Origin of the sequence: Actinoplanes sp. NPDC026619 (assembly GCF_040638295.1) — a bacterium.
Classification (GTDB): Bacteria; Actinomycetota; Actinomycetes; order Mycobacteriales; family Micromonosporaceae; genus Actinoplanes.
In genome coordinates, this window is the sequence record NZ_JBEZYA010000029.1 from 57,672 (window position 1) to 113,295 (window position 55,624).

The following is a 55,624-nucleotide window of genomic DNA, read 5'->3' on the forward strand; positions in this document are numbered from 1 at the left end:
CAGATCGAGCCGCTCGGCCTGCGGGAACAGGGCAGCGACCGACCGGGCACCGGTCTGGCGCACCACGACGCTGCTGCGCGAACCGGTGCGCTCGGCCCGGATGACCTCGAACTCGGCCGGCAGGTTCTGCAGGTCGCTCACGGAGCCGAAGAGCCGGTAGTGCTCGTTGATGATGACGTCGACGTTGCCGGCGAGCTGCACCCGGGAACCGGCCAGCAGGATCAGGTAGTCGCACACACGCTCGAGATCGGCGAGGATGTGCGACGACAGCACCACGGTCACGGCCAGCTCGCTGACGAACTCCATCAGGTTCTGCAGGAACTGGTGGCGGGCCAGCGGGTCGAGCGCGGCCACCGGCTCGTCGAAGATGAGCAGCTCAGGGCGTTTCGCCGCGGCCACGGTCAGGGCGAGCTGGGCGCGCTGGCCGCCGGAGAGCCGGCCGGCCTTCTGCGACAGGTCGAGGCCGACCTGCTTGATGCGCCGCTCGGCGAGCTTGTTGTCCCAGGTCTTGTTCAGGTGAGCGCCGAGCTTGAGGTGGTCGCCGACCGACAGGTTCGCGTAGACCGGTGTGTCCTGGGCGACGAAGCCGACCTTGGCCAACTGCGACGCGTTGGCGGCCGGGCGGCTGCCCAGGACGTCGATCGTGCCGGAGGTGGGCTTGATCAGCCCGCAGGTCATGCCGAGCAAGGTGGACTTCCCGGCGCCGTTCGGACCGACGAGGCCGACGACGCGCCCCGGCGGCACATCCAGGTCGGCGTCGACCAGGCCGGGATGTTTCCCATACCGCTTGGTCAGCCTCTCCGCGTGCAGCACTGATGTCATGTCTCTCCCTCGTGGACTGCTGAGTGTGCCGGACGTGTCGCGCCGCCGAACTGCTACGACGGTAGCACTTATAGAACCACGACCGTAGCAGTTATTCAACTACGGTCGTAGCACTTGCCCCGGGCGCTGAGGGCCCAGCAGACCGCGTCCAACTGCGGCCGTCTACCCGGTTGAACGGCCGGTCGCCGCTGTTTTTCCGGCGGCCTTGTCCTGCCGGTCCGGATGGGTTGGAATCTGCCGTGTCCGCCGCGTGCCTGCACCGCGGAATAGGCACGGAGATCCGACCCGAGAAAGGTAATTCGATGAACCCGTTCGAGGATCCCGACGCCAGTTATCTGGTTCTGGTCAATGACGAGGGACAGCATTCGCTCTGGCCGGTTTTCGTGGAGGTGCCGCAAGGCTGGACCACCGTGTTCGGCGAGGCCGGCCGCCAGGACTGCCTGGACTACATCGAGAAGTCATGGACCGACATGCGGCCGAAGAGCCTCATCGCCGCGATGGAAAAGAAGTAACTCCCGCAATTCTGTCAGTTATGCGGTACGTGCCAGGAGATACACGGTCGTGCGGCCGGGTGTCTCCTGGCGCCACGTTTATGCCGGCCACCCGATGAAGCTTGACAAACAGCAGGCATCGCGCTGTTGCGAAGGAGACGTTCTGATGATTCCGTTGTCATTCGCGCAGCGCGGGTTGTGGTTCCTGGGCCAGCTCGAAGGGCCGAGCCCGACCTACAACATCCCGATCGTGCTGCGCCTGACCGGTCAGCTCGACGTGGCCGCCCTGGAGGCGGCGCTGGGCGACGTGATCGGCCGGCACGAGTCGTTGCGGACCGTGTTCCCGGCCGCGGACGGCGAGCCGTACCAGCGCATCCTCGATCCGTCCGAGGTGGACTGGCGGCTGCAGACCGGCGACGACGGAGTGGCTGCGGCCGCGGCGTACGCGTTCGACCTGGCGGCCGAGATCCCGATCCGCGCGTCGCTGTTCCCGGCCGGGCCGGACGAGCACGTGCTGGTCCTGGTCGTGCACCACATCGCCAGCGACGGCTGGTCCCGCGGGCCGCTCAGCCGCGACGTGTCCACGGCGTACGCCGCCCGGACCCGCGGTGAGGCGCCGGTCTGGGAGCCGCTTCCCGTTCAGTACGCCGACTACGCGCTGTGGCAGCGTGACCTGCTCGGCGACGCCGCCGACCCGGACAGCCTGCTGGCGAAGCAGCTCGCCTACTGGCGGCAGGCCCTTGCCGGGGCCCCCGAAGAGCTCGCGTTGCCGGTTGACCGGTCGCGCCCGGCGCAGGCCGGCCGGCGCGGGCACCGGATGCCGTTCCGGGTCGGCGCGGCCGCCTACCGCCGATTGCAGGAACTGGCCCGCAAGGAGGGCGTCACGCCGTTCATGGCGCTGCAGTCCGCCCTCGCGATGCTGCTGTCCCGGTTCGGTGCGGGCACCGACGTCCCGATCGGCACGGTGATCGCCGGACGCACCGACGAGAGCCTGGACGACCTCGTCGGCTTCTTCGTGAACACCCTGGTGATCCGCACCGACCTGGCCGGTGATCCCGGCTTCCGGGAGGTGCTGGGCCGGGTCCGGCAGGCGACGCTGGGCGCGCTGGCCCATCAGGACCTGCCGTTCGAGCGCCTGGTGGAGGAGCTCGCCCCGGTCCGGTCGACCGCTCGGCACCCGCTGTTCCAGGTGATGCTCACCCTGCAGAACACCGCCCAGCCCACGCTCGACCTGCCCGGGATCGACGCCGCGGACGGGCTGGCCACGATGGATGGTCTGCGGTCCGCGCCGGCGAAGTTCGACCTGGATGTGGTCGCGATCGAGGACGCCGACGGTGGGCTGCAGGGTTCGCTCACGGTTGCGGACGATCTGTTCGACGCGGCCACGGGGGAGCGGCTGACGGCCGCCTACGTGCGGCTGCTGGAGACGCTGCCGGCGGCGCCCGACGTGCGGCTGCGTGCCGTCGATGTCCTTGACGCGGCGGAGCGTGACCTCGTGCTGCGCGGATGGGGCGGTGAGGTGGGTGCGCCGCCGGCGGGGACGGTGGTGGAGGTTTTCGAGGAGCAGGTGCGCCGGACGCCGGATGCCACTGCCCTTGTCTTTGGTGACACGCGGCTGTCGTTCGCGGAGCTGGATGCGCGGGCGGATCGTCTGGCCCGTTATCTGGTGGGTCAGGGTGTGGGGCCGGAGTCGGTGGTGGCTCTGGTGTTGCCGCGGTCGGCGGATCTGATCGTTGCGATGTGGGCGGTGTGGAAGGCCGGGGGCGCTTACCTGCCGGTGGATCCGGATCTGCCGAAGTCGCGGATCGACTACCTGTTGGCAGACGCGGCGCCGGTGGTGTCGTTGACCTCGGTGGACGTTGAGGATTCAGGTGTTGCCGGGGGCCGGGCCGAGCCTTCTAACGCCGCGTATGTGCTGTACACCTCCGGCTCGTCCGGGGCGCCCAAGGGCGTGGTGGTCGCGCACAGCGGGTTGATGAACATGTTCGTGCACCACCGCGCTGGTTACGCGGCGCAGGGTGGGCGGTTGCGGGCGGCCCTGAGTGCGGCGCTGTCGTTCGACACTTCCCTGGAAGGCATTCTGCTGCTTGCCGGCGGCCACGAATTGCATGTGCTGGATGACGAGGTGCGCCTGGACCCCTCGCGATTCGTCGCTTATGTCCAGTCGGAGAAGATCGACTTCCTGGATGTGACTCCCTCATGGGCGGCTCAGCTGCTCCCGGCTGGTCTGCTCAGTGGAGATGATCATCGGCCGCGGGTCCTGGCTGTCGGCGGTGAGGCTCTGGAGAACACGCTGTGGCAGCAGCTCGCCGCCGTTGAGGGAACGGCTAGTTACAACCTCTATGGGCCGACGGAGTGCACGGTGGACGCTCTTGAGGCGCGGGTGAACGACTTCGCGCGTCCGGTCGTCGGTCGTCCGTTGGCCAATACCCGAGTTTTTGTGCTGGATGACGGGCTGTCTCCGGTGCCGGTTGGTGTGGTCGGTGAGTTGTATGTCGCCGGGGCTGGGGTGGCTCGCGGCTATGTGGGTCGGCCTGGGCTTACCGGGCAGCGGTTTGTGGCGTGTCCCTTCGGCGGCCGGATGTATCGCACCGGGGACCTGGTGCGCTGGGCCGCCGACGGGCAACTGGAGTTTGTCGGGCGCGCAGACGCGCAGGTGAAGATCCGTGGCTTCCGGATCGAGCCGGGTGAGGTCGAGGCCGTTCTGCTGGAGCAACCTGGGGTGCGTCACGCCGCGGTGGTGGTGCGTGAGGACAATCCGGGCGACAAGCGTCTGATGGCCTATGTGGTGCCGGCCGACGTCGACGTGGTGGCGCTGAAGGCTGTTACGGCGCAGCGGTTGCCGCAGTACATGGTGCCGGCCGGTTTCGTCGGGCTGGACCGGTTGCCGCTGACGGTGGCCGGGAAGCTCGACCACCGGGCGCTGCCCGTGCCGCAATACACCGCCGTGGTCGGCCGTGCTGCGAGCACGGTGCAGGAAGAACTGCTGTGCGCGGCGTTCGCCCATGTCCTGGGTGTCGACGCGGTCGGGGTGGACGACAATTTCTTCGACCTGGGCGGGCATTCGCTGCTCGCGGTGCGGTTGATCTCGCGGATCCGGGCCACGCTGCAGGCGGAGCTGCCACTGCGGGCGTTGTTCGACACCCCGACCGTGGCCGGGATCGCCGCCCGCCTGGACATCGGCAACACCCAGACCCCACTGCGGGCGATGACCCGCCCCGAACGGGTTCCGTTGTCGTTCGCGCAGCGCCGGCTGTGGTTCCTCGCGCAGATCGAGGGCCCCAGCGACAACTACAACCTCTCGCTGGTTCTCCGCCTCGACGACGGCATCCGCGTGGACGCGCTGGCTGCCGCGTTGCGCGATGTCATCGGCCGGCACGAGGCTCTGCGTACCGTCTTCCCCGCCGTGGATGGCGAGCCCTACCAGCTCATCCGGCGGGTTGAAGATTTCGATTGGGAACTTCAGGTCAGCGACGTCGACCCGGCCGGGCTGCCCGCCGCCCTCGCGCGGGCCACCGGCTACCGGTTCGACCTGGCCGTGGACCTGCCCCTGCAGGCGTGGCTGTTCCACAGCGGCGACGACCACCTGCTGGCCCTGACGCTGCACCACATCGCCGGCGACGGCTGGTCGGTCGGGCCGATCGCCCGGGAGATCTCCGAGGCGTACGCCGCCCGGCTCCGCGGCGAAGCGCCGGCGTGGGCGCCGCTGCCGGTGCAGTACGCCGATTACGCCCTGTGGCAACGGGAACTGCTCACCGACGAGGTGCTGACCCGGCAGGTCGACTACTGGCGCCGGGCGCTCGCCGGTGCGCCGGAGGAGCTGCCGCTGCCCTTCGACCGGCCCCGTCCGGCGGTCGCGAGCCACCGCGGGCATTCCGTGCCTCTGCGGGTTCCGGCCGCGGTGCACCAGAACCTGGTCGCGCTCGCCCGGGCCGAGGGCGCGACGCCGTACATGGTGATCCAGGCGGCCATGGCGGTGGCGCTGTCGCGGGCCGGGGCGGGCACCGACATCCCGATCGGCTCGGCGGTCGCCGGGCGCACCGACGAGGCGCTGGCCGACGCGGTGGGTTTCTTCGTCAACACCCTGATCATCCGTACGGATCTGTCCGGCGACCCGGAGTTCCGGGAGGTGCTGGCACGGGTCCGGGAATGGACGCTGGGCGCGCTGGCCAACCAGGACGTGCCGTTCGAGCGGCTCGTCGAGGAGTTGGCGCCGGTGCGGTCGCTGGCCCGGCACCCGCTCTTCCAGGTCCTGCTCACCCTGCAGAACAACACCGAGGCGGCTCTCGACCTGGCCGGCGTCACCGCCCGGCCGCTGCCCACCGTGCGGCCCGCGGCGCGGTTCGACATCGACGTGATGGTGCAGGAGGTCTTCGACGCCGCGGGCCGCCCGGACGGCCTGCGAGGCGCGGTCACCGTCGCGACCGACCTGTTCGACGCGGTGCTGGCGGAGCGGGTCGCGGGCTGGTTCGCCCGGGTGCTCGAGGCGGTCACCGCGGATCCCGGTGTGCGGGTGGGTGCGGTGGATCTGCTTACCGGCGATGAGCGGGACCGGGTGTTGCACGGTTGGAACGACACGGCGGCGCCGTTGCCGGAGTTGTCGGTGCTGGCGTCGTTCGAGCGGCAGCCGGCGGATGCGGTGGCGGTGGTCGCTGATGGTGTGGAGTTGACTTACGGCTCGTTGGATGCTGAGGCGAATCGGATCGCTTGGTGGCTGCGTGGCCAGGGGATTGGCGCGGAGTCGGTGGTTGGTCTGGCGTTGCCGCGGGGCGCGCAGATGATTACGGCGATTCTCGGGGTGTGGAAGGCCGGCGGGGCGTATCTGCCGATTGATCCGGCGTTGCCGGCGGATCGGGTGGCGTTCATGGTGGCCGACAGCGGTGCTCAGCTTGTCGTGGACGTGCAGGCGCGGTGGGACGACTCCCTTGATGCGTTGCCGGACGTGGACATCGACCCGGCGGGTCTGGCGTACGTGATCTATACGTCGGGGTCGACCGGGACGCCGAAGGGTGTGGCGGTCACGCACGGCTCGCTGGCCAACTACGTGGCCTCGGTGTCGCAGCGGCTGGGCTGGGACGGCGGCCGGTATGCGGTGTTGCAGCCGCAGGTCACCGACCTGGGCAACACGGTCGTCTTTTCCAGTTTGACGACCGGCGGTGAGTTGCACGTGCTGGACGAGGCGCTGGTGATGGACCCGGCCGGGCTGGTCGGTTACTTGAGCGAGCACCGGATCGAGCACGTCAAGGCGGTGCCGTCGCATCTGATGGCGCTGGGTGTGCCGCTGCCGGTGCGGTCGTTGGTGCTGGGTGGCGAGAAGGCTCCGGCCGAGTGGGTTCGCGGCCTGGTGGGTGCAGGTCAGCGAGTGTTCAACCATTACGGGCCGACCGAGACCACGGTCGGTGTGACCACGGTGGAGCTGACGGGGAACAGCGTGCCGATCGGTGCGCCGTTGGCCAACACCCGGGTGTTCGCCCTGGATGATGCGCTGCGGCCGGTTCCGGTCGGGGTGGCGGGCGAGCTTTACGTCGCGGGTGCCGGCGTGGCCCGCGGCTATGTGGGCCGGCCGGCGCTGACCGCTGAGCGGTTTGTCGCCTGCCCGCACGGTGGCCGGATGTACCGCACGGGTGACCGCGTGAAGTGGACCGAGGACGGCAACCTGATGTTCCTCGGCCGGGCGGATCAGCAGGTGAAGATCCGAGGGTTCCGGGTCGAGCCGGGCGAGATCGAGGCCGTGCTGTGCGCCCACCCCGCGGTGGAACAGGCCGCCGTGGTGGTCCGCGAGGAGCACCTGGTCGCCTATGTCGTCGGCGAGGATGCCGGACTGGCGGAGTACGTGGCGCAGCGGCTGCCGGAGTACATGGTGCCGTCGGCGTTCGTGGTTCTGGCCGAGCTGCCGCTGACCGGCAACGGCAAACTCGACCGCGCCGCGCTGCCCGCGCCGGGGCGGACCGAGGCGTCCCCGGGCCGGCGCGAGCCGGCCGGCGAACGCGAAGCCGCTCTCTGCGACGTGTTCGCCCAGGTTCTCGGGCGCGAGTCGGTCGGCGCCGACGACAACTTCTTCGAGCTCGGCGGTCACTCGCTGCTGGCGATCCGGCTGCTGTCGCGGATCCGCGCCCGGCTGGGCGCCGAGGTCAAGATCCGGATGCTGTTCGAGGCGCCCACGCCCGCCGGCCTCGCGGCCCGCATCGCCGGGACCGAGGCGGAACCGGGCCGTCCCGCGCTGCGTCCGGCGAACCGCCCCGACCGGCTGCCGCTGTCCTTCGCGCAGCACCGGTTGTGGTTCCTGGCCCAGCTCGGTGGTCCGAGCCCGGTCTACAACATCCCGGCGACGGTGCGGCTGACCGGTGCGGTCGACGTGGTGGCGCTGGAAGCCGCGATCCGGGATGTGATCGCCCGGCACGAGTCGCTGCGCACCGTGTTCCGGACCGCCGACGGCGAGCCGTACCAGCACATCCTGCGTCCGGAGGAGACCGGCTGGCGGCTCGCGGTCGCCGAGGTCACGGACGGCGGGCTGGCCGGCGCGGTGGACGAGGTGGCCCAGCACGCGTTCGACCTGGCGAGCGAGGTGCCGATCCGGGCGTCGCTGCTCACCACCGGTCCCGGCGAGCACGTGCTGGTGCTGGTGCTGCACCACATCGCCGGGGACGGCTGGTCCCGGACCGTGCTGGGCCGGGATCTGTCCACGGCGTATGCGGCCCGGCTGCGTGGCGGGGCCCCGGAGTGGGCGCCGCTGCCGGTGCAGTACGCCGACTACGCCCTGTGGCAGCGCGACCTGCTCACCGACCGGGTCCTGGCCGGCCAGGTCGGCTACTGGCGGCGAGCGCTCACCGGCGTGCCGGAGGAGCTGGCCCTGCCCTACGACCGGCCGCGCCCGGCCGTGCTGGGCCACCGCGGGCACAGCGTGCCGTGGCAGGTGCCGGCCGAGGTGCACGAGCGACTGGCCGAGCTGGCCCGCGCCGAGGGCGTCACCCTCTTCATGGCCCTGCAGGCCGCCCTGGCCGTGCTGCTGTCCCGGCTGGGCGCCGGCGCCGACATCCCGGTCGGCTTCCCGGTCGCGGGCCGCGGTGACGACGCGACCAACGACCTGATCGGCTTCTTCGTCAACACCCTGGTCATCCGCACCGACCTGACCGGGGATCCCGCGTTCCGGCAGGTGCTCGGCCGGGTGCGCGAAGCCGGGGTCGGCGCGCTGGCCAACCAGGACGTGCCCTTCGAGCGGCTGGTCGAGGAGCTGGCCCCGGCCCGGTCGCTCGCCCGGCATCCGCTCTTCCAGGTCACCCTCTCGGTCCGCAACCCCGAACGGGCGGCGCTCGATCTGCCCGGCGTGGACGCCCGCCCGGTGGCCGTCGACGGGCAGACCGCCACCGCCCGGTTCGACCTCGAGGTCGCGGCGGGGGAGAGCTTCGACGACGCCGGGCGCCCGGCCGGTCTGCAGGGCTCGGTGACCGTCGCCGCGGACCTGTTCGACGCGGCCACCGCCGAGCGGCTCGCCGGCTGGTTCGCCCGCGCCGTCCAGGAGCTGACCGCCGCCCCCGACGCGCGACTGCACACCGTGGACGTGCTGGACCCGGCCGAGCGCGAGCGGATGCTGACCGGCTGGAACGACACCGCCGTGCCGGTGCTGGCGGACTCGATCCTCGAACTGTTCGCGTGGCGGGTGCAGACCGGACCGGACGCCGTCGCGGTGGTGGCCGGCGACGTGCGGCTGACCTACGCCGAGCTCGACGCCCGCGCGAACCGGCTGGCCCGGCACCTGCGCGGCCACGGGGTCGGCGCGAATTCCCTGGTCGCTCTCTGCCTGCCCCGCGGCGCCGACCTGATCACCGCGATCGTCGGTGTCTGGCGGGCCGGCGCGGCGTACCTGCCGATCGATCCGAACCTGCCCGCCGAGCGGATCGCGTTCATGATGGCCGACAGCGGCGCCCGCACCGTGCTCAGCAGCCGCACCGCGGGTGAGCTGCCCGGCGGCCTGAGCGACCGGCCCGTGGTGTGGTTCGAGGACAGTTGGTCGGCCTCGGCGGACCGGCTGCCGGTCGCGGTGCACCCGGCCGAGCTCGCCTACGTCATCTACACCTCCGGGTCGACCGGCACGCCCAAGGGCGTCGCGGTCGCGCACGGCGGCCTGGCGAACCTGGTGTCGGTCTTCGGGCCGCTCGCCGGGGTGACGCCCGGGACCGGGATGCTCCAGTTCGGATCGTTCAACTTCGACGCCTCGGTGCTCGAGACGGCGCTGGCCCTGGCCTCGGGGGCGACCCTCGTCATGGCCGGCGAGGAGCAGCGGACCCAGCCCGGCCTGCTGCGCGACCTCACCGGGGTGGACGTGGCCTTCGCCCTGCCCTCACTGCTGGGCGTGCTGCAGCCCGAGGACCTGGCCGGGATCGGCACGCTGCTGGTCGGCGCCGAACCGGTCGACGAGGCCACCGCCCGGACCTGGTCGGCCGGGCGCCGGATGATGAACATCTACGGGCCCACCGAGGCCACCGTCATGGTCGCCGGCGGCGTGGTCGACGGCGACCGGCCCGGGCCGGTGCCGTTCGGCGGCCCGATCGGCAACACCCGGCTGTTCGTGCTCGACGACGGGCTGGCGCCGGTGCCGGTCGGGGTGGCCGGTGAGCTGTACGTGGCCGGCGCCGGCCTGGCCCGCGGCTACGTCGGCCGCACCGGACTGACCGCCCAGCGATTCGTGGCGAACCCGCTCGGGACCGGCGAGCGGATGTACCGGACCGGCGACCTGGTCCGCTGGACGGAGGACGGCGCCCTCGTGTTCGTCGGCCGCGCCGACGAGCAGGTCAAGATCCGTGGCTTCCGGATCGAGCCGGGCGAGGTCGAAGCGGTGCTGCACACCCACCCGGGCGTGGAGCGCGCCGCGGTCGTCGTCCGCGAGGACAGCCCCGGCGACCGGCGGCTGGTCGCCTACGTCGTCCCGGCCGGTGCCGGACCGGCCGCCGGCGAGCTGCACGCGTATGTCGCCGGGCGGGTGCCGGAATACCTCGTGCCGGCGGCGTTCGTGCTGCTGCCGGAGCTTCCGGTGACCGTGAACGGCAAGCTGGACCGCCGGGCCCTCCCGGCGCCGCAGTACACCGCCGGTGGCGGCCGTGGCCCGGCGACGCTGCGCGAGGAGCTGCTCTGCGCCGCGTTCGCCCACGTGCTCGGCCTGGAAACGGTCGGCGTCGACGACGCCTTCTTCGACCTGGGCGGCCACTCGCTGCTCGCCGCCCGGCTGATCGCCCGGATCCGCACGACGTTCGGCGTCGACCTTCCGTTGCGCGCGGTCTTCGAGGCGCCGACGGTGGCCGGCCTGGCCGCCCGGCTGGCCGGGCCGGACGCGGTGCGGTCCCGCGCACTGTTGCGCGCCGGCACCCGGCCGGAGCGTCTGCCGCTGTCCTTCGGCCAGCGCCGGCTGTGGTTCATCGCCGAGCTGGAAGGTCCCAGCCCGACCTACAACATCCCGATGGTCGTACGGCTGAACGGCGACCTGGACATCGCCGCGCTCGACTCGGCCCTCCGTGACGTGATCGCCCGGCACGAGTCGCTGCGTACCGTCTTCCCGTCCGCCGACGGCGAGCCCTACCAGCGCATCCTTGACCCGGCCGGCCTCGACTGGCGGCTGGGCCATCGGCAGATCCACCCGGCGGAGCTGGGCGACGCGGTGGCGGCCGTCAGCCGGGCCGCGTTCGACCTGGCCACCGACGTGCCGGTGCGCGCGACGGTGTTCGAGCTCGGCGGCGGCGACCACGTGCTGGTCGTGGTCGTGCACCACATCGCCGGCGACGGCTGGTCCCGCGGCCCGCTGGCCCGTGACGTGTCCACCGCGTACGCGGCCCGGCTTTGCGGCGAGGCGCCGGCCTGGGCGCCGCTGCCGGTGCAGTACGCCGACTACGCCCTGTGGCAGCGCGATCTGCTCGGCGACGAGGTTCTGTCCGGTCAGGTCGGCTATTGGCGGGAAGCGCTCGCCGGCGCCCCGGAGGAGCTGAGCCTGCCCGCCGACCGGCCGCGCGCCGCCACCGCGAGCCATCGCGGCCTGCGGGTGCCGCTGCGGGTGCCGGCCGGCGTGCACCAGCGGCTGGTGGCGATGGCCCGGGCCGAGGGCGTCACCCCGTTCATGGTGCTGCAGGCGGCGTTCGCCGTGCTGCTGAGCAGGCTGGGGGCGGGCACCGACATCCCGATCGGATCGGGCATCGCGGGCCGCACCGATGAAGCGCTGGACGATCTGGTGGGCTTCTTCGTCAACACGCTGGTCATCCGTACGGATCTGTCCGGCGATCCGGAGTTCCGGGAGGTGCTGGGCCGGGTCCGGGAGACGAGTCTGGGCGCGTTCGCGCATCAGGAGGTGCCGTTCGAGCGCCTGGTGGAGGAGCTGGCGCCGGCCCGGTCGCTGGCCCGGCACCCGCTGTTCCAGGTGATGCTGACCCTGCAGAACATCGAGCGGGCCGCGGTGGAGCTGCCCGGTCTCATCGTGGGTGGCGCGCCGCTGCCGGAGGCCGGGGAGGCGCCGGCCCGGTTCGACCTCGACGTGACGATTGCTGAGAGCTTCGACGAGCAGGGGCGCCCGGCCGGGATGGCCGGCGTGCTGACCGCGGCCGCGGACCTGTTCGACACCGCCCGAGCCGAGCGGATCGTGGAGTGGTTCGCCCGGGTGCTCGACGTGGTCACCGCGGATCCCGGTGTGCGGGTGGGTGCGGTGGACCTGCTTACTGGCGACGAGCGGGACCGGGTGTTGCACGGTTGGAACGACACGGCGGCGCCGTTGCCGTCGTTGTCGGTGCTGGCGTCGTTCGAGCGGCAGCCGGCGGATGCGGTGGCGGTGGTCGCTGATGGTGTGGAGTTGACTTACGGCTCGTTGGATGCTGAGGCGAACCGGATCGCTTGGTGGCTGCGTGGCCAGGGGATTGGCGCGGAGTCGGTGGTTGGTCTGGCGTTGCCGCGGGGCGCTCAGATGATTACGGCGATTCTCGGGGTGTGGAAGGCCGGCGGGGCGTATCTGCCGATTGATCCGGCGTTGCCGGCGGATCGGGTGGCGTTCATGGTGGCCGACAGCGGTGCTCAGCTTGTCGTGGACGCGCAGGCGCGGTGGGACGACTCCCTTGATGCGTTGCCGGACGTGGACATCGACCCGGCGGGTCTGGCGTACGTGATCTATACGTCGGGGTCGACCGGGACGCCGAAGGGTGTGGCGGTCACGCACGGCTCGCTGGCCAATTACGTGGCCTCGGTGTCGCAGCGGCTGGGCTGGGACGGCGGCCGGTATGCGGTGTTGCAGCCGCAGGTCACCGACCTGGGCAACACGGTCGTCTTTTCCAGTTTGACGACCGGCGGTGAGTTGCACGTGCTGGACGAGGCGCTGGTGATGGACCCGGCCGGGCTGGTCGGTTACTTGAGCGAGCACCGGATCGAGCACGTCAAGGCGGTGCCGTCGCATCTGATGGCGCTGGGTGTGCCGCTGCCGGTGCGGTCGTTGGTGCTGGGTGGCGAGAAGGCTCCGGCCGAGTGGGTTCGCGGCCTGGTGGGTGCAGGTCAGCGAGTGTTCAACCATTACGGGCCGACTGAGACCACGGTCGGCGTGACCACGGTGGAGCTGACCGGGTCTGGCGTGCCGATCGGTGCTCCGCTGGCTAACACCCGTTTGTACGTCCTCGACGGCGGGTTGCAGCCGGTTCCGGTCGGGGTGGCGGGCGAGCTTTACGTCGCGGGTGCCGGCGTGGCCCGCGGCTATGTCGGCCGGCCGGCACTGACCGCTGAGCGGTTTGTCGCCTGCCCGCACGGTGGCCGGATGTATCGCACCGGTGACCGGGTGGCCTGGGCCGAGGACGGCAATCTGGTGTTCCTTGGTCGCGCGGATCAGCAGGTGAAGATTCGTGGCTTCCGGGTCGAGCCCGGTGAGGTCGAGGCGGTGCTGCTGTCGCACCCCGAGGTCGAGCACGCCGCGGTGATCGTGCGTGACGAGCAGCTGGTCGCCTACGTCGTCGGCATCGAGGATGTGGATCTGCGCGAGTTCGTGGCGCGGCGGTTGCCGGAGTACATGGTGCCGTCGGCGTTCGTGACTCTGGCTGAGCTGCCGCTGACCGGTAACGGCAAGCTTGATCGCACCGCACTGCCCGCGCCCGAGCACGCCACCGGCGCCGGGCGCGGTCCCGGCACGATTCAGGAAGAACTGCTCTGCACCGCGTTCGCGGCGATGCTCGGCCGGGACACCGTCGGCGTCGACGACAATTTCTTCGACCTCGGCGGGCACTCGCTGCTCGCCGTACGGCTGATCTCTCGGATCCGGGCCGCCCTCGGGGTTGAGCTCTCGCTGCGGGCCTTGTTCGAGACGCCGACCGTGGCCGGGCTGGCGGCGGCGCTCACCGCGCCCGGCACGGCTCCGGCGCGGCCGGTCCTGCGGGCCGGGGAGCGCCCGGAACGCCCGCCGCTGTCCTTCGCCCAGCGCCGGCTGTGGTTCATCACTCAGCTCGAGGGGCCGAGCCCGACCTACAACATCCCGATGGTCGTGCGGCTCGACGACGCCGTGGACCTGCCTGCGCTGGATGCCGCGCTGCATGACGTGATCATCAGGCACGAGTCGCTGCGGACGGTGTTCCCGGCGGTCGACGGCGAGCCCTACCAGCGGATCCTTGAACCCGCCGACCTCGGGTGGCGGCTGCACCACGACCGGGTCGAGCCGACCGACCTAGACGACGCGGTGACGCGGGCCGGCCGGTACGCGTTCGATCTGGCCGCGGAGGCGCCGATCCGGGCCTGCGTGGTCGAGGCCGGCGCCGACCGGGTGCTGGTGCTGGTGGTGCACCACATCGCCAGCGACGGCTGGTCCCGCGGGCCGCTCGCCCGGGACCTGTCCATCGCGTACGCGGCCCGGCTGCGCGGTGCTGCGCCGGCCTTCGAGGCGCTGCCGGTGCAGTACGCCGACTACGCCCGCTGGCAGCGCGATCTGCTCAGCGACGACGTCCTGGCCGACCAGGTCGGGTACTGGCGGCAGACCCTGGCCGGGGCGCCGGAGGAGCTGTCCCTGCCCTACGACCGCCCGCGACCAGCGGTAGCGGGCGCGATCGGCTACCGGGTGCCGCTGCGGGTGCCGGCCGGAGTGCATCGGCGGCTGCGCGACCTGGCCCGGGCCGAGGGCGTCACCCCGTACATGGTCCTGCAAGCCGGCCTGGCGGTGCTGCTGTCCCGGCTCGGCGCGGGCACCGACGTGCCGATCGGGTCGGGCCACGCCGGCCGGACCGACGAGGCGCTCGACAACCTGGTCGGGTTCTTCATCAACACCCTCGTCATCCGCACCGACCTGGCCGGCGACCCGGAGTTCCGGGAGGTGCTCGGCCGGGTCCGCGAGGTGAGTCTCGGCGCTTACGCCCACCAGGACGTCCCGTTCGAGCGGCTGGTCGAGGAGCTGGCCCCGGCCCGGTCGCTGTCCCGGCACCCGCTCTATCAGGTGATGCTGACGCTGCACAACAACGAGCGGGCCGAGCTGGATCTGGGCGGTCCGGCCGGGAGCACCCCGCCGCCGGCCGCCGGCCCGGTGACGGTCGCGGCGCGGTTCGACCTCGACATCGCGCTGCAGGAGACAATCGGCGCCGACGGGAGCCCGGGCGGGCTGCACGGCTCGGTCACCGTCGCGGCGGATCTGTTCGAGCCGGCCGCCGCCGAGCGGTTCGCGGCCGGGCTGGCGCGCGTCCTCGACCTGGTCACCACCGCGCCCGAGGCGCGGCTGCACACCGTCGACGTGCTCGGCCCGCAGGAGCGGGACCGGGTGCTGCGGCAGTGGAACGACACGACGCGCGAGGTGCCGGCTTCGACCTTCACCGAGATGTTCGAGGCACAGGCGCGCCGCACTCCCGACGCGGTCGCGGTGGTCGCGGGCGACGAGCGGCTGACCTACTCCGAGCTCGACGCCCGGGCCGCCGAGATCAGCCGGCGACTGCGCGGCCTGGGGATCGGCCCGGAGTCCGTGGTCGGCCTCCACCTGCCCCGCACCGCGGCGATGATGACGGCGATCGTGGGCGTGTGGAAGGCCGGCGCGGCGTACGTGCCGATCGACCTGCACCTGCCGGCCGACCGCGTCTCCTTCATGCTTCAGGACAGCCGTGCCCGGCTGGTTCTCTCCGACCGCGCCGCCGACGGATTCGGTGACACACCGGTCGTCTCGCCGGAGGAACTGCCGTCGGCGGGGCCGGTCGCTCCGGTGGCCGCGGACCCGGCCTCCCTGGCCTATCTGATCTACACCTCGGGCTCGACCGGAACGCCCAAGGGCGTCGCGGTCGCGCACGGCTCGCTGGTGAACCTCGCCGCCGTCTTCGGGGCGACCGCCGGGGTCGCGCCCGGGGTGGGCGTGCTGCAGTTCGCCGCCTACAGCTTCGACGCCTCGGTGCTGGAGTACGTCCTCGCCCTGTCGTCCGGGGCCACCCTCGTGGTGGCCGGCGACGAACATCGCGAGCAGCCGGGCCGGCTGCGCGAGCTGACCGGCATCCACGTCGCCTTCGCCTCGCCGTCGATGCTCAAGGTGCTCGCCCCCGAGGACCTGGCCGGCGTGCGGACCCTGATGGCCGGCGCCGAGCCGCTCGACGCGGCCACCGCCCGGACCTGGGCGGCCGGCCGGCGGCTGATGAACGTCTACGGCCCCACCGAGACGACCGCGATCGTCACCGCGAGCGTCGTCGACCCGGACCGGACCGGCCCGGTGCCGTTCGGCGGCCCGCTCGGCAACACCCGGCTCTACGTTCTCGACGACGGCCTGGCGCCGGTGCCGGTCGGGGTGACCGGCGAGCTGTACATCGCCGGCGCCGGTCTGGCTCGCGGCTACGTGAGCCGGCCGGGGCTGACCGCGCAGCGGTTCGTGGCGTCCCCGTTCGCCCTGGGCGAGCGCATGTACCGGTCGGGCGACCTGGTCAGGTGGACCGCGGACGGACAGCTCGTCTCGGTCGGCCGGGCCGACCAGCAGGTCAAGATCCGCGGCTTCCGGGTCGAGCTCGGCGAGATCGAGGCGGCGCTGCTGGCTCACCCGGACGTCGCCCACGCGGCGGTGCTGCTGCGCGAGGACAACGCCGACGACCAGCGCCTGGTCGCCTACGTCGTGCCCGCCGGCGGCGAGCCGGACGCCGCCGGACTGCGCGCGTTCGCCGGCCAGCGGCTGCCCGAATACATGGTCCCGGCCGCGATCGTCACGCTGCCGGCACTGCCGCTGACCGCCAACGGGAAGCTGGACCGGCGGGCGCTGCCGGCGCCGGAGCACACCCCGGTCGCCGGTCGCGGCCCGGTCACCGTGCAGGAGGAGCTGCTCTGCGCGTCCTTCGCCCAGGTGCTCGGTGTCGACACGGTCGGGGTCGACGACAGCTTCTTCGATCTCGGCGGGCACTCGCTGCTCGGCGTACGGCTGCTCTCCCGGATCCGTGCGGTCCTCGGCGCCGAGGTGCCGCTGCGGGTGCTCTTCGCGGCGCCCACCGTGGCGCTGCTGGCCGCTGAACTGGCCGGATCGGACAGCGGACGGACGCGCCCGGCGCTGCGGGCGGCGGACCGGCCGGAGCGGGTGCCGCTGTCGTTCGCCCAGCGCCGGCTCTGGTTCCTGGCCCAGCTGGACGGGCCCAGCCCCACCTACAACATTCCGATGGTGATCCGGCTCGGCGACGATCGGGATGCCGGCGTGCTGGAGGCCGCACTCCGTGACGTGATCGCCCGGCACGAGCCGCTGCGCACCACTTTCCCCGCGGTGGACGGCGAGCCTTATCAACACGTCCTGGACCCGGCCGAGCTGGACTGGCGCCTCGAGGTCGCCGACATCGACGCCGCCGAGCTGCCCGCTTCGGTGGCCGGGGCGAAGGCGTACGCGTTCGACCTGTCCACCGAGGTGCCGATCCGGGCCTGGCTGTTCCGGGCCGGCCCCGGCGAGCGGGTGCTGGTCCTCGTCGTGCACCACATCGCCAGCGATGGCTGGTCCCGTGGGCCGCTGACCCGCGACGTGTCCACGGCGTACGCGGCCCGGCTGCGCGGCGCGGAACCGGTCTGGGAGCCGCTGCCGGTGCAGTACGCCGATTACGCGCTGTGGCAGCGTGACGTGCTGGGCGACGAGATGTCGGACCAGGTGGACTACTGGCGGGAGGCGCTGGCCGGGGCGCCGGAGGAGCTGTCCCTGCCCTACGACCGGCCCCGGCCGCCGACCGCGAGTCACCGCGGCCACCGGGTGCCGTTGCGGATCCCGGCCGAGACCCACCAGCGGCTCGTCGACCTGGCGCGGGCCGAGGGTGTCACGCCGTACATGGTGCTGCAGGCCGGGCTGGCGGTGCTGCTGTCCCGCCTCGGCGCCGGCATCGACATCCCGATCGGCTCCGGTGTCGCCGGGCGGACCGACGAAGCGCTGAACGACCTGGTCGGCTTCTTCGTCAACACGCTGGTGATCCGCACCGACCTCGCCGGCGACCCGGAGCTGCGCGAGGTGCTCGCCCGGGTGCGGGAGACCACGCTGAGCGCCTTCGCCCACCAGGACGTGCCGTTCGAGCGGCTGGTCGAGGAGCTGGCGCCGGCCCGGTCGCTGGCCCGGCACCCGCTGTTCCAGGTGGTGCTGACGCTGCACAACACCGACCGCTTCACGGCGGAGCCGGCCATCTCGGAGTTCGGCACCGCGTTCACCGGCGACGACGGCGACGCGGCCGTCTCCGCCCGGTGCGATGTGGACCTGATGGTCGCCGAGATGTTCGACCGGGACGGCCGGCCGGCGGGCCTGCGCGGCACGCTGACCACGGCGTCCGACGTGTTCGACCCGGTGGCGGCCGAGCGGATCGCCACCTGGTTCGGCCGCGTGCTCGATGTGCTGACCTCGACCCCGCAGGTCCGTTTGCACAGCGTCGACATGCTCGACGCCGCGGAGCGGGAGCGGATCCTCACCGACTGGAATACGACCGCGCGGCCGGTCGCGACCCGCACCGTGCTGGACATGTTCGCCGGCCGGGTCACGGTGACGCCGGATGCGCCGGCTGTGGTGGCCGATGGTGTCGAGCTCACCTATGCCGAGTTGGATGCGCGCTCGGATCGGGTGGCCGGTTACTTGCGTGGGTTCGGTGTGGGTGCCGAGTCGGTGGTTGCGGTGGCGATGGGCCGCGGGGCGGACCTGGTCACGGCGATTGTCGGCGTGTGGAAGGCGGGGGCGGCGTATCTGCCGGTGGATCCGTCTCTGCCGACGGAGCGGATCGCGTTCATGGTGGCGGACAGCCGGGCCACCTTGTTGCTGGGTACCGAGGATGTGGTGGATGAGCTGCCGGTGGGCCGGGTGCCGTCGGTGGTGCTGGACGAGGCGTTGGCGGCTGCGCCGTGTGAGCTTCCGGTCGTGGATCCGCTGGGGCTGGCGTATGTGATCTACACGTCGGGGTCGACGGGTGTGCCCAAGGGTGTGGCGGTGTCGCACGCCGGGATGGTGAATCTGGCAGTCGCGCAGATTGACCGGTTCGCGGTCGACCCGTCGGCGAACGTTCTGCAGTTTGCTTCGATCGGGTTCGACGCCGCGGTGTCCGAGGTCGTGATGGCTCTGTGTTCGGGCGCGACGTTGGTGACTGCGCCGGCTGCGGAGTTGGCGCCGGGTGCCGGATTGGTCGAGGTGATCGACCGGCATCGGGTGTCGCACGTGACGTTGCCGCCTGCGGTGCTTGCTGTGCTGGACACCGGTGACCTGGCGTCGGTGACGACGCTGGTGTCGGCCGGTGAAGCGCTCGATCGCGCTCAGGTGGACCGGTGGTCGGTCGGCCGGCGGCTGATCAACGCGTATGGTCCGACCGAGACGACGGTGTGTGCGTCGATGTCAGTGCCTCTCGCGGTGGGTGCGGCGCCGACGATCGGTGAGCCGATCGCCAACGGCCGGGTGTTCGTGCTGGACGACGCGTTGCGGCCGGTTCCGGTCGGGGTGAATGGCGAGCTGTATGTCGCCGGCGCCGGGGTGGCTCGCGGTTATGTGGGCCGTCCGGGGTTGACCGCCGAGCGGTTCGTGGCGTGTCCCTTCGGTGGCCGGATGTATCGCACGGGCGACCGGGTGAAGTGGGCTGGGGACGGCACGCTGGTGTTCGTCGGCCGGGCCGATGACCAGGTGAAGATTCGTGGGTTCCGGATCGAGCCGGGTGAGGTCGAGGCGGTGCTGGCGGGTCATCCGCAGGTGCGTCAGGCGGCGGTGGTGGTTCGTGAGGGCCGGCTGGTCGCGTATGTGGTGCACGACGGGGTCGACCTCAAAGCGTTCGCGGGTCAGCGTTTGCCGGAGTACATGGTTCCGGCGGTGTTCGTGGAGCTGGACGAGTTGCCGTTGACGGTGAACGGCAAGGTCGATCGGAAGGCCTTGCCGGCGCCGGAGTTCGTGGCGGGTGCCGGGCGGGCGCCGGCGACGGTGCAGGAGGAGGTGTTGTGCGCGGCGTTCGCTGAGGTCCTGGGCTTGGGTGAGGTGTCGGTCGACGACAGCTTCTTCGATCTGGGTGGCCACTCGCTGCTGGCGGTCCGGCTGGTGTCGCGGATCCGGGCGGTGCTCGGTGTGGAGGTGCCGGTCCGGGTGTTGTTCGAAGCGCCGACCGTTGCCGAGCTGGCGGCACAGCTCGGCGGGGCCCAGGCGCGTCCGGCGTTGCGTGCCGTGGAGCGTCCGGAGCGGGTGCCGTTGTCCTTCGCCCAGCGCCGCCTGTGGTTCCTCGCGCAGTTGGAAGGGCCGAGCGACACGTACAACGTGCCGACCGTGGTGCGCCTCGACGGCGACCTGGACGTGGACGCGTTGGACGCGGCGTTGCGGGATGTGATCGGGCGGCACGAGTCGTTGCGGACCGTGTTTGCGGTTGGTGACGGGGAGCCGTACCAGCAAATCCTTGATGTTGATGGTTGTGATTGGGGTCTGCGGGTCGTCGACGTGGACGCCGGGGAATTGGCCGGCGCGGTTGACGAGGCGATGCGTCAAACGTTTGACCTGGCTACCGAGATGCCGATCCGGGCGTGGCTGTTCGAGGCGTCCGACGGGGAGCGGGTGCTGGTGCTGGTCGTCCATCACATCGCGGGGGACGGATGGTCGATGCGGCCGCTCGCTCGCGACGTGTCGGTGGCCTACGCGGCCCGGCTGCGCGGGGAAACCCCGGAGTGGACGCCGCTGCCGGTGCAGTACGCCGATTACGCGCTGTGGCAGCGTGACGTGCTGGGCGACGAGATGACGGGCCAGGTTGACTACTGGCGGCAAGCCCTCGCCGGGGCGCCCGAAGAGCTCAGCCTTCCGGTGGATCGGCCGCGCCCGGCCACGGCGAGTCATCGCGGATATCGGGCGCCGTTGCGGGTCTCCGCCGGCATCCACGAGCGGCTGCTCGACCTCGCCCGTGCCGAGGGCGTGACCCCGTACATGGTGGTGCAGGCCGCCCTGGCCGTCCTGCTGTCCCGCGTCGGCGCCGGCAGCGACATCCCGGTCGGTTCCGCGGTGGCCGGGCGTACCGACGAAGCGCTGGACGACCTGGTCGGGTTCTTCGTCAACACCCTCATCATTCGTACGGATCTGTCGGGTGACCCGGATTTCCGGCAGGTCCTCGGCCGGGTCCGCGAGGCGAGCCTCGGTGCTTTCGCGCATCAGGACGTGCCGTTCGAGCGCCTGGTCGAAGAGCTGGCGCCGGTGCGGTCGCTGACCCGGCACCCGCTGTTCCAGGTCATGCTGACCCTGCAGAACACCGAACGGGCCACGCTCGACCTGCCCGGCGTCAGCGTGGGTGGAAGCGCCCCGCAGGCCGCCGGAGCCGAGGTGTCGGCCCGCTTCGACGTCGACACCATCGTCGGCGAAGTCTTCGACGCCGACGGCCGGCCCGCCGGGCTCCGAGGTTCGGTGACCCTGACCGCGGACCTGTTCGACGCGGACTCGGCGGCCCGGTTCGCCGAGCGGCTCGCCCGAGTGCTCGACGTGGTGACCACCGACCCGGCCGTGCGCGTGCGCGCGGTCGACGTGCTCGACCCGCAGGAGCGCGACCGGGTGGTGTCCGCCTGGAACGACACGGCGGCGCCGGTCCCGGATGCGTCGGTGGTCGAGCTGTTCGAGCGGCAGGCGGTGGCGGTGCCGGATGCGGTCGCGGTGGTGGCCGATGGCGCTTCGCTGACCTATGCCGAGGTGGATGCGGCGGCTAACCGAGTGGCGTGGTGGCTGCGCGGGCGGGGTGTGGGTGTCGAGTCGGTGGTGGCGCTGTCATTGCCGCGCGGCGCGGACCTGGTGATCGCGATCCTCGGGGTGTGGAAGGCGGGAGCGGCGTATGTACCGATCGATCCGGCACTGCCTGGCGAGCGCATCGAGTTCCTGGTGGCCGACAGCGGGGCGCAGGTGGTCGTCGACGCGGCGGTCAGTTTCGCTGGTTGCCCGGACACGGCGCTGGGGGTCCAGGTCGGCTCGGCGGTCCTGGCATATGTGATCTACACATCGGGTTCGACGGGTACGCCGAAGGGTGTGGCCGTCTCGCACGGGTCGCTCGCGAATCTGGTGTCGGTGTTCGCTCCGGTGATGGGGGCGGCGCCGGGCCGGGGTGTCTTGCAGTTCGCGTCGTTCAGTTTCGACGCGTCGGTGCTGGATCTGGCCGTGACTCTTGCCTCGGGTGCTTCGCTGGTGATCGCCGATGACGAACAGCGGGAGCAGCCGGAGCTGTTGGCGGGCCTGCCGGTGTCGGCGGCGAGCGTGGTCCCGTCACTTCTGGCAGTCGTCGACCCGTCGGTGCTGGCCGATGTAGAGGTTCTCCTGGTCGGCGCGGAGGCGATCAGCACTCCGTCGGCGCGGACCTGGGCCACGGGTCGCCGGTTGGTGAACACCTATGGACCGACCGAGGCGACGGTGATGGTCGCTGCCGCGTCAGTGGATCCGGATCGTGCGGGAGTCGTCCCATTCGGCCGCCCGATCGCGAACACCAGGCTGTTCGTGCTGGACGAGACGCTCGCCCCGGTCCCGGTCGGTGTGCCTGGGGAGTTGTATGTCGCCGGGGCGCAGCTGGCTCGTGGCTATGTGGGTCGTGCGGGTTTGACGGCTGAGCGGTTTGTGGCGTGTCCGTTCGGTGGGCGGATGTATCGCACCGGAGATCTGGTGCGCTGGGCCTCGGATGGGCAGTTGGTGTTCGTCGGGCGGGCTGACAACCAGGTGAAGGTGCGTGGGTTCCGGATCGAGCCGGGTGAGATCGAGTCGGTCCTTTTGTCCCACGTGGAGCAGGTGGCTGTGGTCCTTGTGGGGGAGCGGCTGGTCGCGTACGTCGTCGGTGGTTTGGTTGATGGGTTTCGTGAGCAGGTGGCGCAGCGGCTGCCGGAGTACATGGTGCCGGCGGCGTTCGTGGCGTTGGAGCAGTTGCCGTTGACGGTGAACGGCAAGCTCGATCGTGCGGCGTTGCCGGCGCCGGAGTTCGGTGCCGGTGGTGGGCGGGGTCCGGCGACGGTGCAGGAGGAGATCCTGTGTGCCGTGTTTGCCCAGGTGCTGGGCCTGGAATCGGTGGGGGTGGAAGACAACTTCTTCGACCTCGGTGGGCATTCGCTGCTGGCGGTGTCGTTGGTCGAGCGGCTGCGTGAGCGTGGTGTGTCGGTGTCGGTGCGGGCGTTGTTCGAGGCGCCGACGCCGGCCGGCCTGGCCGCCGCCGGTGTCACCCGGTCGGTTGAGGTTCCGCCGAACCTGATTCCCGATGGGGCACAGCAGATCACCACCGACATGCTTCCGCTGGTTGAGCTCACGGAGGCTGAGCTGGCGAACGTCGTGGCGTCGGTGCCCGGGGGTGCGGCGAACATCGCCGACATCTACCCGCTGGCTCCGCTGCAGGAGGGCCTGCTCTTCCATCACCTGCTCGCCGGCGGCGCGTACGTGATCCTGCGCGTGCTCGAGTTCGACGGCCGCGTGCACCTCGACGCGCTCGCCTCGGCGCTGCAGCAGATCGTCGACCGGCACGACATCTACCGCACCTCGATGGTGTGGGAGGGGCTGCGCGAGCCGGTGCAGGTGGTCTGGCGGCACGCCGAACTGCCGGTGGTCGAGCACGAATTCGAGGCGGTGGACCCGGCGGCGCTGATCGACGTGGTCGGCTCGGTCCTCGACCTGCGCCAGGCCCCGCTGATGGACCTGCACGTGGCGCCCAAGCCGGGCGGCGGCTGGCTCGGTCTGCTGCGCATGCACCACCTCGTGCAGGACCACGTGGGCATGGAAGCGCTCATGCAGGACCTGCGAACGATCATGGACGGCCGCCCGCAGGATCTGCGCCCGGCGTTGCCCTACCGGTCCTTCGTGGCGCAGACCCGGGCGGTGCCGCGGGCCGAGCACGAGCGCTACTTCGCCGGTCTGCTCGGCGACGTGACCGAGCCGACCGCGCCGTACGGGCTGATGGACGTGCGCGGCGAAGGCGCGGACACGGCCTCGGCGGTGCTGATGGTGGCGCCGGAGACGGTTGCCGGGCTGCGTGACGTGGCGCGCCGGTTGTCGGTGAGTCCGGCGACGGTGCTGCATGTGGCGTGGGGCCGGGTGCTGGCGGCGGTGTCGGGTCGTGAGGATGTGGTGTTCGGGACGGTGTTGTTCGGCCGGATGAATGCCGGTGCGGGTGCTGATCGGGTGCTCGGTCCGTTCATCAATACGTTGCCGGTGCGGGTGTTTGCCGGTGGGGTGGGTGTGCGTGTCGCTGTGCAGGGGATGCGGGATCAGCTTGCCGGTTTGGTGGAGCATGAGCATGCGCCGTTGGCGGTGGCTCAGCAGGCGAGTGGGATCAGTCCGTTGTTCACGAGCCTCTTCAACTACCGGCACCTCGCCGGCCTCGGGACCCCGCCGCCCGCGGACGAGGGCACGACCTGGGGTGTCCACAAGGTGCTGACCCAGGAACGGACCAACTACCCGCTCAACGGGTCCGCCAACGACCTCGGTGACGCCGGTCTGGTGCTCGGCGTCGACGTGGTCGCCCCGATCGACCCGGAGGACGTCGTCCGGCTGCTGCACAACGCGCTGGACCACCTCGTCGGGGCGCTGCGGACCGCGCTCGACGGCGGCCCGGAGCAAGGCCTGCGGACGATCGACGTGCTCGACGCGCCGCAGCGCGACCAGGTGCTGCACGCCTGGAACGACCGGTCGGCCCCGGTGCCGGACACCACGGTGCTGGACATGTTCGCCAGCCGGGTGTCGGATGCGCCGGCTGTGGTGGCCGATGGTGTCGAGCTCACCTATGCCGAGTTGGATGCCCGCTCGAATCGGGTCGCCGGTTACTTGCGTGGGTTCGGTGTGGGTGCCGAGTCGGTGGTTGCGGTGGCGATGGGCCGCGGGGCGGACCTGGTCACGGCGATCCTCGGCGTGTGGAAGGCCGGAGCAGCCTACCTGCCGGTGGATCCGTCTTTGCCGACGGAGCGGATCGCGTTCATGGTGGCGGACAGCCGGGCCACCTTGTTGCTGGGTACCGAGGATGTGGTGGATGAGCTGCCGGTGGGCCGGGTGCCGTCGGTGGTGCTGGACGGAGCGTTGGCGGCTACGCCGTGTGAGCTTCCGGTCGTGAATCCGCTGGGCCTGGCGTATGTCATCTACACCTCCGGATCGACCGGTGTGCCCAAGGGTGTGGCGGTGTCGCACGCCGGGATGGTGAACCTGGCGACGGCGCAGATCGACCGGTTCGGGGTGGACTCGACGGCGCGGGTGTTGCAGTTCGCCTCGATCGGGTTCGACGCGGCCGTGTCCGAGGTCGTGATGGCCCTGTGTTCGGGCGCCACGTTGGTGACTGCGCCGGCGGCCGAGCTCGCTCCGGGTGCTGGTCTGGTCGAAATGATCGACCGGCATCGGGTGTCGCACGTGACGTTGCCGCCTGCGGTGCTTGCTGTGCTGGACACCGGCGATCTGGAATCGGTGACGACGCTGGTGTCGGCCGGCGAAGCGCTCGATCGCGCTCAGGTGGATCGCTGGTCGACCGACCGTCACTTGATCAACGCCTATGGCCCGACCGAGACGACGGTGTGTGCGTCGATGTCGCAGCCGTTGGTGCCGGGTGACGTGGCGTCGATCGGTGAGCCGATCGCCAACGGTCGGGCCTATGTCCTGGATGGCGGGTTGCGCCCGGTCCCGGTGGGCGTGCCCGGTGAGTTGTACGTGGCCGGGGCGGGGGTGGCGCGTGGGTATGTGGGTCGCGCGGCCCTGACGGCCGAGCGGTTCGTGGCGTGTCCGCAGGGTGGCCGGATGTATCGCACGGGCGACCGGGTGAAGTGGGCTGGGGACGGCACGCTGGTGTTCGTCGGCCGGGCCGATGACCAGGTGAAGATTCGTGGGTTCCGGATCGAGCCGGGTGAGGTCGAGGCGGTGCTGGCGGGTCATCCGCAGGTGCGTCAGGCGGCGGTGGTGGTTCGTGAGGGCCGGCTGGTCGCGTATGTGGTGCACGACGGGGTCGACCTCAAAGCGTTCGCGGGTCAGCGGTTGCCGGAGTACATGGTTCCGGCGGTGTTCGTGGAGCTGGACGAGTTGCCGTTGACGGTGAACGGCAAGGTCGATCGGAAGGCCTTGCCGGCGCCGGAGTTCGTGGCGGGTGCCGGGCGGGCGCCGGCGACGGTGCAGGAGGAGGTGCTGTGCGCGGCGTTCGCTGAGGTCCTGGGCTTGGGTGAGGTGTCGGTCGACGACAGCTTCTTCGATCTGGGTGGCCACTCGCTGCTGGCGGTCCGGCTGGTGTCGCGGATCCGGGCGGTGCTCGGTGTGGAGGTGCCGGTCCGGGTGTTGTTCGAAGCGCCGACCGTTGCCGAGCTGGCGGCACAGCTCGGCGGGGCCCAGGCGCGTCCGGCGTTGCGTGCCGTGGAGCGTCCGGAGCGGGTGCCGTTGTCCTTCGCCCAGCGCCGCCTGTGGTTCCTCGCGCAGTTGGAAGGGCCGAGCGACACGTACAACGTGCCGACCGTGGTCCGCCTCGACGGCGACCTCGACGCGGCCGCCCTCGACGCTGCCCTGCGCGACGTCATCGCCCGGCACGAGCCGCTGCGGACCGTCTTCGCCACGGCGGAAGGCGAGCCCTATCAGCGGATCCTGAACCCGGCCGAGCTGGACTGGGCCCTGCAGGTGCGCTCGGTGACAACCGATGACCTGTCGGCCACGGTCGCGCAGGCCACCCGGTACGCCTTCGACCTGGCCGCCGAGGTGCCGATCCGGGCCTGGCTGTTCGAGGTGACCGACGGGAGCCGGGTGCTGGTCCTCGTCGTGCACCACATCGCCGGGGACGGCTGGTCGATGCGGCCGCTGGCCCGCGACGTGTCGCTGGCCTACGCGGCCCGGCTGCGCGGGGAAATCCCGGAGTGGGCGCCGCTGCCGGTGCAGTACGCCGACTACGCGCTCTGGCAGCGCGACGTGCTGGGCGACGAGATGACCGGCCAGGTGGACCACTGGCGGCAGGCGCTCTCCGGCGCGCCCGAGGAGCTCGTCCTGCCGTTCGATCGGCCCCGGCCGGCCACCGCGAGCCACCGCGGTCACCGCGTTCCCGTGCGCCTCCCGGCCGCCGTGCACGAACGGCTCGCCGGCCTGGCCCGCGGCGAGAACGCGACCACCTTCATGGTGGTGCAGGCCGCCCTGGCCGTGCTGCTGTCCCGGCTCGGCGCCGGGACGGACATCCCGATCGGGTCGGGCGTCGCGGGGCGTACCGATGAAGCCCTGGACGAGCTGGTGGGCTTCTTCGTCAACACCCTGATCATCCGTACGGATCTGTCGGGTGACCCGGATTTCCGGCAGGTGCTGTCCCGGGTCCGCGAGGCCAGCCTGGATGCGTTCGCGCATCAGGACGTGCCGTTCGAGCGCCTGGTCGAAGAGCTGGCGCCGGTGCGGTCGCTGACCCGGCACCCGCTGTTCCAGGTCATGCTGACCCTGCAGAACACCGAGCGGGCCGCGCTCGACCTGCCCGGCGTGGGCGTCGGCGGCACTTCCGCCGCGGAGGGCGCCGAGGCGCCGGCCCGGTTCGACATGGACGTGACGATCGGCGAGAGTTTCGACGAGTCGGGCCGTCCGGCCGGGTTGAGCGGTGTGGTCACGGTGGCGGTGGATCTGTTCGACCGGGAGACCGCGGAGCGGATCGCCGGCTGGTTCGTGCGGGTGCTGGAAGCGGTGACCGCCGACCCGGCCGTGCTCGTGCGCGAGGTCGACGTGCTCGACGAGGTGGACCGGGAGCGGGTGGTGTCCGCCTGGAACGACACGGCGGCACCGCTGCCCGACGCGACGGTCATCGAGCAGTTCGAACGGCAGGCGGTGGCGGCGCCGGATGCGGTCGCGGTGGTGGCCGACGGCGTCGAGCTGACCTATGCCGAGGTGGACGCGGCCGCGAACCGGGTGGCGTGGTCGCTGCGCCGAGAAGGGGTCGGGCCGGAGTCGGTGGTCGCGCTCGGCCTGCCCCGCGGCGCCCAGATGATCACGGCGATCCTCGGCGTGTGGAAGGCTGGTGCGGCCTATCTCCCGATCGACACCGCGCTGCCCGCCGACCGGATCGAGTTCATGCTCGCCGACAGCGGAGCGCGGTTGCTGGTGGCGGCCGCCGACCGCGCGGCCGGCGTGCCTGTCCTGGTCCTGGACGACGCGGTCCGGCCCGCGGGCAGGCCGGCTGCGCCCGCCGTCGACATCGAGCCGGCCGGGCTGGCGTACGTGATCTACACGTCCGGGTCGACCGGAGTGCCGAAGGGCGTCGCGGTCACCCACGAGTCGCTGGCCAACTACGTGAGCTCGGTGTCGCAACGGCTCGGCTGGAACGGCGGCCGCTACGCGGTCCTGCAGCCGCAGGTCACCGACCTCGGCAACACGGTGCTGTTCACCAGCCTCGCCACCGGCGGCGAGTTGCACCTGCTGGACCACGACACCGTGATGGACCCGGCCGAGCTGGTCGGCTACCTGACCGAGCACCGGATCGAGCACGTCAAGGCGGTGCCGTCGCACCTGATGGCGCTGGGTGTGCCGCTGCCGGTGGGGTCGCTGGTGCTCGGCGGTGAGGCCGCGCCCGCCGCATGGGTGCGCAGTCTGCTGGCCGAGGGCCGGCGGGTCTTCAACCACTACGGGCCGACCGAGACCACCGTCGGCGTGACCACGGTGGAACTGACCGGGGGCAGCGTGCCGATCGGCGCGCCGCTGGCGAACACCCGGGTGTACGTGCTCGACGACGGGATGCGCCCGGTCCCGGTCGGGGTGCCCGGCGAGCTGTACGTGGCCGGGGCGGGGGTGGCTCGCGGTTACGTGGGCCGCGCGGCCCTGACCGCCGAGCGGTTCGTGGCCTGCCCGCACGGTGGCCGGATGTACCGCACCGGCGACCGGGTGAAGTGGGCCGACGACGGCAACCTGATGTTCCTCGGCCGGGCCGACCAGCAGGTCAAGATCCGCGGGTTCCGGGTCGAGCCGGGTGAGGTCGAGGCGGTTCTGCGCAGTCACCCGGACGTCGAACACGCCGCGGTCGTCGTGCGCGACGAGCGGCTGGCCGCCTACGTCGTCGGCGGTGACGGCGCCGACCTGCGCGGCTTCACCGCTCAGCGCCTGCCCGATTACATGGTCCCGTCGGCGTTCCGCACCCTGTCCGCGCTGCCGCTGACCGGCAACGGCAAGCTCGACCGCAAAGCACTGCCCGCCCCCGAGTACGCCGCCGGCAGCGGCCGGGCCGCGGGCACGATCCAGGAGGAGCTGCTCGCCGCCGCCTTCGCCCAGGTGCTCGGCCGGGACACGGTCGGCGTCGACGACAACTTCTTCGACCTCGGCGGGCACTCGCTGCTCGCGGTCCGGCTCGTCTCGCGGATCCGGGCGACGCTCGGCGTCGAACTGCCCCTGCGTGCGCTGTTCGAGTCGCCCACCGTGGCCGGTCTGGCCACCCGGCTGGGCGGCCCCGGCGCGGCGCGGGCCCGGGCGGCGCTGCGCTCCGCCACCCGGCCCGAGCGGCCGCCGCTGTCCTTCGCGCAGCGCCGGCTGTGGTTCCTGGCCCAGCTCGAGGGCCCGGCGCCGACCTACCACATTCCGATCACCGTACGGCTGGGCGAGGACCTCGACGTGCCGGCGCTGGACGCCGCACTGCTCGACGTGATCACCCGGCACGAGTCGCTGCGGACCGTCTTCGCGGTCGCGGACGGCGAGCCGTACCAGCGCATCCTGGACGCCACCGAGGTGGACTGGCGGCTTCCGGTCGTCGACACCGGCGCGGCGGAGCTGCCGGACGCGATCGACCGGGCGACCCGGCAGCCGTTCGACCTGACGGCGGACCTGCCGATCCGGGCGACGCTGTTCCGGACCGGGCCCGGCGACCACACGCTGCTGCTGGTGCTGCACCACATCGCCAGCGACGGCTGGTCGCGGGGACCGCTCGCCCGCGACGTGTCCACGGCGTATGCGGCCCGGCGGCGCGGCACGGCTCCGGCCTGGCGGCCCCTGCCGGTCCAGTACGCCGACTACGCCCGCTGGCAGCGCGATCTGCTCGGCGACGAGGCCGGCCAGATCGACCACTGGCGCCAGGCCCTCGCCGGAGCGCCGGAGGAGCTGACCCTGCCCTACGACCGGCCGCGGCCGACGACCGGCAGCCATGTCGGCCACCGGGTGCCGCTGCGGGTCCCGGCCGCCGTCCACCGGCGGCTGCGCGACGTCGCCCGGGCCGAGGGCGCGACGCCGTTCATGGTGCTGCAGGCGGCGCTCGCGGTGCTGCTGTCCCGGCTCGGCGCGGGCACCGACGTCCCGATCGGGTTCCCGGTCGCCGGGCGCACCGACGAGGCGCTGGACGACCTGGTCGGGCTGTTCATCAACACCCTGGTGATCCGGACCGACCTGTCCGGCGACCCGGAGTTCCGGCAGGTGCTCGGCCGGGTGCGGGAGGCCGGGCTGGACGCCTTCGCGCACCAGGACGTGCCGTTCGAGCGGCTGGTCGAGGAGCTCGCGCCGGCCCGGTCCCTGGCCCGGCACCCGCTCTTCCAGGTCATGCTCAGCGTGCAGAACAACGAACGCGCCGAGCTGGACCTGGGCGCCCGCCGGGCTCCGGACCGGCCTCTGCCGGACCGGCCTCTGCCGGACCGCTCGACCACGGTCACGGCCCGGTTCGACCTGGACATCGCGGTCGGCGAGCTGACCGACGCGCAGGGCCGGCCGGATGGCCTGGCCGGATCGCTGACCGTGTCGGCCGACCTGTTCGACGCGGCGACCGCCGAGCGGATCGCGACCTGGTTCGTCCGGGTCCTCGACCGGCTGACCGCGGCGCCGCAGGTGCGGCTGCACGCGGTGGACGTGCTCGACGACGCGGACCGCGAGCTGATCGTGCACGGCTGGAACGACACCGACCACCCGGTCCGCGACGCCACGATCGTCGAGCTGTTCGAGGAGCAGGCCGCCCGGACCCCCGGCGCGGTGGCGGTGACCGCCGGCGACGAGCGGCTCACCTATGCCGAGTTGAACGCCCGGGCCAACCGGATCGCCCGGTACCTGCGCGCCCGCGGCGTGGGACCGGAGTCGGTGGTCGCGGTCGGCCTGCACCGCGGTGCCGACGTGCTGGTCGCGCTCTGGGGCGTGCTCAAGTCGGGCGCGGCCTATCTGCCGGTCGACCCGAACTACCCCGCCGACCGGGTGGCGTTCATGCTCGCCGACGGCGCGGCCGCCTGCCTGCTCACCTCGCGGGCGGTGGCCGGCGGGACGACCGGGCCGGCCGCCGTGGTCCTCGACGACCCCGCGGTCGCGGCGGACCTCGCCCGGCTGCCCGGCGGCGACCTGACGGCCGGCGAGCGCACCACACCGCTGCGGCCGGACCACCCGGCGTACGTGATCTACACCTCCGGGTCGACCGGCGTGCCCAAGGGCGTCGTCGTCGAGCACCGCAACGTGGTGACCTTCGTGGCCTGGACCGCGTCGCTCTTCGGGGCGCGCGGCCTGTCGCGGGTGGTCGCCTCCACCTCGCTGAGCTTCGACGTGTCGATCTTCGAGATCTTCGCGCCGCTGCTCACCGGCGGCTCGCTCGAGGTGGTCGGCGACATTCTGGCGCTGGCCGAGCGGTCCGCCGACCGGCCACTGGCGGCGAGCGCGATCAGCGCGGTCCCGTCGACCATCGCGCAGACCCTGGCCGCCGGGCTGACCGGGGTGTCGGCCGACTTCGTGGTGCTGGCCGGCGAGGTGCTGAGCGCCCCGCTGTTGCGGCAGATCCGGGCGGCGCTGCCGCAGACCCGGGTCGTCAACCTCTACGGGCCGACCGAGACGACCGTCTACCTCACCTCCTGGTACGACGACGACTGGGACGGCGAGCAGGCCCCGCCGATCGGCACGCCGGCCTTCAACACCCAGGTCTACGTGCTCGACGAGCGGCTGGCCCCGGTGCCGCCCGGCGTGGCCGGTGAGATCTACCTGGCCGGCGACCAGGTGGCCCGTGGCTACCTGCGCCGTCCCGGGCTCACCGCGCACCGGTTCGTGGCGAACCCGTTCCGCCCCGGCCGGATGTACCGCAGCGGTGACCTGGCCAAGTGGACCGCCGACGGGCAGGTGGCGTTCCTCGGCCGCGCCGACGAGCAGGTGAAGATCCGCGGGTTCCGGATCGAGCCGGGCGAGATCGAGGCGGCACTGCTGGCGCACCCGGCGGTCGAGCAGGCCGCGGTGATCGTGCGGGAGGACGTCGCGGACGACAAGCGGCTGGTCGCCTACGTGGTCGGCGGCGCCGACGCGGACCTGCGGCAGTTCGTCTCGGCCCGACTGCCGGAGTACATGGTGCCGTCCGCGTTCGTCGTGCTGGCCGCGCTGCCGCTGATGGCCAACGGCAAACTCGACCGCCATGCGCTGCCCGCGCCGCAGTACGCGACGCACGGCAGCCGCGGCCCGGCCACCGTCCAGGAGGAGCTGCTCTGCGGCGCCTTCGCCCAGGTCCTCGGCGTGGACACGGTCGGGGTGGCGGACAGCTTCTTCGACCTGGGCGGGCACTCCCTGCTCGCGGTGCGGCTGATCAGCCGGATCCGGGCGGCCCTCGGTGTGGAGCTGCCGCTGCGGGTGCTGTTCGAGGCGCCGACGGTCGCCGAGCTCGCGGCCCGGCTGACCGGACCCGAGGCGGACACCGCCCGCCCGCCGCTGCGGGCCGCGCCCCGCCCGGAACGGGTGCCGCTGTCGTTCGCGCAGCGCCGGCTGTGGTTCCTGGGCGAGCTGGAAGGCCCGAGCGCCACCTACAACACCCCGCTTACCGTGCGGCTCACCGGCGCCGTCGACGTGGCCGCGTTGCAGGACGCGCTGCACGACGTGATCGCCCGGCACGAGGCGTTGCGGACCGTGTTCCCGGTCGTGGACGGCGAGCCCTACCAGCGGATCCTCGACCCCGCCGAGCTGGACTGGCGGCTGGAGGTGGTGGCGGTCGAGGCGGACCGGCTCGCCGAGACGGTCGCGCAGGCCACCCGGCACACGTTCGACCTCGCCACCGAGATCCCGGTCCGGGCCTGGCTGATGCGCGCCGGCGACGAGCAGGTGCTGGTCCTGCTGCTGCACCACATCGCCAGTGACGGATGGTCCACCGGCCCGCTCGGCCGGGACCTGTCCACCGCGTACGCGGCGCGGCTGCGTGGCGCGGCGCCGGACTGGGCGCCGCTGCCGGTCCAGTACGCCGACTACGCGCTGTGGCAGCGCGACCTGCTCGGCGACGACACCGACCCGCAGAGCCTGCTGTCCCGGCAGGTCGCCTACTGGCGCGGGAATCTGGCCGGGGCGCCGCAGGAGCTGGCGCTTCCGGTCGACCGGGCCCGGCCGCCGGTGGCCAGCCACCGCGGGCACGCCGCGCCGCTGCTCATCGGGGCCGAGGTGCACGAGCGGCTGGTGTCGCTCGCCCGCGAGCGGAGCGTCACGACCTTCATGGTGCTGCAGGCCGCCCTCGCGGTGCTGCTGTCCCGGCTCGGCGCCGGCGCGGACATCCCGATCGGCTCCCCGGTCGCCGGGCGCGGCGACGAGGCGCTCGAGGAGCTCGTCGGGTTCTTCGTCAACACGCTGGTGATCCGCACCGACCTGTCCGGTGACCCCGAGTTCGGCGAGGTGCTGGACCGGGTCCGGGAGACCGGCCTCGGCGCGCTGGCCCACCAGGACGTCCCCTTCGAACGGCTGGTGGAGGAGCTGGCGCCGGCCCGCTCGCTGGCCCGCCACCCGCTCTGCCAGGTGGTGCTCACCGTGCACAACACCGAACGCGCCACCCTGGACCTGGCCGGCGTGCGGGCCTCCGGCGCCGGATCGGTGCTCGGCAGCGCCGCGATCACCCCGGGACGCTACGACCTGTACGTCGCGGTCAGCGAGACCTTCGACGCCGACGGCCGCCCCACCGGGCTGCGCGGCGTGGTCACCGCCGCAGCGGACCTGTTCGACGCCCCGACGGCACACCGGATCGCCGGCTGGTTCGCCCGGACCCTGGGCGCGGTGACCGCCGAGCCCCGGACCCGGCTGCACGCGGTGGACGTGCTCGACGCGGCCGAACGCGACCGCGTCGTGCACGCCTGGAACGACACCGCGCTGCCCGGCCCGGCGCCGCTGGTCCTGGAGCGGTTCCGCGAGCAGGTCGCCGCCACGCCGGACGCGGTGGCGGTGGTCGCCGACGGGACCGAGGTCACCTACGCCGAGCTGGACGAGCGGGCCGGCCGGATCGCCCGCGGGCTGGGCGAGCGGGGCGTGACCCCGGAGTCGGTGGTCGGCCTGTGCCTGCCGCGGGGCGTGCCGACGATCGCGGCGATCCTCGGCGTGTGGCGGGCCGGCGCGGCCTATCTGCCGCTCGACGGGCGTCTGCCGGCCGAGCGGCTGGCCTTCATGGTCGCCGACAGCGGCGCCCGGGTCGTCCTCGCCGACCGGACGGAGCCGCCCGCGGGGACTGCGGACCTTCCCTTGGTGTGGCAGGACGAGTTGGTCGCCGCGCCGGCCGGGCCGGAGCTCATCGCGCCGCGCGCCGGGCTCGCCTACGTCATCTACACCTCCGGCTCGACCGGCACGCCGAAGGGCGTGGCCGTCACGCACGCGTCGCTGGCCGCCTACGTGGCCGCGGCGGCGCAGCGGCTCGATTGGTCCGGCGGGCGGTTCGCGCTGCTCCAGCCGCAGATCACCGACCTGGGCAACACGGTGCTGTTCGTCAGCCTGGCCACCGGCGGGCAGCTGCACGTGCCCGGCGAGGCGACGGTGATGGACCCGGCAGCGCTGGAGACGTACCTGAGCGAGCACCGCATCGACCACCTCAAGGCCGTGCCGTCGCACCTGATGGCGCTGGCGGCGGACCTGCCGGTCCGGTCGCTGGTGCTCGGCGGCGAGGCGGCCCCGGCCGACTGGGTCCGGGGACTGCTCGGGACCGGCCGGCGGGTGTTCAATCACTACGGGCCGACCGAGACGACCATCGGGGTGGCCGCGACCGAGTTGTCCGCGGACATGCTGGCCGGCGGCGACGTGCCGATCGGAGCGCCGATCGCCGGCGCCCGCACCTACGTCCTCGACGACCGGCTGCGGCCGGTGCCGGCCGGTGTGCCCGGCGAGCTCTACGTGGCCGGGGCCGGCCTGGCCCGCGGCTACCTCGGCCGGGCCGCGCTGACCGGGCAGCGCTTCGTGGCCTGCCCGGTCGGGACCGGGGAGCGGATGTACCGCACCGGCGACCGGGCGAAGTGGACACCCGGCGGGCTGCTCGTCTTCCTCGGCCGGGCCGACGACCAGGTGAAGATCCGCGGATTCCGGGTCGAGCCCGGCGAGGTCGAGGCCGTGCTGCGCGGGCATCCCGCGGTGCGGCAGGCCGCCGTGGTGGCGCGGGCCGGCCGGCTGGTCGCGTACGTCGTGCACGACGACGGCGGCGACCTGCGGGCGTACCTGGCCGAGCGGCTGCCCGACCACCTCGTCCCGGCCGTCTTCGTGACGGTGGCCGACCTGCCGCTGACCTCCAACGGCAAGCTCGACCGGGCCGCGCTGCCCGACCCGGACGAGCACGCCGGCGCCGCCGCCGGGCGGGCGCCGTCGGGCGAGCGGGAGACGGTGCTCTGCGAGGTGTTCGCCGAAGTGCTCGGCCGCGACGCGGTCGGCGTCGACGAGAGCTTCTTCGACCTCGGCGGACACTCGCTGCTCGCGATCCGTCTGCTGTCCCGGATCCGGGCCCGGCTGGGCCTGGCGGTCAAGATCCGAATGCTGTTCGAGGCGCCGACCCCGGCGCGACTCGCGGAAAACCTCGGCGACCAGAAGTCGAACCGGCCGGCACTGCGGCCGATGCGTAAGGAGACAAACTGATGATTCCCTTGTCGTACGCGCAGCGCCGGCTCTGGTTCCTGAACGAGCTGGAAGGGCCGAGCCCGACCTACAACATCCCGCTGGTCGTCGGGCTCGGCGAGGACGTGGACGCCGCCGCGCTGCAGGCCGCGCTGCGGGACGTCATCGGCCGCCACGAGGCGCTGCGGACCGTCTTCGCCGTCGCGGGCGGCGAGCCGCACCAGCGGATCCTCGCCGCCGGGGAGCTCGGTATGGGCGCGGACCTGCCGCTGGCGAGCGTCGCGCCCGGCGAGCTGGCCGGGCAGGTCGAGCAGGCCTCGTTCCACGCCTTCGACCTGGCGGCCGAGATCCCGATCCGGGGCCGGCTGTTCCGCGCCGGCGCCGCACACGTGCTGGTGCTCGTCGTGCACCACATCGCCGCCGACGGCTGGTCGATGGGCGTGCTGCGCCGGGACCTGACGGCCGCGTACACGGCCCGGCGGCGCGGCACCGCGCCGGACTGGGAACCGCTGCCGGTGCAGTACGCCGACTACGCGCTCTGGCAGCGCGAAGTGCTCGGCGACCCGGCCGACCCGTCCAGTGTGCTGGCCGGGCAGCTCGGCTACTGGCAGCGCACCCTGGCCGGGGCGCCCGAGGAACTCGCCCTGCCGGTGGACCGGCCGCGCCCGCCGGCGGCCAGCTACCGCGGGCACCGGGTTCCGCTGCACGCCTCGGCCGACGTTCATCAGCGCCTGGCCGATCTGGCCCGCGCCGAGGGCGTGACCACCTTCATGGTGCTCGAGGCGGCGCTGGCCGTCCTGCTGTCGCGGCTCGGCGCGGGCGACGACGTGCCGATCGGGTTCCCGGTGGCCGGCCGCACCGACAACGCCCTCGACGACCTGGTCGGTTTCTTCGTCAACACGCTGGTGCTGCGCACCGATCTGTCCGGCGACCCGGAGTTCCGGGAGGTCCTCGGCCGGGTCCGCGAGGCGGCCCTGGAGGCGATCGAGCACCAGGACGCGCCGTTCGAGCGGCTGGTCGAGGACCTCGCGCCGGTCCGGTCGCTGGCCCGGCACCCGCTGTTCCAGGTGATGCTCACCGTGCAGAACACCGGGGCGGTCCCCGGCGAGCAGCCGCAGGCCTCGGTGCCGGCGAAGTTCGACCTCGACGTGACGGTCCGGGAGACCTTCGACGATCAGGGCCGGCCGGCCGGGCTGTACGGGTCGATCATCGCGGCCGCGGATCTGTTCGACGTCGCCTCGGTCGACACGCTCGCCCGGCGGTGGGAACGGGTGCTCGCCACCGTGACCCGGACCCCGCGGGTGCGGCTGCACGCGGTGGACGTGCTCGACGACGCGGAGCGCGACCGGGTGCCCGCCGGTGGGAACGGCGGCACCCGGGAGGTGCCCGCGACCACCGTCGCCGCCCTCTTCGAGGAGCAGGCCCGCCGCACCCCCGAGGCGACCGCGCTGGTCGTCGGCGCCACCCGTCTCACCTTCGCCGAGTTGGACCGGCGGGCCGACCGGCTGGCCCGGCACCTGATCGCACGTGGCGCCGGCGAGGAGCGGGTGGTGGCGCTGGTCCTGCCCCGGTCCGCCGAGATGGTCGTGGCGATCCTGGCGACCTGGAAGGCCGGCGCGGCGTACCTGCCGATCGACCCGGCGCTGCCGGCCGAGCGGATCGCCTACCTGGTGGCGGACAGCGGGGCCCGGCTGGTGCTCGGCGGCCCGGACGGGGTGCGGCCGGCCGAGTTGGACCGGTCCGACCCGCCCGCCGCCGGCCGGCCGGCGCCGCCGCGGCCGGGCAACGCCGCGTACGTCATCTACACCTCCGGGTCGACCGGCACGCCCAAGGGCGTCGTGGTGCCGCACGGCAACCTGGTCAACCTGCTGCTCCACCAACGGTCCGGGCCGGCCGCCACCGAGGCGGGCGGCCGGCTGCGGGTGGCGCTGAGCGCGGCGTTCAGTTTCGACGCCTCCCTGGAGGAGCTGCTGCTGCTCGGCGACGGCCACGAGCTGCACGTCCTCGACGACGAGGTCCGCCACGACCCGCGGCGGTTCGTCGACTACGTCCGCGAGCACCGCATCGACCTGGTGGACACCACGCCCTCGCACGCGGCGCAGCTGGTGCCGGCGGGCCTGCTCGGCGGCGACGGGCACCGGCCCCGGGTCCTGGTGCTGGGCGGTGAGGCGCTCGGCGCCGGCCTGTGGCGGGACCTCGCCGCGGTGCCGGGGACCACCACCTACAACCTCTACGGCCCGACCGAGGGCACCGTCGACGCGCTGTTCTGCCGGGTGGACGAGACGGACCAGCCGGCCGTCGGCCGCCCGCTGACCAACGTACGGGCGTACGTGCTCGACGGCGGACTGTCGCCGGTGCCGGACGGCGTGGTCGGCGAGCTGCACCTGGCCGGGGCCGGGGTGGCCCGCGGCTACCTGGGCCGGCCGGCGCTGACCGCGTCCCGGTTCGTCGCCGACCCGTACCGGGCGGGTGAGCGGATGTACCGCACCGGCGACCTGGTCAAGTGGACCGCCGGCGGCCGGCTCGTCTTCGTCGGCCGCGCCGACGAGCAGGTGAAGCTGCGCGGCTTCCGGATCGAGCCCGGCGAGATCGAGGCGGCCCTGCTCGGCCATCCCGGGATCGCGCAGAGCGCCGTCATCGTCCGGGACGAGCGGCTCGTCGCCTACGTGGTGCCCGCCGCCGACGCGGCCGACCTGACCACCGACGCGGTGAAGAGCGCCGTGGCCCGGCGGCTGCCGGACTACATGGTGCCCGCCGCGGTGGTCGTCGTGCCGGTCCTGCCGACGACGGCGAACGGCAAGCTGGACCGCGCCGCGTTGCCGGCGCCCGAGTTCGCCCCGGGCGGCGGTCGTGGGCCGGCCACCGTGGAGGAGGAGCTGCTCTGCACCGCCTTCGCCGAGGTGCTCCGGGTCGACGCGGTCGGCGCCGAGGACAACTTCTTCGACCTGGGCGGTCATTCGCTGCTGGCGGTCTCGCTGGTCGAGCTGCTGCGCACGCGGGGCCTGGCGGTCCCGGTGCGCGCGCTCTTCGAGACGCCGACCCCGGCCGGTCTGGCCCGGGCCGGGGTGCGCCCCGCGGCGCCGGTCGCGCCGAACCTGATCCCAGCCGGCGCGCAAGAGATCACGGCGGACATGCTGCCGCTGGTCGACCTGTCGGACGCCGAGGTCGGGCTGGTCGTCGCGGCGGTGCCCGGCGGCGCCGCCAACGTCGCCGACGTGTATCCGCTCGCCCCGCTGCAGGAGGGCCTGCTGTTCCACCACGTCCTCGGCGGCGGGACCGACGACGCGTACGTCATCCTGCGGCTGCTGGACTTCGGCTCCCGGGACCGGGTGGACGCCCTGATCGGCGCGCTGCAGCAGATCGTGGACCGGCACGACATCTACCGCACCTCGATGGTGTGGGCCGGGCTGCGCGAGCCGGTGCAGGTGGTGTGGCGGCGCGCGGTGCTCCCGGTGGTGGAGCACGCCCCGGCCGTCACCGACCCGGCGGACCTGATCGCGCTGGCCGGCTCGGTGCTCGACCTCGGCCGGGCGCCGCTGATGGACCTGCACCTGGCGGCCACGCCGGACGGCGGGTGGCTCGGCCTGCTGCGGATGCACCACCTGGTGCAGGACCACGTCGGCATGGACACCCTGATGCGGGAGCTCCGGGAGATCATGGCCGGCCGGGGGGACGCGCTGGCGCCGGCCCTGCCGTACCGGGATTTCGTGGCACAGACCCGCGCGGTGCCCCGCGCCGAGCACGAACGGCACTTCGCCGCCCTGCTGGACGGGGTGACCGAGCCGACCGCGCCGTACGGGCTGATGGACGTGCTCGGGCAGGGCGCCGGCACCAGCTCGGCGGTGCTGCCGCTGCCGGCCGAGTCGGTCGAGCGGTTGCGGCAGGTGTCGCGCCGGCTCGGCGTGAGCGCCGCGACCGTGCTGCACGTGGCGTGGGGCCGGGTGCTGGCCGCCGTGTCCGGCCGCGACGACGTCGTCTTCGGGACGGTGCTGTTCGGCCGGATGAACGCCGGGGCCGGCGCCGACCGGGTGCTCGGGCCGTTCATCAACACGCTGCCGGTGCGGATGCGGACCCGCGCGGTGGGGGTGCGGGCCGCGGTGGAACACCTGCGGTCCCAGCTCGCCGCACTGCTCGAACATGAGCACGCGCCGCTCGCGGTCGCCCAGCAGGCCGCCGGGATCAGCCCGCTGTTCACCAGTCTGTTCAACTACCGGCACATCGCCGGCAGCGCCGGGCCGGAGGACCCCGCGCAGACCCGCCGCAAGGCCCTGACCCGGGAACGGACCAACTACCCGCTCAGCGTCTCGGTCAACGACTTCGGCGGCGACACGATGAGCCTGAGCGTCGACGTGGCGAACCCGCTCGACCCGGCCGCGATCGGGCGGCTGCTGGCCGCCACGGTGGAGCGGACGGTGGCCGCGCTCGCCGCCGCCGCGGACGGCGGACCGGACACCGGGCTGGACACCATCGACGTGCTCGACGCCGCCGAGCGGGAGCGGCTGTGGACGGTGGGCGCCGGGCCGGTCGCCGGCGTGTCGTCCGGGACGGTCGTCGACGTGTTCGAGGAGCAGGTGCGGCGGACTCCGGACGCGACCGCGCTGGTGTTCGGCACGACGTTCCAGGATTCGTTCGCCGAGCTCAACGCGCGGGTGAACCGGCTCGCCCGGCACCTGATCGACCGCGGCACAGGCCCGGAGACGCTGGTGGCGCTGCTGCTGCCGCGGTCGGCGGAGATGGTGGTCGCGATCCTGGCGGTGTGGAAGGCCGGCGGCGCGTACCTGGCGATCGACCCGGCGCTTCCGGCCGGCCGGATCGCCTTCCTGATCGGCGATGCGGCGCCGGTGCTCACCCTGACCGCCGGCGTCCTGGACACCCTGGACACGCCGGCCGGGCCGGACACGGACGTGACCGACGCCGACCGGCTGAGCCCGCTGCGCCCGGACAACGCGGCGTACGTCATCTACACCTCCGGCTCGACCGGCGCGCCGAAGGGCGTGGCGGTGCCGCACCGCGCCATGGTGAACCTGCTGACGCATCACCGCTCCGGGTTCCTCGCCGACGCCGGCGACGCCCGGCTGCGAGTGGCGCTGAGCGCGGCGTTCTCCTTCGACACCTCGCTCGAAGGCCTGCTCCTGCTCTGCGACGGGCACGAACTGCACGTGCTGGACGACGAGGTGCGGCTCGACCCGCGTGCCTTCGTCGACTACGTGGCCGGCCGGGGCATCGACTTCGTGAACGTGACCCCGTCCTACGCCACCCAACTGGTCGCGGCCGGCCTGCTGAGCGACGAGCGGCACCGGCCGAAGGTGCTTGAGCTCGGCGGCGAGGCGATCGGCGCCGCCCTGTGGCAGGAGCTGGCCGAGACGTCCGGGACCGCGATCTACAACGTCTACGGACCGACCGAGTGCTCCGTCGACACCGTCTCCACCCGCGTGGGCGGGAGCGACCGGCCGGTCATCGGCGACCCGCTGACCAACGTACGGGCGTACGTGCTGGACGACCGCCTGTCCCCGGCCCCGCAGGGCGCGGTCGGCGAGCTCTACCTGGCCGGCGCCGCGGTGGCCCGGGGATACGTCGGCCGGCCCGCCCTGACCGGACAGCGGTTCGTGGCCTGCCCGCAGGGCGCCGGCGAGCGGATGTACCGGACCGGCGACCTGGCGAAGTGGACCGCCGACGGCCGGCTCGAGTTCATCGGCCGCGCGGACGACCAGGTGAAGGTGCGCGGTTTCCGGATCGAACCGGGCGAGATCGAGGCGGTGCTGCTCGACGACCCCGCCGTGGCCGAGGCCGCGGTGATCGTGCGCGACGACCGGCTGGTGGCGTACGTCGTGCTGCCCGGCGCCGAATCCGCCACGCACCTGCGCGCCCTGGTCGCCCGGACGCTGCCGGAATACATGGTGCCGGCCGCCGTCGTGGAGCTGGACCGGCTGCCACTGACCGCGCACGGCAAGCTGGACCGCCGGGCGTTGCCGGCGCCGCAGTACCGGACCGGGCTCGGCCGGGCCCCCGCCACGGTGCGCGAGGAGCTGCTGTGCCTGGCGTTCGCCGACGTGCTGGGGGTGGCGTCACCCGGCGTCGACGACAACTTCTTCGACCTGGGCGGCCATTCGCTGCTGGCGGTGCGGCTGGTCTCGCGGATCCGCGCGGTGCTGGGCGTGGAGGTGCCGCTGCGGACGCTGTTCGAGGCGCCGACCGTCGCCGGGCTCGCGGCACGGCTCGACGGGACCCGGGCCCGCCCGGCGCTGCGGGCGGGGGTGCGCCCGGAGCGGGTGCCGCTGTCGTTCGCCCAGCGCCGGCTGTGGTTCCTGGCCCAGCTCGAAGGGCCGAACGGCGCCTACAACCTGCCGACCGTGGTGCGCCTCGACGGCGACCTCGACGTGGCGGCGCTGGACGCGGCGTTGCGCGATGTGATCGGGCGGCACGAGTCGTTGCGGACCGTGTTTGCGGTTGCGGACGGGGAGGCGTACCAGCAAATCCTTGATGTTGATGATTTGGATTGGGGTCTGCGGGTCGTCGAGGTGGCCGCCGATGAACTGGCGGGCGCCGTTGGCGAGGTGATCGGCCAGCCGTTCGATCTGGCGGTCGAGGTGCCGATCCGGGCGTGGCTGTTCGAGGTGTCCGACGGCGATCGGGTGCTGGTGCTGGTCGTGCATCACATCGCGGGGGACGGCTGGTCCCGTGGCCCGCTGGGCCGGGACGTGTCGCGGGCCTATGCGGCGCGGGTGCGCGGAGCAGCGCCGGAGTGGGCGCCGCTGCCGGTGCAGTACGCCGACTATGCGCTGTGGCAGCGCGACGACCTGGGCGATGCGGTGATGACCGGACAGGTGGATCACTGGCGGCAGGCCCTGGCCGGGGCGCCCGAAGAGCTGAGCCTCCCGGTGGACCGGCCGCGCCCGGCGGTGGCGAGTCATCGCGGGCACCGGGTGCCGTTGCGGGTGCCGGCCGACGTGCACACCCGGCTGACCGAGCTGGCCCGCGTCGAGGGGGTCACCGCCTTCATGGTGTTGCAGGCCGCTTTCGCGGTGCTGCTCTCCCGGGTCGGCGCCGGCAGTGACATCCCGGTCGGTTCCGCGGTGGCCGGGCGCACCGACGAGGCACTGGACGACCTGGTCGGATTCTTTGTCAACACCTTGATCATTCGTACGGATCTGTCGGGTGACCCGGATTTCCGGCAGGTGCTGTCCCGGGTCCGCGAGGCCGGCCTGGACGCGTTCGCGCACCAGGATGTGCCATTCGAGCGTCTCGTCGAGGAACTCGCGCCGGCGCGGTCACTGGCCCGGCACCCGCTGTTCCAGGTGATCCTCACGCTGCAGAACGCCGAGCGCGGCGAACTCGACCTGGGCGGCGTGCAGACCGGCCGGGCCTCGACGGTCGCGGAGCGCGCGATCGACGCCGCCGCGCGATTCGACCTCGACGTTACGGTCGGGGAGAGCTTCGACGAGTCGGGCCGTCCGGCCGGGTTGAGCGGTGTGGTCACCGCGGCGGTGGATCTGTTCGACCGGGAGACCGCGGAGCGGATCGCCGACTGGTTCGTGCGGGTGCTGAGAGCGGTGACCGCCGACCCGGCCGTGCGCGTGCGCGCGGTCGACGTGCTCGACCCGCAGGAGCGCGACCGGGTGGTGTCCGCCTGGAACGACACGGCGGCGCCGGTCCCGGATGCGTCGGTGATCGAGCTGTTCGAGCGGCAGGCGGTGGCCGTGCCGGAGGCGGTCGCGGTGGTGGCCGACGGCACCGAACTGACCTATGCCGAGGTGGATGCCGCGGCGAACCGGGTGGCGTGGTGGCTGCGCCGCGAAGGGGCCGGACCGGAGTCGGTGGTCGGGGTGCGCCTGCCGCGCGGCGCCGACCTGGTCATCGCGATCCTCGGCGCGTGGAAGGCGGGGGCGGCCTACGTGCCGATCGATCCCGCGTTGCCGGCCGAGCGGTCGGCATTCCTGCTGGCCGACAGCGGCGCCCGGGTGGTCGTCGACTCCACCGTGGACTTCGGTGAATATCCCGGCACGTCTGTGCGTGTGCCGGTGGACCCGGCGGGCTTGGCGTATGTGATCTACACATCGGGTTCGACGGGTACGCCGAAGGGTGTGGCCGTCTCGCACGGGTCGCTCGCGAATCTGGTGTCGGTGTTCGCTCCCGTGATGGGCGCCGCGCCAGGCATGGGGGTGTTGCAGTTCGCGTCGTTCAGCTTCGACGCGTCGGTGCTGGATCTGGCCGTGACCCTGGCGTCGGGTGCCACGTTGGTGATCGCTGATGATGCGCAGCGGGAGCAGCCGCAGTTGTTGGCCGGTCTGCCGGTGTCGGCGGCGAGTGTTGTGCCGTCGCTGTTGGCAGTGGTCGACCCGTCGGTGCTGCCTGATGTGGAGGTGTTGCTGGTCGGTGCGGAGGCGATCAGTACGCCGTTGGCGCGGACGTGGGCCTCGGGTCGGCGATTGGTGAACACCTACGGCCCGACCGAGGCGACGGTGATGGTTGCCGCGGCACCGGTGGATCCGGATCGTGCAGGCGTGGTGCCATTTGGCCGTCCGATCGCGAACACGAAACTGTTCGTGCTCGATGACACGCTCGCCCCGGTCCCGGTTGGTGTGCCGGGGGAGTTGTATGTCGCCGGGGCGCAGCTGGCTCGTGGCTATGTGGGCCGTGCCGGCCTGACCGCTGAGCGGTTTGTGGCGTGTCCGTTCGGTGGGCGGATGTATCGCACCGGTGACCTGGTCAAGTGGGCCGCCGACGGTCAGCTGGTGTTCGTGGGCCGGGCCGACAACCAGGTGAAGGTGCGTGGTTTCCGGATCGAGCCGGGTGAGATCGAGTCGGTCCTGCTGTCCCACCCTGGCGTGGAGCAGGCTGCCGTTGTCCTGGTGGGGGAGCGGCTGGTCGCTTACCTGGTTGGCGGCGGGTCGGATCTGCGCGGATACGTGGGACAGCGGCTGCCGGAGTACATGGTGCCGGCGGCGTTCGTGGCGTTGGAGCAGTTGCCGTTGACGGTGAACGGCAAGTTGGATCGTGCGGCGTTGCCGGCGCCGGAGTTCGGTGCTGGTGGTGGGCGGGGTCCGGTGACGGTGCAGGAGGAGATCCTGTGCGCGGTGTTCGCCGAGGTTCTCGGGCTCGACGGTGTCGGGGTGGAGGACAACTTCTTTGACCTGGGTGGGCATTCGCTGCTGGCGGTGTCGTTGGTCGAGCGGCTGCGTGAGCGTGGTGTGTCGGTGTCGGTGCGGGCGTTGTTCGAGGCGCCGACTCCGGCCGGCCTGGCCGCCGCCGGTGTCACCCAGGCGGTCGAGGTTCCGCCGAACCTGATTCCCGATGGGGCACAGCAGATCACCACCGACATGCTTCCGCTGGTTGAGCTCACGGAGGCTGAGCTGGCGAACGTCGTGGCGTCGGTGCCCGGGGGTGCGGCGAACATCGCCGACATCTACCCGCTGGCTCCGCTGCAGGAGGGCCTGCTCTTCCATCACCTGCTCGCCGGCGGCACGGACGACGCGTACGTCATCTTGCGGTTGCTTGATTTCTCCTCGCGCGAGCGGTTGGACACCCTGACCGCGGCGTTGCAGCAGATCGTCGACCGGCACGACATCTACCGCACCTCGATGGTGTGGGAGGGGCTGCGCGAGCCGGTGCAGGTGGTCTGGCGGCATGCCGAACTGGCGGTCGTGGAGCACGACGTGGACGGGGCGGAGGCGCTGCTCGCCGCGGCCGGCACGGTGCTGGACCTGCACCGTGCCCCGCTGATGGACCTACACGTCGCCCGTCGCGCGGACGGTGGCCGGCACGGCCTGCTGCGCATGCACCACCTCGTGCAGGACCACGTGGGTATGGACGTGCTGATGCTCGAACTGCGGGCCATCATGGGCGGTCGTCCCGCGGACCTGGCGCCGGCCCTGCCGTACCGCGCCTTCGTGGCGCAGACCCGGGCGGTGCCGAAGGCGGAACACGAGCGCTACTTCGCCGAGCTGCTCCGTGGGGTGACCGAAACGACCGCCCCGTTCGGCCTCATGGACATCCGCGGGGAGGGCACCGACCTGGTCGCCGCTGAGATCCCGGTCGACGAGGCGACGGTTGCCGGGCTGCGTGAGGCGGCGCGTCGGTTGTCGGTGAGTCCGGCGACGGTGCTGCATGTGGCGTGGGGCCGGGTGTTGGCGGCGGTGTCGGGTCGTGAGGATGTGGTGTTCGGGACGGTGTTGTTCGGCCGGATGAATGCCGGTGCGGGTGCTGATCGGGTGCTCGGTCCGTTCATCAATACGTTGCCGGTGCGGGTGTTTGCCGGTGGGGTGGGTGTGCGTGTCGCTGTGCAGGGGATGCGGGATCAGCTTGCCGGTTTGGTGGAGCATGAGCATGCGCCGTTGGCGGTGGCTCAGCAGGCGAGTGGGATCAGTCCGTTGTTCACGAGCCTCTTCAACTACCGGCACATCGCCAGTGCCGGCCCGGCTCAGCGCGGACCGCTCACCGCGGAGCGCACCAACTACCCGGTCAACATGAACGTCAACGACCTGGGCGAGGCGGGCATGAGCTTCACCGTCGAGGTGGCCGCCCCGCTGGATCCCGCTGCGGTCGGACGGCTGCTGTGCACCACGGTGGAGCGGGTGGTGGCCGCGCTCGCGGACGCCCCGGACACCGAGCTGCGCGCCATCGACGTCCTCGACGCTGCCGCCCGCGACCGGGTGCTGCACGGGTGGGCGGGTGAAGTGGGTGTGCCGCCGTCGGGGACGGTGGTGGAGGTTTTCGAGGAACAGGTGCGCCGGACGCCGGACGCCACCGCTCTGGTCTTCGGCGACACGCGACTGTCGTTCGCCGAGTTGGACGCGAGGGCGGATCGTCTGGCCCGTTATCTGGTCGGTCAGGGTGTCGGTCCGGAAAAGGTCGTCGCTCTGGTGCTGCCGCGGTCGGCGGATCTGATCGTTGCGGTGTGGGCGGTGTGGAAGGCCGGGGGCGCTTACCTGCCGGTGGATCCGGATCTGCCGAAGTCCCGGATTGATTACCTGTTGGCGGATGCGGCGCCGGTGGTGTCGTTGACCTCGATGTCGGTTGAGAACCCGCCTGCTATCGAAATGCGGCGATCAAAAGCCTCGAATGCCGCGTACGTGTTGTACACCTCCGGCTCGTCCGGGGCGCCCAAAGGTGTGGTCGTCGCGCACAGCGGGTTGATGAACATGTTCGTGCACCACCGCGCTGGTTACGCCGCGCAAGGTGGGCGGTTGCGGGCGGCCCTGAGCGCCTCGTTGTCGTTCGACACGTCGCTGGAAGGCATCCTGCTGCTGGCCGGCGGCCATGAGCTGCATGTGCTCGATGACGAGGTGCGCCTGGACCCATCGCGATTTGTCAGCTATGTCCGTTCAGAAAAGATCGACTTCCTGGATGTGACTCCCTCGTGGGCAGCCCAGCTGCTCCCGGCCGGTCTGCTGTCCGGCGACGGCCACCGGCCACGGGTCCTGGCCGTCGGCGGTGAAGCTCTGGAGAACACGCTGTGGCAGCAGCTCGCCGCCGTTGAGGGCACAGCCAGTTACAACCTTTACGGCCCGACCGAGTGCACCGTGGACGTCCTCGAAGCGCGGGTCAATGACTTCGCGCGTCCGGTGGTGGGTCGTCCGCTGGCCAACACCCGGGTGTTTGTGCTGGATGACGGTCTGTCGCCGGTGCCGATCGGCGCGGTCGGCGAGTTGTATGTCGCCGGCGCCGGGGTGGCTCGCGGTTATGTGGGCCGTCCGGGGTTGACCGGTGAGCGGTTCGTGGCGTGTCCCTTCGGCGGCCGGATGTATCGCACCGGCGACCTGGTGCGCTGGGCCCCGGATGGGCAACTCGAGTTCCTGGGGCGTGCGGATGCGCAGGTGAAGGTCCGTGGATTCCGGATCGAGCCCGGTGAGATCGAAGCGGTCCTGCTGGAGCAGCCGGGGGTGCGTCAGGCCGCGGTGGTGGTGCGCGAGGACGCTCGGCTGGTGGCCTATCTGGTGCCCGCCGGCATCGATGCTGCCGCCCTGAAGGCGTCGGTGGCGGCACGCCTGCCGCAGTACATGGTGCCGGCCGGTTTCGTCGGCCTGGACCGGTTGCCGCTGACGGTGGCCGGGAAGCTCGATCACCGGGCGTTGCCTGCCCCGCAGTACAGCAATGTCGTCGGCCGCGCCGCGAGCACGGTGCAGGAAGAACTGCTGTGCGCGGCCTTCGCCCATGTCCTGGGCGTCGACGCGGTCGGTGTCGACGACAACTTCTTCGACCTGGGCGGGCATTCGCTGCTCGCGGTGCGGTTGATCTCGCGGATCCGGGCCACGCTGCAGGCGGAGCTGCCACTGCGGGCGTTGTTCGACACCCCGACCGTGGCCGGGATCGCCGCCAGGCTGGACGTCGGCAACACCCAGACGCCGCTACGGGCGATGACCCGCCCCGAACGCGTCCCGCTGTCGTTCGCGCAACGCCGGCTGTGGTTCCTCGCCCAGCTGGAAGGGCCGAGCGCCAACTACAACCTGCCGACCGTGATCAGGATGTCCGGCCGCCTGGACGTGCCGGCGCTGGCCGCCGCGCTGCGCGACGTCATCGCCCGGCACGAGGCCCTGCGCACCGTCTTCCCCGCCGTCGACGGCGAGCCCTACCAGCTCATCCGGCCGGTTGCAGATCTCGAATGGGACCTGGAGGTCAGCGACGTCGACCCGGCCGGTCTCGCCGAGGCGGTGGCCGACGCCACCCGTCTGCCCTTCGACCTCGCCGCGGAGGCGCCGATCCGGGCGTGGCTGTTCCACACCGGCGGCGACGAGCACGTGCTGCTGCTGGTGGTGCACCACATCGCCAGCGACGGCTGGTCCGACGGCCCGCTCGAGCGGGCCGTGACGGCCGCCTACGCCGCACGCCGCCGCGGACAGGCGCCCGACTGGGCGCCGCTGCCGGTGCAGTACGCCGATTACGCCCTGTGGCAACGGGAACTGCTCACCGACGAGGTGCTGACCCGGCAGGTCGACTACTGGCGCCGGGCGCTGGCCGGTGCGCCGGAGGAGCTGCCGTTGCCGGTGGACCGGCCCCGCCCGGCGGTCGCGAGCCACCGCGGGCACCGGGTGCCGTTCGAGGTGCCGGCCGCCGTGCACCGCCGCCTGGTCGAGCTGGCCCGAGCGGAGGGCGTCACCCCGTTCATGGTGTTGCAGGCGAGCCTCGCGACCCTGCTGTCCCGGCTGGGTGGCGGCACCGACATCACGATCGGCTTCCCGGTCGCCGGCCGCACCGACGAGGCCCTCGACGACCTGATCGGCTACTTCGTCAACACCCTGGTCATCCGCACCGACCTGGCCGGTGACCCGGAGTTCCGCGCGGTGCTGCACACCGTGCGGGAGGCCGCCCTCGGGGCGCTGGCCCACCAGGACGTGCCGTTCGAGCGGCTGGTCGAGGAACTGGCGCCGGCCCGGTCGCTGGCCCGGCACCCGCTCTTCCAGGTGGTGCTCACCCTGCAGAACACCGACGCGGCGCCGCAGGCCCCGTCGGCACGATCCGGCACCGGCCAGGTCACGCCGGTGTCCGTCCGCTGCGACCTGGACCTGATGATCGGTGAGACGGTCGACGAGGACGGCCGGCCGGCCGGACTGCACGGCGCGCTGATCGCGTCGGCGGACCTCTTCGACCCGGCGACCGCGGAGCGGCTGGCCGCCCGGTTCGCCGTAGTGCTGGACACGCTGACGGCGGCGCCGGAGGTCCGGCTGCACGCGGTGGACGTGCTCGGCGCGGACGAGCGGGAGCGGGTCCTGCGGACCTGGAACGCCCCGGCCGTGCCGGCGCCGGCCGGCACGGTGGCCGGGCTCATCGAGCGGCGCGCGGCGACCACGCCGGACGCCGTGGCGGTGACCGCCGACGGCGCCGAGATGACCTACGCGCAGCTCGAGGCCCGGGCGAACCAGCTGGCCTGGTTCCTGCGCGGTCAGGGCGCCGGCGCCGAGACGGTCGTCGGGCTGCGGCTGCCGCGCGGCGCCGACATGGTGGTGGCCGCCCTCGCGGTGTGGAAGGCCGGTGCGGCGTACCTGCCGATCGACCCGTCGCTGCCGGCCGAGCGGATCGCCTACATGGTGGCGGACAGCGGGGCACGACTGGTCGTGGACGCGGACACGCGATGGGACGACTTCCCGGACACCGCCGCCGATACCGCCGTCGACCCGGCCGGGACCGCCTACGTCATCTACACCTCCGGCTCGACCGGCCGGCCGAAGGGCGTCGCGGTCACGCACGCCAATGTCGTCGGCCTGTTCGCCGCCACCGAGGGCCTGTTCGACCTGGGCCCGGACGACGTGTGGAGCTGCTTCCACTCGTTCTCCTTCGACTTCTCGGTGTGGGAGCTGTGGGGCGCCCTGGCGCACGGGGCCACCGTCGCCGTCGTGCCCTACGAGGTGTCCCGGTCCCCGCGCGACTTCGCCGGGTTCCTGGACCGCGAACGGGTGACGGTGCTGAGCCAGACCCCGTCGGCCATGTACCAGCTGCTGGCGGTCGACGAGTTCCGGCCGGGGGCGCTGCGGCTGATCGTCTTCGGCGGGGAGGCGCTGGACCCGGCGCGGCTGGCCGGCTGGTGGCCGCGCTGCGCCGGCGGCGGCCCGCGCCTGGTCAACATGTACGGCATCACCGAGACCACGGTCCACGTCACGCACTGGGAGGTGCCGGCGGACGCCGGCGTGGCCAGCGTCATCGGCCGCGGCCTCCCGGGCCTGGCGACCTACGTGCTGGACGACGGCCTGTCCCCGGCGCCGGTGGGCGTGGTCGGCGAGCTCTACGTGGCCGGTTACGGCGTCGCCCGCGGCTATGTGGGCCGGCCCGAGCTGACCGCGGCCCGGTTCGTGGCCTCCCCGTTCGGCGCCGGCGAGCGCATGTACCGCACCGGCGACCTGGCCCGATGGGACGCGGACGGGCGGCTGGTGTTCGCCGGCCGGGCCGACGCGCAGGTGAAGATCCGCGGTTTCCGGATCGAGCTCGGGGAGATCGAGTCGGTGCTGCTGGCCCACCCGGGCGTGGCGCAGGCCGCGGTCCTGGTCCGCGAGGACACCCCCGGCGATCAGCGGCTGGTCGCCTACCTGGTGCCGGCGGCCGGCGCCACCGAACTCGCCGGCGTGCTGCGGGAGACGGCGGCCGAGCGACTGCCGGACTACATGGTGCCCGCGGCGTACGTCACGCTGGCGGAGCTGCCGGTCACCGCGAACGGCAAGCTGGACCGCAAGGCCCTGCCGGCGCCCGAGCACACCACCACCGCGGGCCGTGGTCCCGCCTCGGTGCGCGAGGAGCTGCTCTGCGCGGCGTTCGCGCAGGTGCTCGGCGTGGACCGGGTCGGGGTGGACGACAGCTTCTTCGACCTCGGCGGGCACTCCCTGCTCGCGGTGCGACTCATCTCCCGGATCCGGGCGGTGCTGCACGTCGAGCCGGCCCTGCGGGACCTGTTCGAGGCGCCGACCGTGGCGCGGCTGGCGGCCCGGCTGGCCACCGCGGACACCGGCCGGATCCGGGCCGGACTGAAGCCGGGGGCGCGTCCCGAGCGGGTGCCGCTGTCGTTCGCGCAGCGCCGGCTGTGGTTCCTCGCCCAGTTGGAAGGGCCGTCCGACACCTACAACATCCCGATGGTGCTGCGGCTCGGCGGCGACCTGGATGCGACCGCGCTGGAGGCCGCGCTGCGCGACGTGATCGGCCGGCACGAGCCGCTGCGGACCGTGTTCCCGGCCGCCGACGGCGAGCCGTACCAGCGCATCCTCGACGTCGCCGAGCTGGACTGGCGGCTGGCGGTCGAGCAGGTTGCCGAGGACGAGCTACCCGGGGCGGTCGGCCGGGCCGTGGCGTACGCCTTCGATCTGTCGGTGGAGGCCCCGGTCCGCGCCTGGCTGCTGCAGGCCGGTCCGCAGGACCGCGTGCTGGTTCTCGTGGTGCACCACATCGCCGGCGACGCCTGGTCGATGGGCCCGCTGGCCCGCGACGTCTCGGCCGCCTACGCAGCCCGGCTGCGCGGTGCCGAGCCGGCCTGGGTACCGTTGCCGGTGCAGTACGCCGATTACGCCCTGTGGCAGCGCGAGCTGCTCGGCAGCGAGTCCGACCCGGACAGTCTGCTGGCGGCGCAGGTCGGATACTGGCGGTCCGCGCTTGCCGGGGCGCCGGAGGAGCTGCCGCTGCCCTACGACCGGCCGCGCCCCGCCGTGGCCGGTCACCGCGGTTACAACGCCCCCTGGCGGTTGTCCGCCGACGAGCACCGGCGGCTGGCCGACCTGGCCCGCGCCGAGGGCGTCACGCCGTACATGGTGCTGCAGGGCGCGCTCGCCGTGCTGCTGTCCCGGCTCGGGGCCGGCACCGACATCCCGATCGGGTCGCTGATCGCCGGACGCACCGACGAGGCGCTGGACGACCTGGTCGGCTTCTTCCTCAACACCCTGGTCATCCGTACGGACCTGGTCGGCGACCCGGATTTCCGGCAGATCCTCGCCCGCGTGCGGGACGTGGTGCTGAACGCCTCGGCGCATCAGGACGTGCCGTTCGAGCGGCTGGTCGAGGAGCTGGCGCCGGAGCGGTCGCTGGCCCGCCACCCGCTGTTCCAGGTGGGCCTGACGCTGGAGAACACCGAGCGGGCCGCGGTGGACCTGCCCGGGATCCGCACCGGCCGGGCGGGCGTCGCGAACGAGGGCCCGGTGCCGGCGTCGGCGAAGTTCGACCTGGACGTGGCGGCCCGCGAGGTCGTCGACGAGCAGGGCCACCCGGCCGGCGTCCGCGGGTCGCTGACCGTCGCGGCCGACCTGTTCGACCCGGCCACCGCCGAGCGGCTGGCCGGCTGGCTGGTCCGGGTGCTGCGGCTGCTGATCGCCGATCCGGGCTTGCCGCTGCACGCGGTCGAGCTGCTCGACGCCATCGAGCGCGACCGGATCCTGCTGGGCTGGAACGACGCGGCCGGGCCGGTTCCGGGCGCGACCGTGGTGGAGCTGTTCGAGCAGCGGGTGGCGGCCGACCCGGACGCGCGGGCCGTGGTGGCCGACGCGGGCTCGCTGTCCTACGCGGAGCTCGACGCGCGGGCCGATCAGGTGGCCTGGGCGCTGCGGCGGCGTGGCGTCGGAGCGGAGTCGCTGGTCGCGCTGAGCCTGCCGCGCGGCGCCGACACGGTCGCCGCGATCCTCGGGGTGTGGAAGGCGGGCGCGGCGTACCTGCCGGTCGACCCGGCCCTGCCGCTCGACCGGGTCGAGTTCATGCTGGCCGACAGCGGGGCGCGGCTCCTGCTCACCAGCCGGGCGGCCGGCGGCGCCGCGGGCGGTGTGGCCGGGCTGCCGGTGGCGTGGCTGGACGATCCGGAGCTGCTGGCGGATTGCCCGCGCACCCCGGTGGGCGTGCCGGTGGAACCGTCCGGGCTCGCGTATGTGATCTACACGTCGGGGTCGACCGGCGTGCCCAAGGGCGTCGCGGTGTCGCACGCCGGGGTGGTGAATCTGGCGGCCGCACAGATCGACCGGTTCGCGGTCGACGCGTCCGCGAACGTCCTGCAGTTCGCCTCGATCGGGTTCGACGCGGCGGTGTCCGAGATGGTGATGGCGCTGTGCTCCGGGGCGGCCCTGGTGACCGCATCGGCCGGCGAGCTGGCGCCCGGCGCGGGGCTGGTGGAGCTGATCGACCGGCACCGGGTGTCGCACGTGACGCTGCCCCCGGCGGTGCTCGCCGTGCTGGACACCGGCGACCTGGCGTCGGTGACGACGCTGGTGTCGGCCGGTGAGGCCCTGGACCGGGCCCAGGTGGACCGCTGGTCGGCCGGCCGGCGGCTGATCAACGCGTACGGCCCGACCGAGACCACGGTGTGCGCGTCGATGTCGCAGCCGCTCGCCGTGGGCGCGGCCCCGTCGATCGGCGGCCCGATCGCGGGCAGCCGGGCCTTCGTGCTCGACGACGGCCTGCGCCCGGTGCCGGTGGGCGTGCCCGGTGAGCTGTACGTCGCCGGCGTGGGGGTGGCCCGCGGCTACGTGGGCCGGGCCGGGTTGACCGGGCAGCGGTTCGTGGCGTGCCCGTTCGGTGGCGGTGAGCGGATGTACCGCACCGGCGACCGGGTGAAGTGGTCCGGCGACGGCGAGCTGGTGTTCGTCGGGCGGGCCGACGACCAGGTGAAGGTGCGCGGCTTCCGGATCGAGCCGGGTGAGATCGAGGCGGTGCTGGCGGGTCATCCGCAGGTGCGTCAGGCGGCGGTCGTGGTGCGTGCGGGCCGGCTGATCGCGTACGTGGTGCATGACGGGGTGGATCTGAAGGCGTTCGCTGCTCAGCGGTTGCCGGAGTACATGGTGCCGGCGGTGTTCGTGGAGCTGGACGAGCTGCCGTTGACGGTCAACGGCAAACTCGACCACCGTGCCCTGCCGGCGCCGGAGTTCGTGGCCGGTTCGGGCCGGGCGCCGGCCACCGTGCCGGAGGAACTGCTCTGTGCCGCCTTCGCCGACGTGCTCGGCCTGGACGCGGTCGGCGTGGACGACCGATTCTTCGACCTGGGCGGCCACTCGCTGCTGGCGGTGCGACTGATCTCGCGGATCCGCACCGTCCTCGGTGCGGAGGTGCCGTTGCGGGCGCTGTTCGAGGCGCCGACCCCCGCCGGACTGGCGGCGTGGCTGGCCGCGTCGGGCTCGGCCGCGGCCCGGCCGGTGCTGCGGGCCGGTGCGCGCCCGGAGCGGGTGCCGTTGTCGTTCGCGCAGCGCCGGCTCTGGCTCATCGCCCAGATCGAGGGGCCGAGCGACACCTACAACATCCCCACGATGCTGCGGCTGACCGGCGACCTCGACGTGGGCGCGCTGGATGCCGCGCTGCGCGACGTCATCGCCCGGCACGAGCCGCTGCGAACGGTCTTCCCGACCGCGGACGGCGAGCCCTACCAGCGGATCCTCGACCCGGCCGGGCTGGACTGGGCCCTGCAGGTGCACGGGGTGAGCACCGATGACCTGCCGGCCACGGTCGCGCAGGCCACCCGGTACGCGTTCGATCTGGCTACCGAGGTGCCGATCCGGGCGTGGTTGTTCGAGTCGTCCGGCGGCGAGCGGGTGCTGGTGCTGGTCGTCCATCACATCGCGGGGGACGGCTGGTCGATGCGGCCGCTGGCGCGCGATGTGTCGGTGGCATACGCGGCCCGGGCGCGCGGTGAGGCTCCGGAGTGGACGCCGTTGCCGGTGCAATACGCGGATTACGCCTTGTGGCAACGCGATGTGCTGGCCGAGGAGATGTCGGGTCAGCTGGATTACTGGCGTGGAGCGTTGGCGGGCCTGCCGGAAGAGGTGGCGTTGCCGTTCGATCGGGTGCGGCCGGCGGCGGCGAGTCATCGGGGTTTCACCGCGTCGTGGCGGGTGCCGGCGGAGGTGCATGCGCGTCTGGTGGCGGTGGCCCGGGCGGAGGGTGTGACGCCGTACATGGTGCTGCAGGCCGCTTTGGCGGTTTTGCTGTCGCGGTTGGGTGCGGGCACCGATGTGGCAATTGGTTCGCCGGTGGCCGGTCGTAATGACGAGGCGCTGGACGATCTGGTCGGTGTTTTCCTGAACACCTTGGTCATTCGTACGGATCTGTCGGGTGATCCGGAGTTCCGCCTGGTGTTGGCGCGGGTGCGTGAGGCGAGTCTTGGTGCGTTCGCGCATCAGGATGTGCCGTTCGAGCGTTTGGTGGAGGAGTTGGCGCCGGCGCGGTCGTTGGCCCGGCATCCGTTGGTGCAGGTCGTGCTGACCATGCAGAACGCCGGCGATGCTGTGCTGGAACTGCCGGGTGTGCGGGCCGGCTCCGGCGGAGACGTGGTCGCCGGTGTGGCGGAGGCCCCGGCGAAGTTCGACGTCTGGTTCGCCGCGGGGGAGGCGTTCGACGACACCGGCGCCCCGGCGGGCCTCGGCGGCGTGGTGACGGTCGCCGCGGACCTGTTCGATGCCCCGTGGGCGCAGCGCCTCGGCGGCTGGTTCGCCCGGCTCCTCGACGTGCTGACCGCCGGCCCGGAGACCCGCCTGCGCGAGGTGCCCCTGGCCGGCGCGGCCGATCTCGACCAGCTGGTGCACGGCTGGAACGACACGGCGGCGCCGTTGCCGTCGTCGTCGGTGCTGGCGTCGTTCGAGCGGCAGCCGGCGGATGCGGTGGCGGTGGTGGCCGACGGCTCCCGGTTGACCTTTAGCGAGCTGGACGCCGCGGCGAACCGGATCGCTTGGTGGCTGCGCCGTCAGGGCGTGGGCGCGGAGTCGGTGGTGGGGTTGGCGTTGCCGCGGGGCGCGCAGATGATCACGGCGATTCTGGGTGTGTGGAAGGCCGGTGCGGCGTA

The 55,624-nt window shown here is 72.7% G+C and carries 4 protein-coding genes (1 of these 4 running past the window's edge); 3 read left to right on the forward strand and 1 reads right to left on the reverse strand.

What is annotated here, in order from left to right; translation table 11 throughout:
* On the reverse strand, positions 1-822 hold the 5' portion of the coding sequence (locus AB0E90_RS42160) for an ABC transporter ATP-binding protein (RefSeq protein ID WP_360417936.1). 93 nt of this gene lie to the left of the window's left edge; only the first 822 of its 915 coding nucleotides appear in the window; it begins with the start codon at positions 820-822; the stop codon falls past the left edge of the window.
* A gap of 302 nt (positions 823-1,124) precedes the next feature.
* Here AB0E90_RS42160 and AB0E90_RS42165 point away from each other — a divergent pair, with 302 nt between their 5' ends.
* The 3 genes from AB0E90_RS42165 to AB0E90_RS42175 form a co-directional block, all read left to right on the forward strand.
* Positions 1,125-1,334 (forward strand): MbtH family protein, encoded by a 210-nt coding sequence (locus AB0E90_RS42165; RefSeq protein ID WP_360417937.1) that lies wholly within the window; start codon positions 1,125-1,127, stop codon positions 1,332-1,334.
* Positions 1,335-1,479: 145 nt separating this feature from the next.
* Positions 1,480-35,427 (forward strand): non-ribosomal peptide synthase/polyketide synthase, encoded by a 33,948-nt coding sequence (locus AB0E90_RS42170; protein WP_360417938.1) that lies wholly within the window; start codon positions 1,480-1,482, stop codon positions 35,425-35,427.
* Positions 35,427-55,624: non-ribosomal peptide synthase/polyketide synthase (locus AB0E90_RS42175; protein ID WP_360417939.1), on the forward strand; the 20,198-nt coding region annotated here is incomplete at its 3' end. The genes AB0E90_RS42170 and AB0E90_RS42175, both read left to right, overlap by 1 nt.

What these genes read in the sequence shown, in the direction of transcription:
- AB0E90_RS42170 (WP_360417938.1), top strand. Translation starts at nt 1,480, where the DNA reads ATGATTCCGTTGTCATTCGCGCAGCGCGGGTTGTGGTTCCTGGGCCAG.
- AB0E90_RS42165 (WP_360417937.1), top strand. Translation starts at nt 1,125, where the DNA reads ATGAACCCGTTCGAGGATCCCGACGCCAGTTATCTGGTTCTGGTCAAT.